Source organism: Streptomyces sp. NPDC111507, from assembly GCF_055638955.1.
In genome coordinates, this window is sequence record NZ_JBVKBU010000028.1 from 1 (window position 1) to 55,717 (window position 55,717).

Sequence of the window (55,717 nt, forward strand, 5' to 3'; positions counted from 1 at the left end):
TTCCAGATCCACCGGCACCGTGCCCACTCCGCCTCCAGCGCGGTACGGGCACTCGACGACACGCGAAGCCGGTAGGTGTACCGGGCGCGCCCGGCACCGTCGGCTTCCATCGGCGTCGTCATGATGCCACCGTAGCGTCATGATTCGCTTCTCACTCCGGATCCCGGCAGATCTGCACGAACAGGTGACCGCCCGCGCCACCGCGGACCGGCGGTCCCTCAACTCCGAGATCCTCCACCTCCTGGAGGTCGCCCTCACCGCTCCCCGGCCGGACGCCGGATCACCCAGCGGCGATCCGGCTTCCCCTGCCCCGCTCCGCGGGAAACAGGACCCCGGCCTGAAGGCCAGGGCATCCTCCGGGAATCCCTGTGACGGGCGGGGCGGGCGCCCGTCGGTCGCGGCGCGGTCAGGTACGGAGCAGCAACTGGAACTCGAAGGCGTACCGCGAGGAGCGGTAGATGTGGGTGCCGTACTCGACCGCGCGGCCGGTGTCGTCGTAGGCCGTGCGCTGCATGGTGAGCAGGGCGGCGCCCGCCGGTTCGTCCAGCCGCTCGGCCTCCTCCGGCGAGGCGGAGCGGGCGCCCACGGACTGGCGGGCGCTGTGCAGGGTGATACCGACGGCACGCATCATGCGGTACAGGCCGGTCGACTCCAGCCGGGCGGTGTCGACGTCCAGCAGCCCTTCCGGGATGTAGTTGCACAGGGCCGCCACGGGCCGGTCGTGGGTGAGGCGCAGCCGCTCCACACGGTGTACCGCGCCGCCCTCCGCGATGCCCAGGGCCGCCGCGACCTCGGCGGACGCGGGCTCGACCGCGTTGTGCAGCACCTGCGTCGTGGGACGCTGTCCGGCGTTCTCGAGGTCGTCGTAGAGGCTGCTGAGCTCCAGCGGGCGTTTGACCTGACTGTGCACCACCTGGGTGCCGACGCCCCGGCGGCGGACCAGGAACCCCTTGTCGACCAGGGTCTGGATGCCCTGGCGGACGGTGGGGCGGGACAGGCCGAGGCGGCTCGCGAGCTCGACCTCGTTGCCCAGCAGGCTGCCCGGGCTCAGCACACCGCGCTCGATCGCGGCCTCCAGCTGTCGCGCGAGCTGGTAGTAGAGCGGTACGGGGCTGTTGCGGTCCAGCGCGAAGTCCAGGCCCACGGGCATCGCGGCCGCTGCTCGTGGGGTCCGGGCGGTCCGGCGGACGGGAACCCTTGCCATCGCATCGTCCTGACGGTCGGTCCTGAGGACGGCCGGTGCGGGAGTCGAGGAGATCCGACCCCCGCACCGGCCGCCACTGCGAGTCAGGAGTGGCTGGGGAAGCCGAGGTTGATGCCCGCGTCGGCCGGGTCGGGCCACCGCGTGGTGATCACCTTGCCCTGGGTGTAGAAGGCGATGCCGTCGTTGCCGTAGATGTGCAGGTCGCCGAAGAGGGAGTCCTTCCAGCCGCCGAAGGAGTGGTAGCCGACCGGCACCGGGATCGGCACGTTGATGCCGACCATGCCCGCCTGGACCTCCAGCTGGAAGCGGCGGGCGGCGCCGCCGTCCCGGGTGAAGATCGCGGTGCCGTTGCCCCAGCGGGAGGCGTTGATGAGCTTGATGGCGTCGTCGTAGGTGTCGGCGCGCACCACGCACAGCACCGGGCCGAAGATCTCGTCCTTGTACGCGTCCGCCGTCACCGGGACCTTGTCGAGCAGCGAGACACCGAGGAAGAAGCCGTCCTCGTGGCCGTCGACGGAGTAGCCGGTGCCGTCGACGACGACCTCGGCGCCCTGGGCCGCAGCGCCGGCGACGTACGACGCCACCTTGTCGCGGTGCTCGCGTGTGATCAGCGGGCCCATCTCGGAGGCGGGGTCGTCGCCGGGGCCGATGCGCAGGTTCTTGGCCCGCTCGGCGATCTTGCCGACCAGCTCGTCACCGGTGTCGCCGACCGCGACCACGACCGAGACCGCCATGCAGCGCTCGCCGGCCGAGCCGTAGGCGGCGTTGATCGCCTGGTCGGCGGCGAAGTCCAGGTCGGCGTCGGGCAGCACGAGCATGTGGTTCTTGGCACCGCCCAGCGCCTGTACGCGCTTGTCGTGCTCGACGCCCTTGAGCTGGATGTACTTGGCGATGGGCGTGGAGCCGACGAAGGAGACCGCGACGACGTCCGGGTGCTCCAGGAGGCGGTCCACCGCGACCTTGTCGCCCTGCACGATGTTCAGCACACCGTCCGGCAGCCCGGCCTCGGAGGCCAGCTCGGCGAGCCGGAAGGAGGCCGACGGGTCCTTCTCGCTCGGCTTGAGCACGAAGGCGTTGCCGCAGGCGATGGCGAGCGGGAACATCCACATCGGCACCATGGCCGGGAAGTTGAACGGCGTGATGCCCGCGACGACACCCAGCGGCTGACGGATCGAGGCGACGTCGACCCGGGTCGAGACCTGCGTGGACAGCTCGCCCTTGAGCTTCTCGGCGATACCGCAGGCCAGCTCGACGATCTCCATACCGCGGGCGACCTCGCCGAGCGCGTCGGAGTGCACCTTGCCGTGCTCGGCGGTGATCAGCTCGGCGATCTCGTCGCGGTGCGCGTCGAGCAGTTCGCGGTACTTGAAGAGGATCGCCGTACGCTTGGCGAGCGAGGCGCTGCCCCAGCTCTCGTACGCCGACTTGGCGTCGGCGACGGCGGCGTCCACCTCGTCGACCGAGGCGAAGCCGACCTGCTTCTCCTGGACGCCGGTGGCCGGGTTGTAGACGGGGCCGAAGCGTCCGGAGGCGGACTCGACGGGCTTGCCGCCGATCCAGTGGGTGATGGTCTTCATGGTGCGGGGGCCTTTCGGTGGCGGGGCAGGCGAAGAGGTCGGGATCAGAGGTGGCGGCGGCGGTCGGCGACGTGGCCGTCGTACCGTTCACGGGCGGTCGACGCGGCGTCGCGGGAGGCGACTTCGGCGACCGGTACGTCCCACCAGGCCTCGGCGGGCGGAGCAGTGGGCGTCGGATCGGTCTCGACGTACACGCAGGTCGGCCGGTCCGAGGCGCGTGCCGCGGCCAGGGCGTCACGCAGTTCCCGTACGGTCTTGGCGCGGATGACGTCCATGCCCAGGCTGGCTGCGTTGGCGGCGAGGTCCACCGGGAGCGGGGCTCCGGAGAACGTGCCGTCGGCGGCGCGGTAGCGGTAGGCGGTGCCGAAGCGCTCGCCTCCGACCTCCTCGGAGAGGCCGCCGATGGAGGCGTAGCCGTGGTTCTGGATCAGGACCAGGTTGACGGGCAGGCCCTCCTGGACGGCGGTGACGATCTCGGTGGGCATCATCAGATAGGTGCCGTCGCCGACCAGCGACCAGACGGGCGTGCCGGGGGCGGCCTGCTGGACGCCGATGCCGGCCGGGATCTCGTAGCCCATGCAGGAGTAGCCGTACTCCAGGTGGTACTGGCGCGGGCCGCGCGCCCGCCACAGCTTGTGCAGGTCACCGGGGAGCGAGCCGGCCGCGTTGATGACCACGTCGTCGTCACCGACGACGGCGTCCAGGGCGCCGAGGACCTGCGTCTGGGTGGGCACGGCGGAGTCGTCCGCCCGGTAGGCGGCCTCGACGACCTCCTCCCAACGCGCCTTGCCCGCGCGGTACTCGGCCTCGTACGCCGCGTCGACCCGGTGGCCGGACAGCCCCTCCGTCAGCGCGTCGAGCCCCGTCCGCGCGTCCGCGACCAGCGGCCGGGCGGCGAGCTTGTGGGCGTCGAAGGCGGTGATGTTGAGGTTGACGAACCGCACGTCCGGCTGCTGGAACAGCGTGTTCGAGGCAGTGGTGAAGTCGGTGTAGCGGGTGCCGACCCCGATGATCAGGTCGGCGGTGCGGGCGATGTCGTCGCTGACCGCGGTGCCGGTGTGGCCGATGCCGCCGAGGTCGGCGGGGTGATCGTGACGCAGCGAGCCCTTGCCCGCCTGGGTAGAGGCGACCGGGATGCCGGTGGCGTCGGCCAGGGCCTTGAGCGCTGCCTCGGCCTCGCTGTGGTGCACTCCCCCACCGGCCACGATCAGGGGGCGCTCGGCGGCGCGGATCGCCCGTACGGCTTCGGCGAGTTCCGAAGGATCGGGGGCGGGCCTGCGTACGCGCCAGACGCGCTCGGCGAAGAACTCCTGCGGCCAGTCGTACGCCTCCGCCTGCACGTCCTGCGGCAGGGCGAGGGTGACGGCACCGGTGTCGGCCGGGTCGGCCAGCACCCGCATCGCGTTCAGCGCGGCCGGGATCAGCATCTCCGGGCGGGTGATGCGGTCGAAGTAACGGGAGACCGGGCGCAGTGTGTCGTTGACGGAGACATCGGCCTCGACGGGGTGTTCCAGCTGCTGGAGCAGCGGGTCGGCGGGGCGCGTCGCGAAGTAGTCGCCGGGCAGCAGCAGTACGGGCAGGCGGTTGATCGTCGCGAGGGCGGCGCCGGTGACGAGGTTGGTGGCGCCGGGACCGATGGACGTGGTCACGGCCTGCGCGGAGAGGCGGCTCCGCTGGCGGGCGTAGCCGACCGCCGCGTGCACCATGGACTGCTCGTTGCGGCCCTGGTGGAAGGGCATGGTGTCCTCGCCGGCCTCCAGGAGCGCCTGGCCGATGCCCGCCACATTGCCGTGGCCGAAGATGCCCCAGGTGCCGGCGATCAGCCGGTGGCGTACGCCGTCGCGCTCGCTGTACTGCGCGGACAGGAAGCGCACCAGCGCCTGGGCTGTCGTCAGGCGACGGGTGATGGTGCTCATCAGGACCTCTCGGGGGCGGTGTAGAGGGGCAGGCGGGGGTCGACCGGCCGCTCCGGCCAGGTGTCACGGATCCAGGCGTGGTCGGGGTGGTCGCAGATCAGCCAGGCGCGGTCGGTGCCGGGGCCCGCCATGACGTTGAGGTAGTACATGTCGTGGCCGGGCACGGCCATGGACGGCCCGTGCCAGCCGTCGGGGATGAGGACGACGTCGCCGTCGCGCACCTCGGCCAGCACATCGGTCCGGGCGCCGTGGCCCGAGGGCGAGACGCGCTGGTAGCCGAGGCCGGGTGTGCCCTCGTGGGGGGCGAACTCGAAGTAGTAGATCTCCTCGAGTGCGGACTCCTCGCCCGGCCGGTGCTCGTCGTGCTTGTGCGGCGGGAAGGAGGACCAGTTGCCACCGGGGGTGATCACCTCGACGGCGATCAGCTTGTCGCACTCGAAGACCCCTGCGGCGTCGAAGTTGTTGACCTGGCGGGAGCAGGAGCCGGTGCCGCGCAGTTCGACGGGGACGGACGAGGCGGGCCCGTAGCGGGCGGGCAGCCGACGGTCGCAGCGGGCGCCGGTGAGCGCGAACCGGCCGCCGTCACGCGAGGCGATCGACACCTGGGCGTCGCGGGGCACGTACGCGAAGTCGCTCACCCCGCTGAAGACGCTCTCGCGCCCGGCGAGCCGGAACGTGTCGCCGCCGACCGCGACGGTGCAGCCACCCGAGAGCGGGAGCACGATCCACTCGCTGTCGCCGGTGTCGAAGGCGTGCCAGCCGCCCGCGGGCAGTTCGAGCACCCGCAGGCTGGAGTGGCCCCAGCCGGCCGACTCGGGACTGACGTCCACGGCGTAGACGTCGGCGGCGGCCTTGCCCGCGGGCAGATGGTGCGTGGTGGTCATCGGGAGGGGCTCCTCTACGGGAATCAGAGCGGGCCTTCGGGAGGCGGCGACACGGCGCGGACGGGTAGGAGTCAGAGCAGGCCGACCGCGGTGTCCACCGCGGTCTCCACGCTGCCCTCGGCGGGGTAGAGCAGCGAGCGGCCCACGACCATGCCCTGGACGGTGGGCAGCCGCAGGGCCTTGCGCCATCTCTCGTACGCGCCCTCCTGGTCGCCGCCGACCTCGCCGCCGAGCAGCACGGCGGGCAGGGTGGAGGCCTCAAGGACCCCGGCCATGTCGTCGGGGTCGTCGGTGACCGGGAGCTTGAGCCAGGTGTAGGCCGAGGTGCCACCGAGGCCGGAGGCGATGGCGATGGACCGGGTGACGGCCTCGGCGCTCAGGTCGTTTCGGACCTTGCCGTCCACCCGGCGGGATATGAACGGCTCGACGAACAGCGGCAGCCGGCGGGCGGCCATGTCGTCGATGGCGCGCGCGGTCGTCTGCAGGGTCTCCAGGGAGCCCGGGTCGTCGTAGTCGATGCGCACCAGCAGCTTTCCGGCGTCGAAGCGCAGCCGCTCGATGTCCTCGGCGCGGTGGCCGGTGAAGCGGTCGTCCATCTCGAAGGACGCGCCGGACAGGCCACCGCGGTTCATGGAGCCCATCACGACCTTGTTCTCCAGAACGCCCAGGAGCAGCAGGTCCTCCAGGATGTCGGCGGTGGCGAGCACCCCGTCCACGCCGGGCCGGGACAGCGCGACGCAGAGTCGTTCGAGGAGGTCGGCGCGGTTGGCCATGGCCAGGCGGTGCCCGCCGACGCCGAGCGCGCCGCGCGCGGGGTGGTCCGCGGCCACGATCATCAGGCGGCCGCTGTCGCCGATCAGGGGGCGGCGGACCCGGCGGGCGGCCGCTTCGGCGATGGCCTCCGGATGCCGGGCGCGCACCGTGGCGAGGTCGGGGATGCTGATGCTCAAGACAGGCTCCGTTCAGGGGGTGGCGTCGGTCAGCCGCGCGCGAGGAGGTTCTCGACCTCGGACTCGGTGGGCATCGCGGAGGAGCAGGCGAGACGGGAGGCGACGAGCGCGCCGGCCGCGTTGGCGTACCTGATGGTCTTCTCCAGCTCCCAGCCGGACAGCAGACCGTGGCAGAGCGAGCCGCCGAAGGCGTCTCCGGCGCCGAGGCCGTTGACGACCTCCACCGGGACCGGCGGGACCTCGGCGACGGTGCCGTCGCGGTGGACGGCAAGGACCCCCTTGGGGCCCTGTTTGACGACGGCGAGTTCCACACCGGCCGCCAGCAGGGCTTCGGCGCAGGCACGGGGTTCGCGTACGCCGGTGGCGATCTCGCACTCGTCGAGGTTGCCGACGGCGACGGTGGAGTGCCGCAGCGCCTCGGCGTAGTACGGGCGTGCCTCGTCCGGGTCGGACCAGAACATGGGCCGCCAGTCGAGGTCGAAGACGGTGGTGCCGGACTTGGCGCGCGTCTTCAGCGCGGCGAGCGTGGCGGAGCGGCTGGGCTCCTCGCTCAGGCCGGTTCCGGTGATCCAGAAGATGCGGGCCGCGCGGATCGCGAAGAAGTCCAGCTCGTCGGTCCGGATCTCCAGATCGGGTGCCTTGGGCCGCCGGTAGAAGTAGAGCGGGAAGTCGTCGGGCGGGAAGATCTCGCAGAACGTGATCGGCGTGGGGTAGGCATCGACGGGTGTGACCCAGCGGTCGTCGACACCGAACTCCTTGAGCGCCTGGTGGAGATAGGTACCGAAGGGGTCCTGCCCGGTGCGGGTGATCACCGCGGTGGACCGGCCCAGGCGTGCGGCGGCCACCGCGACGTTGGCCGCCGAGCCGCCGAGGAACTTCCCGAAGGACTCCACCTGCGCGAGCGGCACACCCGTCTGCAGGGGATACAGATCGACGCCGATGCGTCCCATGGTGATGACGTCCAGGGACTCGCCGTCGAAGGATTCAGCGGACTCAGGCATGCGTGACGCTCCTGATGCGTGGGATGCGGGCAACGGGGCGCCCGGTGCCTCTTAGGTGTAGGACCCACGGCCCTCCCCTGTCAAGACTTTGTACTGACATTCGGACCTGCTCAGGAAATGATGTCTTAACAAAGTATTGACAGGGGGGTGCGTCAGGGACTTGTATCCCGTCCCAACGAAGCAGCCGCGTCACCCGCATCGACCCGGACGTCCTGTCCGGGCCCCGCACGGGCCCAGCGCCCCCGGCGCCGTCCCGTTCCCTTTCCCCTGTCGCACAGTGAGGTGCTGGAAAGATGGACCGCACGTTTCACCCCCGTACCCGCAGAATCGCCCCACTCGTCGCGACCGCGGCGGCATCCGTGCTGCTCATAGCCGGCTGCTCCAGCAGTTCCGGCGGAAAGAAGGCCGAGGAGAGCGGGGCGGCGGTGTCGGCCGGCAAGGCCGACACCCCCCGTATGACGGTCGCGCTGGTGACCCACCAGGCACCCGGCGACACGTTCTGGGACATCGTCCGCAAGGGCGCCGAGGCGGCGGCCGCCAAGGACAACGTGAAGCTGGTCTACTCCGCCGACCCGAACGCGGGCAACCAGGCCAACCTGGTCCAGAACGCCATCGACCAGAAGGTCGACGGCATCGCGATCACCCTGGCCAAGCCGGACGCCATGAAGGACGTCGTGAGCAAGGCGACGTCGGCCAAGATCCCCGTGGTCGGCCTCAACTCGGGTGTCAGCGACTGGCAGAAGCTGGGTCTGATGGAGTTCTTCGGCCAGGACGAGACGGTGGCGGGTGAGGCGCTGGGCAAGAGGCTGAACTCGGAAGGCGCGAAGAAGGCCGTCTGTGTGATCCAGGAGCAGGGCAACATCGGACTCACCCAGCGCTGCGACGGAGTGAAGAAGACCTTCAGCGGCAAGACGGAGACCCTGTACGTCAACGGCACCGACATGCCGTCCGTGAAGTCGACGATCACCGCCAAGCTCAAGCAGGACAGCGCCATCGACTACGTCGTCACCCTCGGCGCCCCGTACGCCCTGACCGCGGTGCAGTCGGTGGGTGACGCCGGCAGCAAGGCGAAGATCGCCACGTTCGACCTCAACAAGGACCTGACCGGCGCCATCAGCAAGGGCACGATCCAGTTCGCGGTCGACCAGCAGCCCTACCTCCAGGGCTACCTGGCCGTCGACTCGCTGTGGCTCTACAAGACGAACGGGAACTACAGCGGCGGCGGCGAGCAGCCGATCCTGACCGGCCCGGCGTTCGTCGACAAGTCCAACGTCGACGCCGTCGCCCAGTTCGCCGCGAAGGGCACCCGGTGATGAGCATGGCCCAGCAGGCTGAGCCGGCGGTGACCACACCGCCGGCCCCCGGCCCCAAGGAAACCGACGGGCGGACCGCGCAGCGCTCCCTGACGCTGCGGCTGCTCGCCCGGCCCGAGGTCGGCGTCTTCCTCGGCGCCGTGGCGGTGTTCGTCTTCTTCCTGATCGCGGCGCCGTCGGTGCGCTCCGGCAGCTCGATGGCGACCGTCCTCTACCAGTCGTCGACGATCGGGATCATGGCACTGCCCGTGGCCCTGCTGATGATCGGCGGCGAGTTCGACCTGTCGGCCGGTGTCGCCGTGATCACCTCGGCGCTCACCGCGAGCATGATCAGCTACCAACTGACCATGAACGTCTGGGTGGGCGTGATCGTCGCGCTCATCGTCTCGCTGGCGGTCGGCGCGTTCAACGGCTGGATGATGGTCCGCACCGGGCTACCGAGCTTCCTTGTCACGCTCGGCACGTTCCTGATCCTGCAAGGGGTCAACCTCGCGGTGACCAAGCTGATCACCGGGAACGTCGCGACCGACGACATCAGCACCATGGACGGCTTCGACCAGGCCAAGAAGGTCTTCGCCTCCTCCTTCGACGTCGGCGGCGTCCAGGTGAAGATCACCGTCGTGTGGTGGCTGGTCTTCGCGGCCATCGCCACCTGGGTGCTGCTGCGCACCAAGTACGGCAACTGGATCTTCGCCGTCGGCGGCAACCAGGACAGCGCCCGCGCGGTCGGCGTACCGGTCACCTTCACCAAGATCACGCTCTTCATGCTGGTCGGCTTCGGCGCCTGGTTCATCGGCATGCACCAGCTGTTCTCCTTCAACACCGTGCAGTCCGGCGAGGGCGTCGGCCAGGAGCTGATCTACATCGCCGCGGCGGTGATCGGCGGCTGTCTGCTGACCGGCGGCTACGGCTCCGCGATCGGACCGGTCTTCGGCGCCTTCATGTTCGGCATGGTCAACCAGGGCATCGTGTACGCGGGCTGGAACCCCGACTGGTTCAAGGCCTTCCTCGGCGTGATGCTGCTCGGCGCCACGCTCATCAATCTGTGGGTCCGCCGCGCGGCGACCCGGAGGTGAACCGACCCATGACAACCAACGGATCCGGACCCGCCGGCGCCATCCTCCCGGACGCTCCGCCCGAGGACGGCACCGCCCCGATCGTCGAACTGCGCAGCGCCGGGAAGGCCTACGGCAACATCCGTGCCCTGCACGGAGTCTCCCTCGCCGTCCACCCCGGCCAGGTGACCTGCGTCCTCGGCGACAACGGCGCCGGCAAGTCCACCCTCATCAAAATCATCTCCGGCCTGCACCAGCACACCGAGGGCGAATTCCTCGTCGACGGCGTCCCGGTGCGCTTCTCCACCCCGCGCGAGGCCCTCGACAAGGGCATCGCCACCGTCTACCAGGACCTCGCCACCGTCCCCCTCATGCCGGTCTGGCGCAACTTCTTCCTCGGCTCCGAGATGACCAAGGGCCCCTGGCCGATCCAGCGCCTCGACATCGACCGCATGAAGAAGACCGCGGACGAGGAACTGCGCAACATGGGCATCGTCCTCGACGACCTCGACCAGCCCATCGGCACCCTCTCCGGCGGCCAGCGCCAGTCGGTGGCCATCGCCCGCGCCGTCTACTTCGGCGCCCGCGTGCTCATCCTGGACGAGCCGACCGCCGCCCTCGGCGTCAAGCAGTCCGGCGTGGTCCTGAAGTACATCGCCGCCGCCCGCGACCGCGGCCTCGGCGTCATCTTCATCACCCACAACCCGCACCACGCCTACATGGTCGGCGACCACTTCAGCGTCCTGCGCCTGGGCACCCTCGAACTCAGCGCCGCCCGCAGCGAAGTCAGCCTCGAAGAGCTGACCAACCACATGGCAGGCGGCGCCGAACTCGCCGCACTCAAGCACGAACTGGCCCAGGTCCGCGGCGTCGACGTCGACGAACTCCCCGAAGCGGAGGACCTCAAAGCACCCGCGGCGGCCACTTCCGAAGGGACCTCCTGACATGACCGCTCCCCTGGACCGCATCCGGGTCGGCTCCGCGCCGGACTCCTGGGGCGTCTGGTTCCCCGACGACCCCCAGCAGGTGCCCTGGGAACGCTTCCTGGACGAGGTGTCCGAGGCGGGCTACTCCTGGATCGAACTCGGTCCCTACGGCTATCTGCCGAGCGACCCGGCCCGGCTCACCGCCGAGATCGACAAGCGCGACCTGAAGGTCTCGGCCGGTACGGTCTTCACCGGGCTGCACCGCGGACCGTCCGTCTGGGACGCCACCTGGGAACACGTCAGCGAGGTCGCCGCGCTCACCCAGGCCATGGGCGCGAAGCATCTGGTGGTCATCCCCTCCTTCTGGCGGGACGACAAGACCGCCGAGATCATCGAGCCGCCGGAGCTGACCGCCGAGCAGTGGGCCCATCTGACCAAGGGCATGGAACGGCTGGGCCACGAGGTCAAGGAGACCTACGGCCTCGACATCGTCGTCCATCCGCACGCGGACACGCACATCGACACCGAGGACCACGTCGAGCGCTTCCTCGACTCCACCGACTCCGACCTGGTCAACCTGTGTCTGGACACCGGGCACTACGCCTACTGCGGCGGCGACAGCGTCAAGCTCATCGAGACGTACGGCGAGCGCATCGGCTATCTGCACCTCAAGCAGGTCGACCCGGCGATCCTCGCCGACGTCGTCAAGAACGAGGTGCCGTTCGGTCCCGCCGTGCAGCGCGGCGTGATGTGCGAACCCCCGACCGGTGTACCGGAGCTGGAGCCGGTGCTGGTGGCCGCCCAGCGTCTCGGTGTGGAGCTGTTCGCCATCGTCGAGCAGGACATGTACCCCTGCGAGCCGGACAAGCCGCTCCCGATCGCCGTACGCACCCGCAAGTTCCTGCGCTCCTGCGGCGCCTGACCCGTCCGGCACCCGCGCCCGCATCCGCCGACACCCGGATGTGCGCTCCGTGAGGCGGCCTCGTCAGCCCGACGAGGCCGCCTCAGGCGCGTAGGGGGTGCCGTCCGGATCACCCCCTAGCCGAGAACGCCCTTGGTCTCCAGGTAGTCGTGGAAGCCGAACTCGCCCCACTCCCGCCCGTTGCCGCTCTTCTTGTACCCGCCGAACGGACAGCCGAAGTCGAACGCGTCGTTGATCGCGACCCATCCCGCCCGGATGCGCCGCGCCACGGCACGCGCCTTCTCCAGGTCCGTGCCCGCCACATAGCCGGCGAGGCCGTACTCCGTGTCGTTCGCGATCTCGACGGCGTGGTCGACGCTGTCGTAGCCGAGGATCGTCACCACCGGCCCGAAGATCTCCTCGCGGGCGACGGTCATGTCGTTCGTGACCCGGGCGAAGACGGTGGGTTTCACGTAGTAGCCCTTCTCCAGGCCGTCCGGGCGTCCCGTGCCGCCGGCCACCAGGGTGGCGCCCTCGTCGATGCCCTTCTGGATCAATGCCTGGATCTTCTCGAACTGCGCCCCCGAGACCACCGGCCCCATCACGAAGTCACCCCCGGGGTCGCCCACGGTGATCCCGGACGCCGCCTGCCGGGCGACGGCGATGGCCTCGTCCATCCGGGCGGCGGGGACGAGCATCCGTGAGGGCGCGCTGCATGTCTGCCCCGAGTTGCCCATCATGGTGGCCACGCCCTTGCCGACGTTCTCGGCGAAGGCCTCGTCGTCGAGAACGATGTTCGGGCTCTTGCCGCCCAGTTCCTGGGTCACCCTCTTCACCGTGGGCGCGGCGTTCCTCGCGATGTCGATGCCCGCGCGCGTCGAACCGGTGAAGGAGACCATGTCGACGTCCGCGTGACCGGCGAGCGGCACCCCCACGCCGGGTCCGTCGCCCTGAACGAGGTTGAACACACCGGCGGGAACACCCGCGGCATCCAGGATCTCGGCGAAGACCTGCCCGGTGAAGGGCGACTTCTCCGACGGCTTGAGCACCATGGTGCAGCCGGTCGCCAGCGCCGGGAACACCTTCACGGCCATCTGGTTCATGGGCCAGTTCCACGGGGTGATCAGACCGCAGACGCCGATCGGCTCCTTGACGACCAGCGTGGCGCCGCGTCGCTCCTCGAACACGAAGTCCTTCAGCACCGCGATCGCCGTGCTCAAGTGCCCGGCCCCGAGGCCCACTTGGAAGCCGCCCGCGAGCGCGGCCGGGGCGCCCATCTCCTCGGTCAGCGCCGCGGCGAGGTCACCGGCCCGCTTCTGGTACTCGTCGAGGGTGTTCTGGAGTACCTCGACCCGCTCCTCGCCCGTGGTCGTCGACCAGCCGGGGAAGGCCCGCCGGGCCGCCGCGACCGCCCGGTCGACGTCGGCCGCCGAACCTTGGGCCACCTTGCCGCAGACCTCCTCGGTCGCGGGATTCACGACCTCGAAGGTCCCTGCCCCGGCCGGATCGGTCCACTGGCCGCCGATGTAGAACGTCACATACTCGCGCATGGTCACTGCGTCCCCTCCGCGTACCAGGTCCGGAACTCGTCGTAGCTCGGCATCTCTTCCGAATTCGCCTGGGGATCGACCGCGACGTGCACGACTCCCGGCTTGCCACTGGCGTAGGCGCGCTTGATGGCGGGGGCGATGTCCTCGTCACGTTCGACGTACTCGCCGTGGCAGCCGAAGCCTTCGGCGACCTTGTCCAGGCGCGTGTTCTTGCTCCAGTGCACGCCCGTCTCCAGCGACCCCTGGCCGAAGGTGCGCTTGTAGACGCCCACTTCGAGGCCCCAGGCGTAGTCGACGCCGACGACGCACACGAGTGGCAGGTTCAGACGTGCGGCCGTTTCCAGTTCGGCGATATGGAACTGGAACGACGAGTCCCCGGTGATCAGCATCAGGGGCCGCTTGCCGCCCTCCGCCACCGAGGCGCCGATCGCGTAGGGAAGCCCCGTGCCCAGATGGCCGAAGTTCTGGTTCCACATCACGTCATGGGGCTTGGCCTGCGCGTACGTCCAGCCGAAGATGGTCGTGGCACCGCCGTCGCGGACCATGATGCCGTCCTTCGGGAAGACCTTGGTCGCCTCGACGATCAGTCGTGCGGGATGCACGGGTGACATGCCGGAAGGAGCCGTCTCCGCGAGCTCCGCCAACCGGGCCGCGTCCTGTTTGATCCAGCCCGCGAGCTCCGGGGACGCGGTGCGCGGTGTGGCCCCGAGGGCATCGACGAGCTGCGGGACGACCGCCCGCAGGTCGCCCACCAGCGGGACGTCGACCGAGCGGTTCACGCCGATGGCCTGAGGATCCTGCTCGACGAGGATCCACCTGCGGTTGGCCTCGCCCGCGACCCAGTGGCGCCCGCGTCCGTAATGGACCGGCTCACCGAGTTCGGTGCCGATGGCCAGACACAGATCGGACTTCACCACCGCGTCGATCGCCGCCGCCGAGAAGCCGTAGGGGAACGTACGGTCCTCGAGTCCCGCGATGTACGAGGTGCCGCCCGACGTCTGGATGACGGGGCAGGCCATCGCCTCGGCGAGCGCCCTGACCGATTCCCCCGCGCGGGAGGTGTGAACTCCGTGCCCCACGAGAAGTATCGGCTGTTCGGCCGCGCGGATGAACGCGACGGCCTCGGCGACCTTGTCCGGGCCGGCCGTCTGGCCCACCAGGCGATAGGCCGCGGGAGGCAACGCCGGGGGTACGTCGAGGTCCTCCTGGATCACATGGGAGGGGTACTCGATGTAGACCGGGCCCGGTGTCCCCGACAGTGCCTTGCGCAGGCCCTCACGGATCACCTCGTCGGTCTGGTCGGCGTACTCGATGCTGGCGGAGTACTTGACCGAGGGTTCGAACAGGGCGGCCTGCTTGACGAACTGGATGCGGCCGCGCCGCACCCGTTGTTCCGTGATCCGGGCGCGCTGGCCGCCCAGGAAGACGACCGGTGAGTTCTCGACCTTGGCGCACATCATGGCGCCGGCCAGGTTGGCGACCCCCGGGCCCAGCGTGCCGATGCACACCGCGGCCTTTCCGGTCATGCGCGAGACCGCCTCCGCCATGAAGCCGGCGGACTCCTCGTGGTGGGGGGCTACCACGTTCCAGCCGCGCTCCTCGGCACGGTGGAACATGTGGACGAAGTTCGGGTCGGGTATGCCGAAGAGGGTGTTGATGCCCTCGGCCTCGAAGAGCTCGAGAATGCGTGCGAAGACTTTCGTCACCGTGCTACCCCTTCACTGTGCCTGGCCATCGCGAAGCTGTTGCGGATGTGGTCGACGTGGGCCGAGGGGACGACCGGCAGGATCCAGGGCTCTTTCGTGTCGCGGATGGCGGCGAGTTCCTCGCCGACCTGCTCGATCGACCACGAGGGCCGGTACACGCCCGGGGTCTCGGCGACGAAGGCCCGCGCCACCCGGCCGGCGATCGACACCAGCATCTCCCCGGTGATCGAGCAGGACTCGTGGGCCAGCCACCCCACGACCGGAGCCGTCAGCTCCGGTCCCATCGGCGGATAGGCCGAGGTGTCGATGCCCTCGGCCATCCTCGTCACGGCGCCGGGGACGATGACGTTGCACCGCACGCCCGCGGCGGCGCCCTCCAGGGCGACCACGTTGGACAGCCCGATCATCCCCGCCTTGGCCATGCCATAGCCCGCGACGCGGTGGTTGCCGTACAGGCCGCCGATCGACGAGGTCAGCACGACGCGCCCGTAACCCGCCCCGCGCATCAGCGGGAACGCGGGCCGTACGACATGGAAGGCGCCCCGCAGATGGACGTCGAGTACGGCGTCGAAGTCCTCGTACGTCATCTCGGTCAGCGGTGCCGAACGGACGATGCCGGCGTTGTGGACGAGGACGTCGATCCGGCCGTAGTGGTCGAGCGCCGACTCGACGATCGCCCGGCCGCCCTCGGCCGTCGCCACCGACTCGGTGCACGCGACGGCCTCACCACCGGCCGCCCTGATCTCCCTGACCACCTCGTCCGCGGGACCGGTGTCGCCGCCGGCCCCGGTCAGGCTCCCACCGGGGTCGTTGACGACGACCTTCGCTCCCTTCGCGCCGAGCAGCAGGGCGTAGGCGCGCCCCAGCCCCCGGCCGGCGCCGGTGATCACGGCAACACGATCGTCGAATCTGAGTTCGGGCATGAGGTGTTCCTCTCGCGGGGCGCGCGGTGCGGGACGGGGCTCGTCAGTCGTTCAGGACGAGGCCCCGCATCCCGCCCGTGTCGCGCCATGCCTGGAGCAGGTCCTCCAGGGCGTAGAAGCCGGGCCAGTAGGGCTCGCCCAGGTGCGAGCGGATCTGCTGCTCGCCCTCGTTGTTGTAGTAGCCGGGCGTGCATTCCCGTTGGAAGTCGGTGTTGTCGACCGCGGTCTCCCTGACGGTCGCGCACCACTGGTCCTGCGCTTCCTCGGTGGGCTCCACGGTCGAGGCGCCGTGCGCCAGGGTCTCCCTGATGATGTAGGCGATGTGCTGGGCCTGCTGTTCGAACATCGCCGTCGTGCTCGCGGTCACGCCGCCCTGGAGGAAGCCGGTGAAGAACTGGTTGGGGAAGCCGTGACTCATGACGCCGTGCAGGGTGCGGTAGCCCTTGGCCCAGTGGTCGTAGAGCGACAGCCCGTCCCGCCCGGCGAACGGCCGGATGCCGAGACGGCGGTCGAGGTCGGTGGTGATCTCGAAGCCGCTGGCGAAGATGACGCAGTCCACCTCGTGCTCGACGCCGTGGGCGACGATGCCCTTCTCGGTGATGCGCTCGACGCCCTTGGTGTCCGACACGTCGACGAGGGTGACGTTCGGGCGGTTGAAGGTGGGCAGGTACTCGTCGTTGAAGCAGGGCCGCTTGCACAGGAAGCGGTAGTAGGGCTTCAGCGCCCGGGCCGTCCTCTCGTCCTCGACGACGGCGTCGACGCGCTCGCGCAGGCGCTGCATCGCCCGGTAGTCCTGGATCTCCCTGAGCTCCATGAACTTCTCCGGATCCGCCAGCGCGGCCCAGCCGTCGGTGGCGTCCAGGTGAGCGGCCAGATTGCGGCTGACCTCGGTCCAGCCGTCGCAGACCAGGTCCGGCTGGCCCGGCGCGAAGGCCTCGAACGCGGCGGTGTGGAAGTTGCGTTGCCGCTCCTTCTGCCAGCCCGGCTCCAGCGTCTTGACCCATTCCGGGTCGGTCGGTACGTTGCCGCGCTCGTCGATGTACGAGGGCGTGCGCTGGAACACGTAGAGGTGCCGGGCGGAGCGGGCGAGGTGCGGGACCACCTGGATGCCGCTGGCTCCCGTGCCGATGACGGCGACCCGCTTGTCGGAGAGTTTGTCGAGCCCGCCGCTCATGTCGCCGCCGGTGTAGGCGTAGTCCCAGCGCGCCGTGTGGAAGGTGTGCCCCCGGAAGTCCGTGATGCCGGGGATTCCGGGGAGCTTCGGCCGGTTGAACGGGCCTTGGCACATCACGACGAAACGGGCGCGGATGTCGTCGCCCCGGTTGGTGCCGATCCGCCAGCGCCGGATCGACTCGTCCCACTCCATCGAGCGGATCAGGGTGCTGAAGATCGCGTGGTCGTAGAGCCCGAAGTGCCTTCCGATGCGCTGACAGTGCTCGAAGACCTCGTCCCCGAAGGAGTACTTCTGCTTCGGGATGTAGCCGACCTCTTCGAGCATCGGCAGATAGCAGTAGCAGTCCGTGTCGCACTGGATGCCCGGGTAGCGATTCCAGTACCAGGCGCCGCCGAAGTCACCGCCGAGCTCGATGACCCGGAAGCTGGTGACGCCGGCCTGCTTGACCCGCGCCGCGGTGATCAGGCCCGAGAGGCCGCCGCCGAGGACCGCCACGTCGATGTCCTGGGAGATCGGGGGCCGGGGCACGACGGGTGTGTACGGATCGGCCTCGTAGTACTCCTCGAACTCGCCCTCGGCCTCCAGGTACTGCTTCTGCCCCCCGCCGCGCAGCCGCTTGTCGCGCTCCAGCAGGTACTTCGCCCTGAGGGCCGCGTGGTCGGTCTGAGGCGTCTGTGTCGGTGCGCATTTCGGCATGCCAAGTCCCTCGGCTCGGGCGGTCGTTCGGGGATTCACGTGAGGTCGCGCGGCTCGCCCGTACCCATGTACGTGGCCAGGTTGTGGTGCAGGTTCACGATGCTGCGCTCGCGGTACGGGTTGGGCTTCGGGCCCGAGAAGCCGCCGGCCTTCATGCCCTTCTGGACGGCGGCCATGTTGGTGAAGTCCTGCGGCAGGACCGTGCGCCAGTCCGGGTCGTCCTCCGGCGTGTACACCCACTCGGTCTCCGGCTCCTCGCCGGGCGGGTACAGCTCGTACACGGCGACCTCGAAGACACACGTGTCGGGGTCGTAGCCATGGGGCCGGGCGCTGTAGCAGAGCATGTTGTTCAGCGCGTGCCCGATCTGGAAGTTCGGGAAGATCTGCCAGGCGGTGCCGCTCTTCGCGACGTGCGCGGGTTCCACGGTCGGCCAGCTCACACCGCGCTCGGCGTCGGTGCGCCGGGCGGTGTCCAGCCAGTGCCTGAGCACGTCGGCCGCCGTAGCGTCCTGCGGCACCTCCTCGACCAGCCGGTTCGCCGCGTCGACCAGGGTCTGGGTGGTGTTGGTGTTCGCGTTCGCCCAGGTGAAGTTCTGCAGCTCGGCCGTGGACTCGCGGGGGTCGGTGCCGCCGCCGAGCCGCAGCTTCGCCTGGTTCTCGTCCAGGCCCTTGGGCGCGTCGTAGCCGATGTTGCTGTGCTTGCCCTGGGCCCTGGACCAGCCGAGGAAACTGCCGAACTTCATGAACTCCGGGTGGGTGTACGGCACATGGTAGGTCTCCATGAACGCCTCGAGGGCGGTCTTCCAGTTGCAGTCGAAGACGAGCCAGCGACGCCACCGGTAGCGCATGTTCTCCAGCTGGAAGGGGTCGAGCAGGGTGGCCGCGGGCTCCAGGTAGTCGCGCAGGGGTTCGCACTCCGGGTCCATGTTGATCCAGATCCAGCCGCCCCAGGTGTCGACCTCGACCCCGCTCAGGCCGGTGTTCCCGGCGGACAGCCCGCACGGCCAGTCCTCCCGTTCGGGCACATGGGTGCACCGGCCGTCCAGGTCGTACCGCCACCCGTGGAACCCGCAGACGAACTGCCTGCCGCGGCCGCGGGCGTCCCGCTTGCCCGGCGGGGTGTCGAGGAGGCGGCGCCCCCGGTGGGAGCAGACGTTGTGGTAGGCGCGGAGCGTGTCCGGCGCCGTGCGTACGACGATGATCGAGTCGTCGAGAATCTCATAGGTGAGGTAGTCACCGACGTCGGGGAGTTCCTCGACACGCCCGACCTGTTGCCACACCCTGGTCCACAGCCTGTCCCGCTCGGCCCGGGCGTACTCCTGCGAGATGTACGCCTCCACGCCGATCGTCAGCGGCTGCGACAGGGCTTCGTTCTCAGCGGTTTCGCTCATGACATTCTCCAGCCCGCGTCAGCGCGTTATGGCAGCTCGGAACGAATCGTCCTTGAGGAAGAGAGAGGTGTTGTCGGCGGCCAGGTGGGTCCATTTGAGGTTGAGGCCGCCGTCGACCAGCAGGGTCTGACCGGTGACGTACGTCGACAGGTCGGACAGCAGGAAGAGAATGGCCCCCGCCTGTTCCTCGGGTCGGCCGCGTCGCCCCATCGCGATGGCGCGGCGGTCCCGCTCGGCGTCCTCGTCGACGTACGTCCCCGAGGCCGGGGTCTCGGTCACACCGGGCGCGATGGCGTTCACCCGGATGCCGTCCCCGGCCAGTTCGACGGCCATCGTGCGGGTCGCCGCGACCAGCGCCGCCTTGGCCGTGCCGTAACCGATGTGCAGGGGCGCCGAGTTCATGCCGCTGATGGAGGAGACCGAGACGATCGACCCCGGTCGGCCCTGCGACGTGAGCTCGGCGGCGACCGCCTGGCTCATGAACACCATCGTCTCGAGATTCTGGGTGAACAGCGCGCGCCAGTCCGCCCGGGTCACCCGGGTCGAGGGCATCCAGGTGGCGGGTGCAGCGCCGCCGGCGACGTTCACGAGGCCGTGCAGGTCGCCGGCGGTCCGGCCGACCTCCGTCATCACGAGCGCGATGCCGTCGTCGGTGGAGGCGTCGGCCGCGACCGGCACGACCGCCAGGCCCTCCGCCGCCAGCGGCGCGACATGCTTCTCGAGGTTCTCCGGGGAGCGGCTCACCGCGATGACGGTCGCCCCTGCGCGGGCGACCATGCGCGTCACCGAGGTGCCGATGCCCCCGCCCGCAGCGCCGCTGACGATGATGACGCGTCCGTCGAGGCCCAGGAAGTCCTGCGTCATCGTGCGGTTCCTCCTGTCTCGCGCAGGGCGAGCACGCTGCCGTCGGCGTCGGCGGAGACGTAGAGCGTGCCGTCAGGTCCGGCGGCGATGCCGGCGAAGGGGCCCTGGGGCCCGGAGAACGGCGGCAGTCCCCGCAGCGGCTTGGGGGTCACGCCGGGCGGGGCGCCCACCGGCAGGTCACGGGCGAGGGTGTGCCGGGCCTTGCTCTCGAGATCGACGCCGATCACCGCCTTGGCGCCGGTGTCGACGATGTAGAGCCGTCCATCGCGCACCAGGATCCCCTGGGGTCTCTCCAGGCCGTCCACCACCGTGTCCACGCCGGCACCGGTGACCGCGACGATCCGTCCGGCGCCCGATTCGGAGACGAGGCAGCCGCCGTCGGGCCCGAACGCCACACCGAGCGGCTGGTTCAGGCCCGAGGCGAGTTCCTCGACGTGGCCGGACCGGATGGACAGCACCCGGCCGGTGCCGGACTCGGCGGTCACCACGGCCCCGCTCGGCGCGACCACCACGCCGTAGAGCTGGTCGAGGTCCTGGGCCAGTACCTCGCTCTCCCTGTTCCCGGGCGAGTAGCGTGCGACCTGGCCGCCCGAGGTGGTGACGATGAACTCGCCCCCACCGACGGCGGTCACCCCACGGACGAAGCCCGGATAGCCCGGAGTGAAGAGCATCCCGAGCGTGTGCGGCTCACCGCCCGGGCGCAGGGCGTAGAAGAAGGTCCCGTCGGCCACGTAGAGGGTGCCGTCGTCGCCCACGGTCAGGTCCAGCGGCCAGTTGAGCCCACCGGGCAGGGTGGTCCGGGTCTCGCCGCCGCCCAGGATCTCCGTGATCTCGCCGGTGAAGTTCGAGACGAACAGCCGGTCGCCCACGAAGGTGCAGTTGTCGAGACCGGGGTTCAGGGCGGCCAGCACCGTGCGCGCACCACTGCGCGGATCGATGCGCAGCACCTCGCCGGTCGCCACCTGGGTGGAGACGATGTAGCCCTCGGGGTCGAACTTCACGGAGTCGGGGACGCCGAGGTCCCCCACGACCCGTTCGGGCTCACCGCCGTCCGGATGGATCCGCCAGATGTCGTTGGTGCCCATCACCGGGTAGTAGAGGAGGCCGTCGGGGCCGACCTCCATGGCGTTGGGCATCGCCACGTTCTCGAGCATCACGCGGGGTGCGCCGCCGTTCGGATCGAGCTCCAACAGGCGCCCGCCGATGCGGCATTCGCCGATGAACAGGCGACCCTGGTGCACCGTGATGCCGTTCGCGCTGGGGAGGTCGTCGCGCAGGACGCGGGTACGGCCGTCGGCGGCGCGGACGCTGACCCGTCCGTCCATGACCTCGGTGGCGTAGAGGTCGCCCTGCGGGCCGAAGGCCACGTCGTCCGGCGCGATGATGTCGCCGCCCTTGGCGCTGATGGTCTCCAGGCGGCCCGTGCCGACGTCGATCGCGCTGATCTGACTGCCGGTCACCTGTGCCACGTAGACGCGGCCGTCCGGACCGGTGCGCAGGCCATTGGCGCCGAACAGGCGGCTGGGCGGGGTGAGTCGTTCCAGACTCCAGCCCTCGGCGAGGCTTATCGATGTGGCGCCGGTGTAGCGCGCTCCTGGCAGCAACATGGTGACGGACTCCCGGAGACCTCGTCGTTGAGGTGAATGAGATTCTCCATATGGAGAATCTCACTCTCATTTCAATCTAGCGTTTGTTAGGGACGCAGGCAATGGAAAGTCATCGGTACCGCCCGGCCAGCCGTCGGCGGTGGGCGGCCGGTGAGCCGAACAGCGACCGGTTGAGCGTGGCGCGCTTGAGGTGGACGTGGATTCCGCTCTCCCACGTGTAGCCCATGCCGCCATGCAGTTGCATCGCCTTGCCGACGACGTCGACCGCGGCGGCGCAGACGTACGACTTCGCCATCGAGGCCGCGACTCCCGCCTCGACGTGGTCCTCGGCGATCAGGCGCACGGCCTCGGACACCAGGTGCCGGGAGACCGAGAGCCGTACCAGCATGTCCGCGCAGGCGTGCTTCACGGCCTGGAAGGATCCGACCGGCCGCCCGAACTGCTCACGGCCGCGGGTGTGTACGACCGTCGCCCGCAGCATGGCCTCGGCCAGACCGAGGCTGTCGCAGGCCGTCGCGACGGCGGCCCGGTCGAGCAACCGGCCCACGGCGCGTCGCGGTTCGCCGTCGAAGCGCAGCACGCGTCCCGCGTCCGCGGCCACCGCCTCGGCACGCACCCGAGCGAACCGGCGGGTGGCGTCCAGGACCGGCTGCCCGGTCACCGTCAGCCCCTCCGCCCCCGGGGCGAGGAGCACGACGACCGGTGTGCCGGCCGGGTCGAGCGCCAGGATCAGCAGTCGGTCGGCCTCGGCGGCGTCGGGCACGAAACCCGCGTGACCGCTCAGCCGTGGTCCTGCCGGGGAGTCCTCGATCCGGAAGGGCACATCCGTGTCGTCGAAGGTGCCGGCGACCAGGCTGTCGTCGGTGGCGTCCACCAGGGCGGCGGTCAGGGCCTCCGTCCCGTTCGCCGTCCGGCGCAGCAACGCGTCCCGCTCGGCGGTGGGTTGGAGCGCGGCCAGTGTCCCGGCGGCCAGCACGGTCGTTCCGAAGTACCCGGTGCGGGCGGCCGCCCGGCCGAGTTCCTCCAGCACCACCGCCGTCTCAGCGAAGGTCACCCCCTCGCCGTCCAGCTTCTCGGGGATCTCAAGGCCGAGCCACCCGGCCTCGGCCAGCCGCCGCCGGGGCACCCCTTGCGACGCCTGCCCCTTCGCGAGCAACTCGCGGGCGACCGCGCGTAGTTCGTCGCGCACCTCGGTCTCCGGCGCGGCGGCCATCAGTTGCCCACCGGCTCTCGGGGCAGTCCGAGACCGCGCTCGCCGATGATGGTGCGCTGGATCTCGCTCGTCCCGCCCGGGATGGTCCACTCCCACGAGCCGATGAAGTCGAGCAGCCAGGCGCCGGACTCCCAGCCACCGGAGGCCGGCTTCGCCAGCACTGTGTGCCCGGCCGGTCCCGCGATCTCGACGCCGAAGTCCATGGTGCGCTGGAGCAGTTCGCTGTAGTAGAGCTTGACGATCGAGGCGTCGGCCGGGCCCACGGCGCCGACGGCATGCCGCTCCACCAGGTCCCGGCACAGCGCCCGCAGGCCGGTGATCTCGGTCTCCAGGGCCGCCAGCCGGTCGGCCACGCATGGATCGTCGAGGGGCCGCCGCCCGTGCGGACCGGTCCTTGCGCACACCTCCACCAGCCATCGGAACCCGGCGTTGCCCAAGCGCTCGGCCAGTTCCAGCATCGTCGTGCCGCGTTCGGCGCCCAGCGTCCGCTGCGCGACGCGCCACCCTTCGTTCACGCGCCCGACGACGTTGTCCGCGGGTACGACGACGTCGTCGAGGAAGATCTCGCAGAAGTGGGCGCCACCAGTGGCCTGACGGACCGGCCGAACGTCGATGCCCGGGCTGCGCATGTCCAGCAGGAAGTACGAGATGCCGTGCCGTTTCGGTGCGTGCGGGTCGGTCCGCGCGAGCAGCAGGCACCAGTCGGCGTGCAGCGCGCCGCTCGCCCACAGCTTCTGGCCGTTGACGAGGTAGCCCTCGCCCTGCCTGCGGGCCGTCGTGCGCAGGGCGGCGAGATCGGAACCGGCCTCGGGCTCGGAGAAGCCCTGGACCCAGATCTCGCCGTCCAGGATCGCCGGGAGGTGGCGTCGGCGCTGCGCGTCGGTTCCCGCGACGAGCAGCGTGGAGGCGGCGTGGTGGATCGCGACGAAGGCCAGGACCAGTCTGGGTGCGTCCCGCGCGGCCAACTCCTGGTACAGCACGATCTGGTGGGTGACCGGCATCCCGCCGCCCCACTCCCAGGGCCAGTGCGGGACGGCCAGGCCGGCCCCCCGGAGCCGCTGGAACCACTCCTTCTGGAACGCGACGAACTCCGCCTCCGGCACGCCGGTCTGGTTCCGCCGCCACTGCGCGGGCACGTGCTCCCGACACCACTCCCGCACGGCGACACGGAAGTCACCGAGGTCGTCTGGCCAGGTCGACCGCTGTGCCATGGTCACCGTCCCTTCCGGAGCACCGCGGGCGGCCGCCGGTCGTACGTCACCATGCCGGCCGTCCGTGCGGGTCATCGGCGTCGTTGAACAGCCCGGTCAGGCCCCGCCGGTCCACCAGCCCGGCCAGCCGGTCGCGGGTGGCGGACAGGCCGAACGGCAGTCGGCGTACCGGCTGGCTGTAGCGCGACAGCCAGGACAGGAACGCCTCGTCGCAGAACCCGGTGGCGCCCTGCAACTGATGGGCGACGCGGAACACGGTCTGGGCCGCCTCCAGAGCCGCCAGTCGGAGTGCGAGCGCGTCAGCGAGCGCGTCCGCGGGGCTGTCCCGCAGGCTCCACAGTGCGTACTTGGCCAGCATCTCGACGCCGGCGCGCTCGACTTCGGCGTCGGTGAGCTGGAACTGGACCGCCTGGAAGGCCGACAGCGGCCGGCCGAACTGGGTGCGGACGACCACGTGTGCGCGGGTGAGGTCGATCGCCCGGTCGAGCATCCCGAGCAGCGTCCAGCACGGCAGGACCAGTCCGAGCACGGCGTCCGCCGCCCCGTCGCTGTCGATCCGTGTCAGGTCGAGGTCGGCGACGAAGGCCGAGTGGCGGGGCGGCGGACTGTGCGGCAGGGCAAGGGCATGGCTGCGCTCGCCCTCCAGGGTCACGGCGACCCAGCGCAGGTCGAGGTCGGCCACCGCACCGGCGGGGGCGTTGCCGCCGACGACGAGCAGCGCGTCGGCGTCGAGGTCGGCGGGCCGGGAGAGGCGCTCGGCCACAGGGTAGGCCAGGGCCCGGTAGCCGGCGGCCCGGCAGACCGCGGCCGCCGCCTCCAACTCGTCGGCGCTGCCCCGTACGTTCAGCTCCCACGCACCGAGCTCGGCCAGGACGGGCGCCACGAGTTTCTCGCGACGGTCGGGTTCCTCCTCGGCCTGCTGTACGAGCCGGTCGCCACCGGCCGCCTCCAGGGCCCGCAGCACCTGACGGCCGTACTCCGTCGCCTCCCTGCTCAGGTCGATGTTCACGCGCCCGCCAGCAGGGCCCGGGCCAGCAGGATGCGCTGCATCTCGATGCTTCCCGACGCGACGGTGGACGCCTGCGCGTACCGCCAGTGGTCCTGGACCGCGCGCCGGAAGCGGTGCCCGTCCGCATCGGTGAGCCGACCGTGCCCGACGATCTCCATGAGCACCTCGGCGCTGTCCTGGTCGAGTGTGGTCACCGCGATCCGATAGGCGGCGGTGTCGGCCGGAGCGACCCTTCCTTCGCGTTGGAGCGACAGCACGCGGTACGCCAGCAGCCGCGCCCGCCGGCAGTGCACCAGCATCCCCGCCCAGCGGCCCCGCAACTCCCCCGGCAGGGTGTCCCATTGCTCTGCGAGGGCGGCCGGTGCGGACTGCAGAAGACGCTCGCAGCGCGCATACCGGGCGATGCCCACCCGCTCGAACGCGAGTACCTCCCGTACGACCTTCCAGCCGTCGTCCACCGTGCCCAGGACATCGGCCGGGCCGACCCGGACCTCGTCCAGGAAGACCTCGTTGAGGTGGTGCGGGCCGATCATGGAGCGGATGGGCCGGACCTCGATGCCCGCCCGTTCCATCGGCACGAGGAAGATGGTCAGCCCGTGCTGCTTCTTGGCCCCCCGCGAGGTGCGGGTGAGCAGGAAGCACCACTGGGCCATGGTGGCGTAGGAGGTCCAGATCTTCTGGCCGGAGACCTGCCAGCCGTCCCCGTCCGGGCGGGCCGCCGTACGCAGGGACGCCAGGTCGGATCCGGCGTCCGGCTCGCTGAAGCCCTGGCACCAGATCACCTCGCCGCGTGCGATCGGGGGCAGGTGCCGGCGCTGCTGTTCGCGGGTGCCGTGCCGCATGACCGCGGGTCCCACCCAGTTGACGCCCATGTACTGCGCTCCCCGGGGCTCGTGGTGCGCCCACATCTCCTCGCGGACGACCGTCTGCTCCCACACCGAGGCGCCCCGGCCACCGAACTCCTCGGGCCAGGCCAGGCACAGCAGCCCCCGGTCGGCCAGCAGCCGGCAGAAGCGCTGGGCGACCTCCAGATCGGCCGGGTCCTCGGTGAACGCGCCCAAGAAGTCGGCCGGGACGTGCTCGCGCACCATGCCGCGCAGCTGTGCCCGCAGCGTGGTGGCGCGCTCCCCCATCCTGAAGTCCATGGCGCCACCGTATTTCAATCCTTGTAATGATTGCTAGCCTTGCGAACGAACCGACCGAGGGCCTCCCGGCCGGTTGACGCCGACACGTCACCGTGCAAACATCGTCCACACATATGGAGAATGTCATTCTCAATCGCGAGATTGCGGTATGCGTCAGCGTCTGAGGCGGCCGAGGTGAGGACGAGTTCTGCGATGTTTTCGGCACTCCTGATCGAGAAGGGCGAGACGGGCCAGACGGTCTCGCTCACACGGCTGGACGAGGCGGATCTGCCCGACGGCGACGTCGGCATCGAGGTCGAGTATTCGACGCTGAACTACAAGGACGCTCTCGCCCTCACGGGCGCCTCACCCGTGGTGCGCAGCTTCCCGATGGTGCCCGGCATCGATCTCGCGGGCGTCGTCACCGACAGCGCGCACAGGGACTGGCACAAGGGCGACCGCGTCGTACTCAACGGCTGGGGCGTCGGCGAGAACCACTGGGGCGGCCTCGCTCAGCGCGCCCGTCTCGACGGCGACTGGCTCGTGCCCCTGCCCCCCGCCTTCACCCCCCGGCAGGCGATGGCCATCGGCACGGCGGGTTACACGGCGAGCCTGTGCGTGGGCGCCCTGCTGGAGCACGGGGTCCGCCCGGAGCAGGGCGAGATCCTGGTGACGGGGGCGACGGGCGGCGTCGGCAGCGTCGCGATCGCGCTCCTGACGAAGGCCGGCTTCAAGGTGGCCGCCGCGACCGGCAAGGCGTCGGAGGCCGAGTATCTCCAACAGCTCGGCGCTGTGACCGTGTTGGAGCGCGCGGCGTTCTCGGAGCCCGGCCGGCCGCTGCAGAAGGAGCGCTGGGCGGGTGTCATCGACTCCGTGGGCAGCCACACGCTGGCCAACGCCTGTGCCCAGACGCGCTACGGCGGCGCGGTCGCCGCCTGTGGCCTGGCCCAGGGCATGGACTTCCCCGCCTCGGTCGCCCCGTTCATTCTGCGCGGGGTGTCCCTGCTCGGGATCGACAGCGTGCGGGCACCGCGCACGGCACGGACGACCGCCTGGGACCGGCTCGCGCGCGACCTGGACGTGGACGCGCTGGAGGCGATCGCCCACGAGGTCGGCCTGAGCGACGCGATCGCCGCGGCGGGCCGGCTCATGGAGGGCGAGGTGCGCGGCCGCGTCGTCGTCGACGTCAATCGATAGACCGTTCAGTTGTTGAGCCGTTCAGCCGGAAGCATCGGGAGCAGGCGTGAGCAAGAAGTCCACCGAAGCAGAGATCACCGAACTCGACCTCTCCGACGTCGACCACCGCGTGGGCAAACCGGTCGGCGGCGGGCAGTTGTGGGACCCCTGCAGCACGTCGGACATCCGCCGCTGGGTGATGGCGATGGACTATCCCAACCCGCTGCACTGGGACGAGGAGTTCGCCCGCGACTCCAGGTTCGGCGGCCTCGTCGCACCGCAGTCCATCGCGGTCGGCCTGGACTACGGGCACGGCGCGCAGCCCGCCTGCGTGGGATACATCCCCGGCAGCCACCTGATCTTCGGCGGCGAGGAATGGTGGTTCTACGGCTGCCCCGTACGGGCCGGGGACAAGCTCTTCCAGGAACGGCGCTTCCACGACTACAAGGTGGTCGAGACGAAGTTCGCCGGACCCACGATGTTCTCGCGCGGCGACACCACCCACACCAACCAGCACGGCACGCTCGTGGCGCGCGAGCGCTCCACCGCGATCCGCTATCTCGCCCTCGAAGCGGAGAAGCGCGGCATGTACCAGGACCAGAGTCTGGTGGTGAAGCGCTGGAGCGACACCGAGCTGAACGAGATCGAGAAGCTGCGTCACGAGTGGCTCCTGTCGAACCGGCTGGGCGTGTCACCGCACTTCGAGGAGGTGCGCGTCGGCGACAGGCTGCCCCGGCGTGTGATCGGTCCGCACAGCATCGCCAGCTTCACGACCGAGTACCGCGCCTTCCTCTTCAACATCTGGGGCACGTTCCACTGGGTGGCGCCGCCCGGCGTCAAGGACCCCTGGATCAACCAGGATCCCGGCTGGGTGGACGGCTTCGGCTTCGACGAGGAAGGCGCCAAGATCGACCCGCGCAAGCGCGACGGACTCTACGTCGGGCCCTCGCGCGGCCACATCGACAGCGACAGGGCGAGCGAGATCGGCATGGGGCGCGCCTATGGCTACGGCGCCACGCTGGGCGCCTGGTGCACCGACTACCTCTCCTACTGGGCCGGCCACGACGGCATGGTGCGCCATTCCAAGGCGAACTTCCGCGGCCCCGCCTTCGAGGGGGACGTGACCTATTTCGACGCCGAGGTCGTCGGCAAGGAGACGGAATCGACGTGGGGCGTGCCGCTCGTGCGGGTGAAGCTGCGGCTCAGCGATCAGAACGGCGGCCTGCTGGTGGACTGCACGGCCGAGGTCGAGCTGCCGTACTAGCGCGACGAGGAGCCAGGGGGCGGTGAGCGATGGGCACTGAGACGAACGCCGAATCCGTACGGACCCCGTCGATCGTGTCGGGGCCGCCGTTGAGCGCCGAACCGGGGCTCGGGCAGCTCACGTTGCCCGGCTTCCTGCGCGAGGTGACGGCGCTGTACGGCGAGCGCGAGGCGCTGGTGACGCGTACGGCGGAGGGCACCACCCGCTGGACGTACACCGAACTCTGGGAGCGCGCCGTCGAGGTGGCGCGCGCCCTGCGGGCGTGCGGCGTGGGCAAGGACAGCCGCGTGGGCGTCCTGATGACGAACCGCGCCGAATGGATCGCGGCGGTGTTCGGCACCTCGCTGGCGGGCGGGGTGGCCGTCACGCTCAGCACGTTCTCGACACCGCCGGAGCTCGAGCACCTGCTCCAAGTGTCCAGCGTCTCGGTGTTGTTGTTCGAGCGACGGGTGCTGAAAAGGGATCTCGCCGCCGTTCTCACCGAGTTGGAGCCGGAGATCGGCAAGGCGTCGCCGGGCACCCTGCGGTCGGCGAGGTTCCCGTTCCTGCGGCGGCTCGCCATGGTCGGGGACGCCCTGCCGGACGAGACCATCGACACCTGGGAAGCCTTCCTGGCCCGCGGACACGAGGAGTCGCGTGAGCTGGTCGAGGCGACGGCCGCGGCGGTGCGGCCGAGCGACGCGGCCGTGCTCTTCTTCTCCTCGGGCTCGACGAGCAGGCCGAAGGGGATCCTGAGCGCACACCGCGGTGTCGCCATCCAGCTGTGGCGGTTCCGGCGCATGTACGGATTCGCCCCGCAGGACGACATCCGCTGCTGGACGGCCAACGGCTTCTTCTGGTCGGGGAACTTCGCCATGGGCCTGGGTACGACCTTCGCCAGCGGCGGGTCCCTGGTGCTGCAATCGACGTTCGCCGCCGCCGAGGCGCTCGAGCTGATGCAGGCGGAGCGGGTGAACTTCCCCCTCGCCTGGCCGCACCAGTGGGCCCAGCTCGAAAGCGCGCCCAACTGGAGCAAGGTGGATCTGAGCAGCGTACGGTTCGCGGATTTCAGGACCCCGATCGCCCAGCACCCCACGGTGTCGGGCCAGTGGCACGAACCGGGAAGCGCCTACGGCAACACGGAGACCTTCACGATCACGACGTGCTTCCCGGCCAACACCCCGCCGGAAGTGACCGCGGGCAGCAGTGGCGAGCCGCTGCCGGGCGTGGCGGTCAAGATCATCGATCCCCTCACGGGCGCCGTCGTCGAACGTGGCGAGCGAGGCGAGATATGCGTCAAGAGCCCTACCCTGATGCTGAGTTACCTCGGCACACCGCTCGACGAGACGCTCGACGCCGAAGGCTTCCTCCCCACCGGCGATGGCGGACACCTCGACGAGGCCGGCCGGCTCTTCTGGGAGGGCAGGCTCACCGACATCATCAAGACGGGCGGTGCGAACGTCTCGCCGATCGAGGTGGACGAGGCACTCCGCGCCTGTCCCGGGGTCAAGGTGGCCCGCACCGTGGGCGTCGCGCACGAGACACTCGGCGAGGTCGTCACCGCCTGCGTCGTCCCGCGCGAGGGCGCGGGCCTCGAACCCGGGGAGATCCTCGCGTTCCTGCGGGAACGCCTGGCGAGCTACAAAGTGCCGCGCCATGTGCTCTTCTTCCGCGACGAGGAGATCACCCTCACGGGCAGCGCGAAGATCAAGTCGAGCGATCTTCGTGAACTGGCCGCCGGCCGGCTGCGCGGACAGCCGCCCACGCGACGGCCCGGGTAGCCGTACGGCACGGCCCTCTCAGTCGCACGGCTCTCTCAGTCGCAGGGCCCTTTGCACTGCACAGCTCTCGCGCTCAGAAGCCTCGGCGCTGGATGGTGTGGGCCGCCCGAGCCAGCCCTTCCTGGAAATCGGGGTGGGCGACGGCGATCAGACGCCGGGTGCGCTCGGCCAGGGTCTGTCCTCTGAGCTCGGCCGCGCCGAATTCGGTGACGATCACATCCACGTCGCTACGGGCCGTGGTGACCGGTCCCGACAGGGCGGCGGTGATCCTGCTGACGGTGCCGCTCTTGGCGGTGGCGGGCAGCGCGATGATGGCGTGCCCCCCGGGTGAGCGGGCGCCGGCTCGGACGAAGTCCACCTGCCCGCCGGTGCCGCCGAGGTAGGCCGGGCCGCTCTGTTCGGCGTTCACCTGGCCGGTCAGATCGACCTCCATGGCCGAGTTGATGGTGACCAGTCGGTCCAACCGGGCGAGCACGGCGGCATCGTGGGTGTACGAGGTGGCACACATGCGGATCCGCGGATTGCGGTGGGCGAACTCGTAGAGGCGCTTCGTGCCGATCAGGGCGCCGTTGACCGAGACCCCGCGGTCGATGCGTTTGCGTGCGTTGGTGACGACGCCCGCCTCCACCAGCTCGACCAGGCCGTCGCCCAGCATGCCGGAGTGCACTCCGAGGTCCTTGCGGTCGTGCAGCAGTCGCAGGAGGGCGTCCGGGACGGCGCCGACCCCGGTCTGGATGACCGAGCCGTCCTCGACGTAGGCGGCGGCGTGTCGCGCCATGGCCTCCTCCGTCGCGCCGATTCTCCCCGGTGGCACCTCCACCGGCAGGCGGGAGACCTGTACGGCGACATCGATCTCCGCCGCGGGCAGCAGTTCTCCGTGGGTGAAGGGCACCTGCTCGTTCACTTCCGCCACGACGACGCGCGCCTTCGTGACCGCGGCCCGCACATGGTCGCTGATGAGACCGAAACTGTGGTCTCCGTTCGCGTCGGCGGGACTGACCTGCACGAACGCGACGTCGCAGCCGATGGTCCCGGCCTCGATCATCGGGGCGATCTGGCTGACATGACAGGGAATCACGCTGAGCCTGTGTTCCTTGGTCAGGGAGCGCAACGCGCCGATCGCCCCCATGCTGGCCAGGGAGAACCCGCTCAGCGCCGCCGGGGTGAAACGTCCGGAGAAGCTGGTCGCTATGAAGGCCGAGAGACCTCCGATACTGGGGCTCTGTTCGATCAACGCCTCGACCAGCGTGGTCGGTTCACCGCAGGCCTGGCCCATGACGATGCGGTCTGCGGGGCGCAGGAACTGACTCAGGTCCAGGTCACCGACGTCGGAGAGGACCTTCACGCCCGTCCCCCCGAAGCCAGCAGCGCCTGTGCGCGGGCGAGGTGGGGCCGGTCGAGCATGGCGCCCCGGTGGCCGATGACGCCGACACCGGGACGGGCGGCGAAGAGGTCGACGATCTCCTGGGCCGCGGCCAGTTCCACTTCTGTGGGCGTGAAGGCCGCGTTGATCACATCGACCTGGGCGGGGTGAATCGCCAGCATGCCTCGGTAGCCGTCGCGGCGCACCTTCTCGGCCCGCTCGCGCAGTCCCTCCGCGTCGCGGAAGTCGGCCTGGATGGTCTCGACGGGGGCCACACCGGCGGCGGCCGCTCCCAGGAGACACAGGCTTCTGGCCAACTCGTAGGTGAATCCGTAGCTTCCGTCGGGGTTGCGGTTCTCACTGGCGCCCACGGAATCGGCGAGGTCTTCCGCCCCCCAGGTCATGGCGACCATCCTCGGCGCGCCCCGGTAGGTGCCGGTGGTGAACATGCCCTCGGCCGTCTCGGTCACCAGGACGATCACCTTCGTCGAGCCCCGCTCCCTCCCGGCGGAGACCTCCAGCGCGGAGAGATAGTGGTCCACAAGCTCCACATCCGCACGGCCGCGCGCCTTGGGAAGCATGATGCCGCCGGGCCCCGCGGGGATCACCGCCGCCAGGTCCACCAACGCGTGGGCGCCGTCCAGGGGATTGATCCGCACCCACAGCCGCCCCCTCTCCTCGGGCGACCGGTCCGCCAGGAAGGAGGAGATCATCGCTCGGGACTCGGGCTTTCCCTCCTCGGCCACCGCGTCCTCCAGGTCGAGGAGCACGATGTCCGCCGGACCGGCGGCCGCCTTTTCCATCTTCCGTTCGCTGTCGCCGGGGGCGAACAGCCAGGAGCGTGCGCTGAAGGGTTCCGCGGTACTGGTCACTGCTTCTCCGACTCCCTCACTCAGATGTCTGCCCTGCCGAGGTCGGCCATGATCTCCTCGGTGTGGGCGCCGAGCCGAGGAGCGGGACCGGCGACGCGACCGGGAGTTCGTGAGAACCAGGCCGGCATGCCGGGAAAACGGACAGGGCCGTTCGGACTGTCCACCGTCTCGAAGAACCCCACGTCGTTCAGATGCGGATGGTCGAACAGTTCGTCGAGGGTGCGGACCGGCGCGGCGGGAATGTCGAGGGACTTGAGCAGGTCAAGCCAGTCCTGCGTCGTACGCTCCAGGAAGGTCTCCCCCAGCAGGGCGTAGACGGTGTCGATCTGGCGGGCGCGTTGCTCAAGGGTGGCGAAGTGCTCCCCCGCCCACGTCGGCCGCACGGCATGCACGAAGGCCGACCACTGCTTGTCGTTGTAGACCAGCGCGGAGATGTGGCCGTCCTTGGTCCGGTAGGGCCTTCGGTTGGGCGCCACCGCGCGGGGATAGGCCGCGGAGCCCAGAGGAGGGCTGAACATCGCGCCGTTGGCGTGCTCGACCAGCATGAACGCGGCCATGGTTTCGAACATGCCGACTTCCACCTCCTGGCCCTCACCGGTCCGCTCGCGGTGGAACAGCGCCATCATGGTGGCGTACAGGGCGGTCATTCCGGCCACCTTGTCCGCCATGATGGTGCCGACATAGCCGACCTGACCGGTCAACTGCTGCTGAGCGAACGGCAGACCGCACTCCGCCTGAATGGTGTCGTCATACGCCGTGAGATCCGCGTCGGGACCGCGGCGGCCGTAGCCGTAACAGTTGGTGTAGATCACCGACGGATTGACGGCGGCCACTTCCTCGTAGCCGAATCCGAGTCTGGCGATCGCCTTCGCGCGCATCGAATGGATGAACACATCGGCACTCCCGATGAGTTCGCGCAACGCGTTCTTGCCGTCGCCGGAGCGCAGATCCAGCACCACGCTGCGCTTCCCGCGATTCACATTGACGAAGACGCCCGCCATACCCGGTTCCGGCCCGACCGATATGTAGCGGGTGTTGTCGCCGTCGGGGGGCTCGACCTTGATCACGTCCGCCCCCATGTCGGCCATGATCTGGGTGCAGTAGGGGCCCATGACCATCGCCGTCAGATCGACCACACGCACTCCCGACAGCGGGCCGGTGTGTGGCGTCGGGCCGAGCCGCGGCGCGCCTGCCTTCACGTGTCGACCACTCCTCCGTCAGCGGACTCGCCCCGGCTCGAGCCTATAGGATGAATCCTTACAAGGATAGTGATAATAAGAGGGCATGAGTCGTACCGATGCCGGTGGCACACCGCAGTACACGCATGAGGGTTCCAGGGGCCTGACATCCGCTCAGGGAAGGGCCGTCCCCGCGAGCATCGCCGAGGTACTGGACGCCTCGCTCTCCGCCCGCCCGCACGCGACGGCGATCGAGGCGGCCTCCGGCGCCTGGTCGTACGCCGAACTCGACGACCGGGCCGGACGGGCGGCCGGCGCGCTGTGGTCGCTCGGCGTACGCCCCGGCGACCGCGTCGCCGCCTGTCTCCCCAACGACCTCGACATCGTCGCGGCCTTCCACGGCGCGCAACGGATCGGAGCCGTCTGGGCGGGCATCGGCGAAGCGCTCGCGGCAGGCGAGCAGCGGGAGTTGTACGAGCTCTGCGAGCCGACGGTCGTCCTGGCCGGACCGCGCTGCCGACTGAGCTCGCCCGACTGTGTCGACCCCGATCGATGGTCCGGGCTCGTGGCGAGCACCGAACCGGCTCCCCGGATCCAGCCGGCCCTCGACGCCCCGGCCGGGATCGCCTTCACCAGCGGCACGTCGGGACACCCCAAGGCGGTCGTGCACAGCCAGCGCAACCTGCTCCTGCCCGGCGCGGCCCTGGTCGCCACCCGCGACTGGGGCCCCGAACTGCGCAAGGGCGACAGCTTCCCGCTGACGATCCTCAACCTCATGGTGCTGTCGACCCTGCTCACCGCGCAGGCCGGGGGATGCTGCGTGGTCATGGACCGGCGGGACGTCGACGGGGTCGTCGACTGGATCTCCGCGCGGCGCGTCACGGTGTGGAACGGCGCCCCCGCCCAGCTCTACGACCTCGCCGCACGCCCGCACCTCGACCTCGGCCCGCTCCAGGAGGTGTGGAGCGGGGGCGGCGACACACCGGACGCGTTGCGCCGCGCGTTCACCGAGGCGCACGGGCTGGTCCCCCGGGTCACCTACGGCCTGACCGAGGCACCGACCGTCGTGTCCATCGACCCACCGGGCGACGAGTGGCGACCCGGCACGAGCGGGCGGGTACTGCCGCACTACGACGTCGCGGCGTACGACGACGAGGGGCGGCGCCTGCCGGCCGGGGAGCTCGGCGAGTTGCGGCTGAGCGGGGCCACCGTGGGGCCGTGGGCCGGCACATGGCGGCCGATGCTCGGGTTCCGGGAGCGCGACGGCGTCCGGCGCCTGGAGCCCGGCCCGGTCCCCACCGGTGACGTCGGCACCGTGGACGGCGAGGGGTGGCTGACTGTGCTGGACCGCAAGAAGCTCGTCATCATCCGGGGCGGCGCGAACGTCTACCCGTTGGAGGTGGAACGGGTCATCGCGACGCATCCGGACGTCGCCGCGGTCGCCGTGTGCGCGGTGCCGGACGACCGACTCGGACAGCGGGTGGCCGCGGTGGTCCAAAGCGCCGGTCCCCCGCTCGACATCGAGGCGCTCACGGCGCACTGCCGGCGCGAGCTCTCCCCGTACAAGGTTCCCGAGATCTGGTCCCAGGTCGACGCCCTGCCGTTGAACGCCATGGGCAAGGTGCAACGCACCCGGCTGGCCGAGCTCGTGGACCCGCGACGGCGCCTCGGAACAGCCTGAAGTCCCCCCGCGTATCACTGCTAGCCTTGCAATCATGGAACGTACAGGGTCCGAGCACACCAAGATCGGGCAGATGCGCATGGCGGAGCTGGTGGCCGCCGCGCTGCGCGACCGGATCCTCGCGGGCGGCATCGGTGACGGCTCCACGCTCCCCAAACAGGACGAGCTCGTCGCGGAGTTCGGTGTCAGCTACCCCTCGGTGCGCGAGGCGCTGCGGATCCTGGAGACCGAGGGCTTCATCACCGTGCGCCGCGGCAACCGCGGCGGTGCCACGGTGCACGCTCCCGACATCGGGACGGCCGGTTACGCCCTCGGTCTGACGCTCCAGGCGATGCAGGTCGGGGTTCCCGATCTCGGCGCCGCGCTCGCCACCCTCGAACCGCTGTGCGCGGCTCACTGCGCGCAGCGGGCGGACCGCGAGCGCGTCGTGGTGCCGCGGCTGCGGGAGTTGCTCGCCGCGAGCGAGAGCTGCATCGACGACGGTGCGGCGTTCACCCGGGCCTCGCGCGAGTTCCACGACGTCGTCGTCGGGTTCGACCCCAACGCGACCCTGCGCGTCGTCGTGAAGAGCCTCACGTCCCTCTGGTCGGTCCAGGAGGAGGCCTGGGCGGACCTCCAGGTCTCGCGGGGCGACTACCCCTCGCGGGCCGACCGCGCCCTCGCGCAGCGGGCGCACGAACGCCTCGTGACGAGCATCGAGCAGGGCGACGCCGACGAGGCGGCGCGGATCGCGGAGGAGCACCTCACGGCGACCCAGCGCTGGGTGTGCCGCACGCTCAAGAACCGGGTCATCGACGCCGCGTCCGCCCGTAGCCGTATGCGGTTCCGCCGCGGCTGATGCCGGATGACACGGGACCAGTAAGCTAGTAATCCTTGTAAGGATGGAAAGCCCGGCCTAGGATGCCAGCCGGGCCGGTCCGCGGTCGGCGCAGCAGCCGCCCTCGACACGCCCTGCCCTCGAAGGGAGACCCGCGTGGCGCCCGACCCCGATGTCGCCGCACGGATGTTCGGCCTCGATGGCCGGGTGGCGGTCGTGACCGGTGCCTCGTCGGGACTGGGAGCGGCGGTGGCGCACGCGCTCGCCTCGCTCGGTGCCCGGGTCGCCGTGGTGGCCCGCCGCCACGACCGGCTGGCCGCGCTCGCCCAGGGGATCGACGGCCTCGCCATCCCCTGCGACCTGTCCGATCTCGACCGGATCGGCTCCGTGGTGCCCGCGGTCGTCGAGAAACTGGGACCGCCGGAGATCCTCGTCAACGCCGCCGGGAACATGTTCACGACCGAGCGCGCCGAGTCCGAGCCGCTCGACGCCGTCCGCCGGACGGTGGACCTCAACCTGCTGGCCCCGTTGCTGCTCGCGCAGGCCGTCTTCCCCCACATGCGCGGCCTGGGCCGGGGCGCGATCGTCAATGTCTCGTCCATCAGCGGCCGGGTCGGCATCCCCGGCATCCCGCAGGCCTCGTACGCGGCGAGCAAGGCCGGCCTGTCCGGCCTGAGCGCCGAACTCGCGGTGCAGTGGGCGCGGCATTCGATCCGGGTGAACGCGGTCGCCCCCGGCTTCTTCCGCAGCGAGATCACCGGCCCGCTCTACGAGGGTGAGCGCGCCGCCGAGTACCTGCGCCGCAACACCCCGCTGCCCAAGGAGGGAACCGCCGACGACATCGTCGGCGCGGTCCTGTGGCTCGTCGGCGACGCCGGAAGCTATGTCACCGGGCAGACGGTCGTCGTCGACGGCGGCTGGACCGCCCGCTGACAGCACCTCCTGCCGAGTAAAGGTGAACGGTTACGCTGAGGTCATGCCGTCCACACGTCGCACAGCGCGCCAGACCGACCTGCTCGAAAGGCTGGTCGCCCTGCTGGCGGCGGAAGGTTTCGCCTCATTCACGCTCGACGAGCTGACCGAGCGGCTGCGCTGCTCGAAGACGACGTTGTACCAACTGGCGGGCAGCAAGCAGGACTTGGTCCGCGAGGCCGTGAAGCACTACTTCCGGAGCGCGGCCGAGGCCATCGAGAAGCAGGTGGCGGACACCTCCGCGCCCGCGGAGCGCGTGGTGGTCTACCTGAACGGGGTCGCCCAGCAGTTGAGGCCGCTGTCCCGGCGATTCCTCGACGACATGGCCGGATTCGAACCGGCCCGCGAGGTGTACGAGGCCAACACCCGCCTGGCCGCGGGCCGGATCAGACAGCTGATCGCCGACGGCGTCGCCGCCGGCGCGTTCCGTGACGTCCACGCGGCCTTCGTGGGCGAGGTCGTCGCCGCCACCATGCAGGAGATCCAGCGCGGCGAGGTGTCCGCGCGCACGGGGCTGACCGACGCGGAGGCGTACGCCGAGTTGGCGTCGCTCATCGTGCACGCGGTCTCACCCTGACCGCGGGGTGGCGGCCGGGGCGCCGACACCCCAGTCCCGCAGCACCGACTCGATGTCCGCCCCCGGCGCGCCCGGAGCCGAGGGCCGCCGGTTGGGCGTGCGCGAGAAGCGCGGGGCGGGGGCGGCCTGGAGGATGCCGTCGACCTCGATGAGGGTGCTGCGGGCCACCACGTGCGGATGCGCTCCGGCCTCCGCGAACGTCAGCACGGGGGTGACGCACGCGTCCGTGCCGGCGAAGTGCGCGGCCCACTCGTCGCGCGTACGGGAGGCGAACCGCCGCGCGAACCGGGCACGCAGCGCGGGCCAGCCGCCACGGTCGCCCTGGGCGGACCGATGGGCCTCGGCGATGCCCAGTCCCTCCAGCAGCGCCGCGAAGAACTGTGGTTCGAGTGCGGCGACGGCGACGTACTTGCCGTCGCCGCACTCGTAGGTGTCGTAGAAGGGGGCGGCCCCGTCGAGGAGGTTGGCGCTCCGTTCGTCCGACCACTCGCCCATGCCGCGCAGCGCGTACGTCATCTGACCGAGCAGGGCGGTCCCGTCGACCATGGCGGAGTCCACGACCTGTCCGGCTCCGGAGCGTGCGCGCTCCCAGAGCGCGGCCAGGACGCCGATGACCAGGAGCATGGACCCGCCCCCGAAATCTCCGACCAGATTGAGCGGCGGGGGCGGCGGATCACCGGCACGGCCCATCGCGTGGAGCAGTCCGGTGAGACCGATGTAGTTCAGGTCGTGCCCGGGATCCTGGGCGAGCGGGCCGTCCTGGCCCCAGCCGGTGACGCGTGCGTAGACGAGCCCCGGATTGTCCCTGCCGCAGTCCTCGGGGCCGACGCCGAGGCGCTCGGCGACGCCCGGCCGGAGTCCCTCGATCAGCACATCGGCGCGGGTGGCGAGGGCCCTTACCAGCGCACGTCCCTCGGACTCCTTGAGGTCGGCGAAGACCGACCGGCGGCCGCGCCGCACGATGTCGGTCGCGTCTTCCGGGCCGAGCCGCAGCGCTCGGCCCGAGGGCCGCTCGACACGCACCACGTCGGCGCCGAGATCGGCCAGCACCATGGCCGCGTGCGGAGCCGGCCCGAGTCCCGCGAGTTCGAGGACACGTAGGCCGACGAGGGGACCGGCGGATCCATCGCTGGACTGCATGGCATCACGGTACCAAAAACGATACTGTTGTATCGCTCGCCGTATCATTAATTTCTGAGCGACCGAGGAAATCCCATGCCAGCTACCCGCACGCTTCCCACCCCGGAAGCAGTCGACCTGATCGGCCTGACCCGTGAGCTCGCCGAGAAGGAGCTCGCGCCCCGCGTCGCCGAGGCGGAGGCCGAGGAGAAGTTCCCCCGCGAGGTCTTCCGCACGCTCGGCCGGGCGGGCCTGCTGAGCCTGCCCTACGCCGAGGAGTACGGCGGCGGGGACCAGCCCTACGAGGTCTACCTCCAGGTCCTCGAGGAGATCGCCGCCGTGTGGGCCAGCGTCGGGGTCGGCATCTCGGTGCACGCGTTGTCCTGCTTCGCCCTCGCAGCCTTCGGCACCGAGGAGCAGCGCAAGGAGTGGCTGCCCGACATGCTCAGCGGCGAGCTGCTCGGCGCCTACTGCCTGTCCGAGGCCCACGCCGGTTCCGACCCCGCCGCGATGCGTACGCGGGCCGTCAGGGACGGCGACGACTACGTCCTGAACGGCGCGAAGGCGTGGACCACGCACGGTGGGCACGCGGACTTCTACACGATCATGGCGCGTACGTCCGACGCGGGCTCGGGCGCAATCTCCTGCTTCCTCGTCCCGGCCGACACCCCCGGCCTGATAGCCGATCCGCCCGAGCACAAGATGGGTCTGACCGGGTCGGCCACCGCGACCATCCGCCTGGAGGACGTGCGCGTCCCGGCGGATCGCCGGATCGGTGAGGAGGGCCAGGGACTCAAGATCGCCTTCGCGGGGCTGGACTGCGGACGACTGGGCATCGCGGCCGTGGCCACGGGCCTGGCCCAGGGAGCGCTGGACCACGCGCTGCGCTACTCGCGCGAACGGGAGACCTTCGGCCGCCCGATCATCGAGCACCAGGGCCTGGCGTTCGTCCTCGCGGACATGGCCGCGGCGGTCCAGGCCTCCCGGGCCACCACGCTCGCCGCCGCCCGGCTCAAGGACCAGGGGCTCCCGTTCGCCTGCGAGGCGTCCATCGCCAAGCTGATCGCCACGGACAACGCCATGAAGGTCACCACGGACGCCGTCCAGGTCCTCGGCGGCGCCGGCTACACCCGCGACTTCCCGGTCGAGCGTTATATGCGGGAGGCCAAGGTCATGCAGATCTTCGAGGGCACCAACCAGATCCAGCGCCTGATCATCGGCCGCGCGCTGCGGGAGAGCGACCGGGGCACCCTCAGGGTTCAGAACTAGGGCCTGCGGACCCTAGGAGTGCGGGAGCCCGTGAAGCCGGGCTCGTAGGGCGCGGGTCATACGGTCCGCGCCTTCCGCTGTCACCCGCTCCGGCTCCGGGCGGTCCAGGAGCCCGAAGATGCCCGGCCCACGGTGCGCGGCGGGCAGATCCGCCATGCGCGGCACGATGTGGAAGTGCACGTGCGCGAAGCCCTCGGACTCGGCGAACTGGACGACGTAGGTCTTGAGGCAACCGGTCGCCCCGCGCAGCGCCCTGGAGAGCCCGACCTGCCAGACCCCCAGGGCTCCGGCCTCGGCGTCGGTGAGGTCATGGACGGCCGTGACGTGCCGTCGCGGCAGCAGCACCAGCCAGCCGGGCACCGCGGTGTTGAAGCTGTGAGCCACCCGCCAGTACGGGTCGAACGCGATGCGTTCGCGTGGCGGCAGTTCGTCGAACCGCGCTTCCTTGTCGCATGCGTAGCAGGGGGGACTCGTCATGCCCGGGATCGTAGAACGGACCTCAACCGCGGCATCAACGGCGACACTTCACGGTACAGATCACGGCACAGATCACGTACGGAGAGGAAGCCGCCATGGCTGTCATGCGCGCAGTTCGTCTGCACTTCCCGACCCACGAGCTGCGGGTCGAGGAGGTCGAACGGCCCACCCCCGGCGCGGGAGAGGTCCTGGTCAAGGTGGAAGCGGCCGGGGTGTGTCTGTCCGACGTCCACCTGATCTCCGGGGAACTCGGCGGCACACCCGCGCTGTTGCGGGGCGACACGGTGACCCTGGGCCACGAGGTGGCCGGCACCGTCGCCGAGCCGGGTCCGGACGCGGACGGCTGGGCGGTCGGCGACCGCGTCGTCCTGCAGGCCGGCGAATACCGCGACGGGCGGGGCTGGACCCGTGGTGTCGACTACGACGGAGGCTGGGCCGAGTTCGCACTCGCCCGGATGGACACCCTGGTCCCGCTCCCGGACTCGATCCCCTTCGAGCAGGGAGCGGTCATCCCCGACGCGGTCTCCACCCCGTGGGGCGCCATCACCGACACCGCCGGCATCCGCCCCGGCCAGGCGGTCGGGGTGTGGGGCATCGGCGGTCTGGGCGCGCACGGGGTGCAACTGCTGCGCATGGTGGGCGCCTGCCCCGTCATCGCCGTCGACCCCTCCCCCGCCGCCCGCGCCCGCGCCCTCGCCTTCGGAGCGGACCTCGCCCTCGATCCGGCCGACCCCGCTCTGGCGGACAAGATCGCCGCCGCCACCCGCGGGGCCGGCATCGAGGCCGCCTTCGACTTCGCCGGCGTCACCCCGGTGCGCGAACAGGCCCTGTCCGTGCTGGCCGACGGCGGCAAGCTGGTCCTCGTCGGCCTGAGCGGAAAGCCGGTCACCATCGCGGACAGCACCACCTTCAGTACCCGCGAGCTACGGCTCCTGGGCCACTACGGCTCCGGAGCGAACGCGGTGGCGCAGCTCATCCACCTCACCGAGAACGGGCGGCTGGACTTCTCCCGCTCCATCTCGGACGTACTGCCCCTGGAGCAGGCGGCCGAAGCCGTCGAACGGCTGGAGCACAAGAAGGGCGATCCGATCCGCCTGGTGCTGCGCCCCTGAGGATGCCGTTCGCGTCGCGGAGCGAGGGCGCGGGGGTGCGCAGGAGCCCGAGGACCCCCGCGGTGGAAGTCACCGCGGGGTGGGCGACCTCCTCGCGTGGCCGGTGCTCCGGCGCGTCGCACGGACTCAGAAGTTGATCATGTGTCCGGCCAGGCCGTGCACGGCTTCCTTCACCGCTTCGCCCAGGGTCGGGTGGGCGTGGACGTTGCGGGCGACCTCGTGCACGGTCAGGTCCCACTGCTGCGCCAGTGTCAGCTCCGGGAGCAGCTCCGTCACGTCCGGGCCGATCAGATGGCCACCCAGGAGCTCGCCGTACTTGGCGTCGCTGATCAGCTTCACGAAGCCGACCGTGTCACCCAGCCCGTGCGACTTGCCGTTGGCCGTGAAGGGGAACTTGGCGACCTTGACGTCGTAGCCCCGCTCCTTCGCCTGTGCCTCGGTGTAACCGAAACTGGCGATCTGCGGCTGGCAGTACGTGGCACGCGGGATCATCACATAGTCCAGCTCCATGGTCTCCGCGTCCGCGATCGTCTCGGCCGCGATGATCCCCATGGACTCGGCGTTGTGCGCGAGCATCAGCTTCGCGGTCACATCCCCGATCGCGTAGATGTGCCGTACGGACGTACGGCAGCGGCCGTCGACGTCGATCGCGCCGCGCTCGGTGACCCGTACACCCGTGGCCTCCAGGCCGTACCCGGTGACGTTCGGCGCGAAGCCGATCGCCTGGAGGACCTTGTCGGCCTCCAGCACCTTCTGCGCACCGTCCTTGCCGGTGACCGTCACCCGCACCTGCGGGCCCGACTCGTCGATCGACTCGACACGCGTCGAGGTGAGCACGTCGATGCCCAGCTTCCGGTACTGCTTGGCGAGTTCGGCGGAGACGTCCGCGTCCTCCAGCGGGGCGACCCGGTCGAGGAACTCGACGACCGTGACCTTCACGCCGTAGTTGTGCAGGACGTACGCGAACTCGATGCCGATGGCCCCGGCGCCCGCGATCACGATGGAGCGCGGCAGGTCCTCGGCGAGGATCTGCTCCTCGTAGGTGACGACACGGTCGCTGCGCCGGGTGCCGGGCAGCAACTTGGGGGTGGCGCCGGTGGCGATGATGCAGTCGTCGAAACCGACCGTCTTCGTGGTGCCGTCGGCGAGGGCGACCCGGAGCGTGTGGGCGTCGAGGAAGGTGCCGCGGCCGTCGATCTCGGTGATCGCGTTCTTCTTCATCAGGAAGTGGACGCCCTTGACACGGCCGTCCGCGACCCGGCGGCTGCGCCGGAACGCCTCGCCGTAGTCGAAGGAGACCTCGCCGTCGACCTTGATGCCGAAGGTCTTCGCCTCCCGCGTGAAGATGTGCGCCAGCTCGGCATTCCGCAGCAGCGCCTTCGTGGGGATGCAGCCGACGTTCAGACAGACACCACCCCAGTACCGCTCCTCGACGACCGCGACCCGCTTGCCGAGTTGCGCGGCACGGATGGCGGCGACATAGCCGCCCGGTCCTGCTCCGAGTACGACCACGTCGAAGCGCTCGTCCATGAGTGGATCCTTCCGGTGAAGCCCGGCTCACAGCCGGTCCAACATCCTCTGCACCATCTGACCCTGTGACCTTATGTCTTCAGTGCCGCTACGGCGCTTTTCGTGTCCGTGATGACATGCGCGTAGGTCGGACCGTTCAATTCATGGGCGGCCCTCATGAGTTCGCTCGAGAACGCCGCGGTGGCGTCGGTCACCAGCGACACATGGAATCCGAGTTCCATCGCGTACTTGGCCGTGGTCTCGATGCAGGTGTTCGCGAGCAGTCCGACGACGATCACGTGATCCACGCCACGCTGACGCAGGCGCATCTCCAGGTCGGTGTTGGCGAACCCGCTCTGGGCCCAGTGCTGTACGACCACCGTGTCCGAGGGCTCGGGCCGCAGGGGCGGGTACCAGTCCCCGCCGAACGCGTCCTGGGCGAAGAGCTGATGCTTGTCCACGGAGCGTTGTGACGGGTTCGGGTGGGACCAGGACTCGTACAACCCCGGTGTCCAGCGGTGATGCGGAACATAGAACACCGGCACGTCGACCTCACGAGCGGTGGACACCAGTTCGGACAGATGGGTCCGCAGGCCGACTTCCCGCGCGACCTCCGCGATGCGCGGCCAGAGCTTGCCCTCGTCGGCGAGGAAGTCGTTCAGCGGATCGACCAGCAGAACCCCCGTCCGGCGCCGGTCGTAGTCGTACACCGTCATGACTGCCTGCTTTCCGTACGTCGCGCTCCTGTGCGGGCGGTCGCTCAGACGGGGAACAGCAGACAGCTGCTGGTGGTGTGCGCCAGCAGCCGGTTCCCGGAATCGAAGAGCTCGGCCTGCGCGAGGGCGGTACGACGTCCGCTGTTGAGGACGGTGCCCACGGCACGGACCTTGCCGGTGTCCACGGTGACCGGGCGCAGGAACTTCACATTCAGGTCGAGTGAGGTATACCCCATCCCCTGTGGCAGGACCGACTGCACCGCGCAGCCCGCCGCCGAATCGAGCAGGGTGGCGTACACACCGCCGTGGACGCTTCCGATGGGGTTGTAGTGCTCCTCGCCCGGGACGAGGGCGAAGACGACCCGGCCGTGCTCGACCTCGTCGAACGTCATCCCGAGGGTCGCCGCGATCGGCGCGGCGGGGAGCCGTCCGGCCTGCACCTCGCGGAGGAAGTCGAGACCGCTGTACTGCCCGACGGCGGCGGCGGAGACGGCGGGGTCCTCCCAGTCGTACGTGCGTGACCTGCCCATGTCGCTCCTTCGATGATCTGGATGTGGAATTCGAAGCTAGCCAGCACGAGGTCTGGATGTCAACGTCGAAGCCAGCCTACGATGGGCCGCATGACGTGGCTGGAGACAAGCACCGAGAACTGCACGGTCCAGCGGACTCTCGACCTGGTGGGCGAGAAGTGGTCGCTGCTGGTCCTGCGGGACGCCATGAACGGCGTACGGCGCTTCGACGACTTCCGCCGGCACGTCGGACTGTCCGAGAGCGTGCTCGCGGACCGGCTGCGGAAGCTCGTCGCGGCCGGGATCCTGGACACCGTCCCCTACAACGAGCCCGGCAGCCGCACCCGCCACGAGTACCGGCTCACCCGAAAGGGCTGGGAGCTGTGGCCGGCGATGATCGCCCTCAAGCAGTGGGGAGACCGCCATGCGGCGGATCCCGAGGGCCCGCCCCTGGAGGTCACGCACGCCGGCTGCGGCGCGCCGGTCGAGACCGTGGTCGTCTGCTCCGCGGGACACGGCGCCCTCGTCCCGCCGGAGGCACGCACCCGCCCCGGCCCGTCGGCGAAGCCCTTGGACCTCACCGTTCCCTAGAGCCGGTGGGCAGCGCGCGCGTGCGGGATCGGCCCCGGCGGCCGGGTCCGCGCCGGCCACGACGGCGACCGCCACACCGAGATGGCCGAGCGATCCGGTGGTGTCCTGAGCCGGGTCTCCCAGGCCGTACGCGTCCGCCGAAGAAACCCCGGCCGACGCGGCCGCCGGTCGTCGCCGTGCGTCCGGTGGTACGGGGTGATGTCGCGCCCGAGGGGAGCGAAGCAGCCATCGCTCAGGCCGACGTCTGGGCCTTCGCGTGGCGTGCGACGGAGGTGAAGCGCAGGTTGTCGTCCTCGACGGGGCCGCCGCGCAGCAGTTTGACGTCGGAGTGGTAGTCCATCGACATGAGCCAGGGATAGGCAAGTCCTTGACGCGGCATCATGTGGAGGGACCGCTTGACGTAGCCGGCACCGAAGTCGAGCAGCGGACGGGTCGGCATGGCCGGGTCGGGGAGCTCGGGGCAGCAGATGTCCGTGCCGGTGGCGTCCATGTGTCCGAGCAGCCGGGTGAAGTGCTCGCACAGCAGGCCCACCTTGAGCGTCCACGAGGAGTTCGTGTAGCCGATCGCGAAGGCGAAGTTCGGAACGCCGCTCAGCATCATGCCCTTGAAGGCCACCGTGTCGGCGAAGTCGACGGGTGCGCCGTCCACCGAGAGCGCCATCCCGCCGAACAGCTGCACGTTCAACCCGGTGGCGGTGACGATGATGTCGGCGTCGAGCTCACGACCGGACTCGAGCCGGACGCCGGTCTCGGTGAACGTCGCGATCCGGTCGGTGACGACCGAGGCCGTGCCCTTCTTGAGCGCCTTGAACAGGTCCGCGTCGGGAACCGCGCACAGCCGCTGGTCCCAGGGGTCGTAGGACGGGTTGAAGTGCTCGTCCACGGGATAACCGGCCGGCAGTTGCCTGATGTTCACGGCGCGGATGAGACGTCGCACGACCCGTGGGTGGCGTCGCGAGGTCTGCCAGACGAAGCGCTGCACGGCGATGTTCTTGCGCCGGGTGAGCCGGTAGGCGAGGCCGGCGGGCAACACCTTGCGCAGCGTGTTCGCGATCACGTCCTCGGACGCGACCGGGAGGATGTAGGTGGGCGAACGCTGGAGCATGATGACATGGCCCGCCGTGTCCGCCAGCGCCGGGATCAGCGTGACGGCCGTCGCACCGCTGCCGATCACCACGACCTTCTTGCCCGCGCAGTCCAGGTCCTCCGGCCAGTGCTGCGGGTGCACGATCTGCCCGGCGAACCGCTCCCGGCCCTCGAACCGGGGGGTGAACCCTTCGTCGTAGCGGTAGTAACCCCCGGCACAGAACAGCCAGTTCGCGGTCATCGACACCGTCTCACCGGTGTCGGCGCGCTCGATCTCCACCGTCCAGCGGGCCTCGGCGGTGGACCAGGCCGCGCCGCGCACCCTGTGGTGGTAGCGGATGTGCTGTTCGATGCCGCTCTCCCCCGCGGTCTCCCGCAGATAGTCGAGGATCAGATCGGCGGTGGCGATCGACTTGTCGTTGCGCCACGGCTTGAAGGCGTAGCCGAAGGTGTGCAGGTCGGAGTCCGACCGGATGCCCGGATAGCGGAACAGCGCCCACGTGCCGCCGGAGACGCCACGGGCCTCCAGGATCGCGTAGCTGCTGCCCGGCCGCTCGGTCTGCAGGTAGTGGGCAGCGCCGATGCCGGAAATGCCGGCGCCGATGATCAGCACGTCGATGTGCTCGCTCTGACGGGTCATGGGCGGGAACTCCGTTGATGAGGCGTTCGCTGGGTGGTGCCTCGATGATGACCTCACATACCGGCCAGCACGGTGTGGCAGTTCGCACCTCCATCGGAAAAGACCAGTGCATTTTGCACCACTGCGGGCTACCGTGCGGACATGACCTGGCAGCGCCCTTCCGAACGTACAAGCGATTTACTTCGGCAGGGTGCGGCGATCGCACTCAACAGTCTGCAGGAGTGGCTCGACGAGATCGACGAGGCGACCTTGGCGGCGGCGACCATGCGAGCCATCGCGCAGGACCCCGCCCTGCGCGCCGCCACACGGCGCATCAACCGCGCCCACCTGGCGTTCTGGGCGTCAGAGACCGTGCGCGACCCCGGCGCGCCGGTACCCGCGTACACCGGCCCGGACAGTCTCAGCCACGCCCGCGACCTGGTACGCCGGGGGCTCGACGAATCGGCCCTCGACTCCTACCGCGTCGGACAGAACGCGGCCTGGCGGCGCTGGATGCAGACCGCCTTCACCCTGACCTCCGACCCCGACGAACTGCGCGAGCTGCTCGATGTGTCGGCGCGCTCCGTCTCGGGCTTCCTCGACGCCACGATCGTCGGCATCGCCGCACGCATGGCCGCCGAGCGCGAAGAGCTGACCCACGGCACCCATGCCGAACGTCGCGAGATCGTCACCCTGCTCGTCGAGGGGGCACCCATCAGCCGACAACGGGCGGAAGCACGCCTGGGCTACGCCCTCGACCGGACACACACCGCCGCCGTCGTGTGGAGCGAGGAACCGTCCCCCGAACCGGGCCACCTCGAGCGTGCTACCGAGGCTCTGGCGCAGACGGCCGGAGTGCAGCAACCGCTCACCGTGATCGTCGGCGCTGCCACTTCGTGGGTGTGGCTGCCCGGACCCGCCGCACCCGACACCGGCCTGCTGAGCCGGCTCCTCGACCCGCTGCCGGGCGTCCGTATCGCCGTGGGCCCGCCGGCCGGGGGCAGAGAAGGCTTCCGGCGCAGCCACCTCGCCGCGCTGACCACCCAGCGCATGCTCGCCAGGCTCCGTTCACCGCGTCGCGTCGCCGGTTTCGACGACGTCCAGCTCAGCAGCCTGATCAGCCAGGACATCGAACAGGCCGACGACTTCGTCAAGACCACCCTCGGCGACCTCGCCACGGCGAGCCCGGAACTGAGGCACGCCGTCCTCACATACATCCAGGCCCAGTGCAACACGACCCGCGCCGCCGGCCGGCTCTACACCCACCGCAACACCCTGCTCCGGCAGCTCGACCGAGCTGGCCAACTGCTCCCGAAGCCACTCGAGGACAACACCGTCAAGGTCGCCGTCGCCCTCGATCTGCTCCAGTGGCGTGGCAGCGACTGAGGACCACGGGCCGGGATCGTTCGTCTCCGATGGCGGGATGTCCTTCACCAGCAGCAGTGTTGCCGGCGTGCTGTGCCTCAAGCGGGCGACGATCGTAGGCCGACTGTCCTTAAGGAAGATCAGAGCGGGTTCCGTCAGAACGAAAGCCGACACCGACCTGAGCGGGCCTGTGGACTTGCGGCACTCACAGATCGATGTCTTCGCCGACGACCCGGCCCGCTGGCCCGACGACTTGCTGCTCGACGGGCTCACCTACCGCCATCTCGAAGCGAGCCTGCCCGTCCGGGACCGTCTCGCCTGGCTGGCGAAGGACAGCACCGGATACCTGCCACAGCCCTACGGGCAACTCGCCACCACCTACACCGCCCAGGGCCACGACGCCGCAGCGCGGCAGGTACTGCTCGCCAAGTGCCGTCGTCAGCGGGCAAGCCAACCGGCGACACTGCGCATCTGGGGCCACATCCAGGACTGGACGGTCGGATACGGCTACCGGCCCATGCGCGCGGCAGCGTGGCTCGTGCTCCTGCTGCTCACCGCGACCATTGCCTTCGCCTCACATCATCCACCCGCAGTGAAGCCGGCTGAGGCGCCCACCTTCAACGCGTTCCTCTACACCCTGGACCTGCTGGTGCCTGTCGTGAGCTTCGGCCAGGAGCAGGCCTTCAACCCGCACGGTTGGCAGCAATGGCTCGCCGCAGCGCTGATCGCGGCAGGCTGGATCCTGGCCACCACGATCGCCGCGCGCCGCCCGCATCCGCGTCCGGTCCGTGATCGCCACCGGCAAGTTCCGCCAGCTGCGGCGCGCGGTCGACCTGAGCCTGGCCGCCCTGGTCCTGCTCCTCCTCGGCGCCCTGGTCTGACGGTCCCCCGTCCGGCCCCGCACCGCGTCGTCACCAGGCGCGGGCGGGGCCGGGCAGAGGACCGGCCAGCCCAGCCCGGCACCACCCACCCTGCAGCCGCCTGCCCGGCGGCCCTGCTCATCTCTGGAGGACTCATGCACGCCTTAGGCGCCGCGGACGCACCGCTCTCGCGCCTCTTCGCTCTCGTGCCGCACGAGAGCGAAGACGAGCAGCGCGACGGCGCAGTGACAGCGGCAGCCCACCACCTGCTCACCGCATACGCAGACACCCTCTACCAGGCCGTAGAGCCGTACCTGTGGCAGGGCTACCCGGCCGTGCGTGACGCCTGGCTGGAGCCGAGTGCGGTGGCCTCGATGGGGGGCGGGCTGTGGCTGCACCACACGCTGCGCACCGACATCACCGGCGCTACCGATGTCCTCGCCCTGATCGTCCCGTGCATGTGCGGTGAGGGCTACGCCGAAATCGTCCTCGACACGGAGGACGTCCTGCTGGAGATCCTCGCCGACCTGCGCGCCACCAACGGCTGGAGCCAGCACGACAGCAGCCACCCGGACTGCCGCAGCGTCCGCTCCGTCCACGCTCTCTGACCCGCACACAGCGAGAGGCGCACCCCTCAATGCCTGGAAGCAACCGGGTGCGCCTCTCTCAATCCCGCCCCCGAGGGGGCAGAACGGAGATCCCATCATGCCCGCACCCGGCGCCTTACGGCAGCCTTCCCGCACTCTCGTCATCGCGGCGGCCCACCGTGCCGCTCGCGCTGGCCGCGCTGCTCGCCGACGACGTGCGCGTGCGCCGCCAGCTGGACGCCGCCCGCAAGGATCCGCTGACCGGACTGCCCGGCCGCGACGCCCTCACGCACCGCACCGAGCGTCTCGCCCGCACTCACCGCGAGCAGCTGCACGTCCTGGTCGCCGACGCCGACGGCCTGAAGGCCGTCAACGACAGCCTTGGGCACGCCGCCGGCGACGCCCTCATCGCCGCCATCGGACACCGCATCGGAGCATGGGCCGCCGCCCGCGGCGGACTCGCCGCACGGCTCGGGGGCGACGAATTCGGCGCCGCTCTCCTGCTGCCGCCCACCGCAACGCTCCGGGAGACAGCGGCGCTGCGCGAGCAACTGGAGCAGCCCCTCGACCACCACGGGCACACCCTGCGCCCGGCGGTGTCCATCGGCACGGCCCGCGCCGTCGACCTGCCCGACACGGCCGGAGCTTCCCGTCTTCTGCGCGGCGCGGACATGGCCATGTACCGCGTCAAGACGCGTGAGAAGCCCTGCGGTTACACGGCGACCCGTCAGGACGCCTACACGCCCACGGTCCACGGGCGCCGCCCGGGCCGTCCCGGCACCCACCTGCCCGTCGGATGAGCGCGCCCACCCGGCGCGGCGGCGGAAAGGCGCCGCTGTGGGAGCCGGGCCTCATCCCGGCTCCCGGCGGCCTCCTGGACTGGCGCGATAGCCGGCATTTCGACCGCTGGCAGGACCTGGCGTGCGTGCTGTGCGGTGCTCCCACGCCGATGCGTTCCCGCTACGGCGAGCCCGCGCACAAGGTGTGTGCGCTTCCCTGAGCGCGCGAACATCCGGCGCCTGCAGAATGTGCTCCTGCCACAGCCGCCCACAGAACAGCTCAGCCTGATCTGACCGACCGCAACCGCTCCTCGAGTCTTACCTGGAAGGCCGCCATGAGCTGGGACGTACTCCTCCTCCGCCTGCCCGACGACCTCACCTCCGTGCAGGAGATCCCCGCCAACCACACCCCGGACTCGCTCGGCCGACGACGCGACGTGCTCGCCGCTGTTACCCAGGCATGTCCCGAAGCCGATCTCTCGGACCCCACCTGGGGCGAAGTTTCCGGCCCCACTTGGTCCATCGAGCTCAACATCGGCTCAGAAGACCCCGTGGAATCGATCATGCTCCATATCCGGGGTTCCGGTGACGACGTGCTGACGCCCGTCTTCCGTCTTGCCGAGGCTCTGCGGTGCAAGGTGATGGACTGCGCGGAAGGAGACCTGATCGCTCCGGGGCAAACGTCAGGCTGGCGCACTTTCCAGCAGTTCCGCGATCGAGTGGTCGGACCCTCTCAGTGATGCCTCCTGGCCGAAGCACTAGCATCCGCCCCATGCACCCTGAAGCCCGTTTGAGCCTTGAGGGCCTCCTTCCGCCCGGTCGCATGGTCACGTCCGACGAAGGCGACGGAGACGCACAGCCTCTGTGGCTCAGTGACGGGCCGGCCACGGCCGAACTGTGGACGCGGATACACGCTGAACACACACGCTCCGGTCTGTGGCCGCTACTGCTCGACTCGCTGGATCCGAACGACGGCGAATTCCGCCCATGGGGATCCGGCGAGGTCTTCCCCGAGCAGATGTCCTCCCCGGCAAGCCACGACCCTGCCAGCCTCCTCGCACAGTGGTGGGCGACCTACACAGCCGTCGACGAAGACGACGACATGCTCGACGCCGACAGGCGCCTCGCCGTCACGGCCCCCTTCAGACAGACCTGGCCCGGCCTCGCGCCCAGCCGGAAAACGGCAACGAACCCCGATCAACTGGCTGCCGAGTTCGCGCAGGCGTTCCTCGCCGACCGCCCACAGACACGTCTGGGACTGGTCTCCGCAGCGTCCGGTGCCGAGGCGCTGACGGCCGGGGGCTGGGGCGGACCCTGCAACTACGACAACGACACCGCGAAATTCTCCGCCGTCGTCCGGGACTGGGAGCACCGGTTCGGCGCCCGTGTCATCGCGGTCGGCTTTTCCACGCTGCACCTCAGCGTCGCCGCGCCACCGGCGAATGAGCATGAGGCTCTCCTGGTCGCGGCCGAGCACTTCGCCTTCTGCCCGGACAACATCTGGCAGGGCAGCAGGCCCTACACATTGGCCGCGTATGCCGAGCGGATCACCAGTGCCCATCGCTGGGACTTCTGGTGGGACTGATCCGGTTCCCGGAAAACGCTCACCCATCCCGAGCGAAGCGACCTTCGGGCGGTCCGTGCGTCCCGACCGGCGCCTGGGAACAGCTGGGCGCCGGGGAGGTCGATAACCTGTGCAGCTTTGTAGGCGGCTGAGTGATCAAGGTGAGGCGGTGCGGAAGGTGAGTGTCTGGGCGGTTGTCGACGAGGCTGACCGAGTTCAGTGGGAGATGCATCCTGGTGAGGGCGTTGGCCCGCTGCGTTTCGGGATGTCGCATGACGAAGTGGCCGCAGCAGTCGCGGATGTATTGAGCCCTCTCTCCACTCGTGGCGGCTATGGCAGCCATGTGGCGAGTTCGGAATTCTTTTTCATCGGAGCATCAAGCGCGCCGGCGGTGACGGCCTACTACGACGCCGGCCGCCTGGGTTGCGTAGCCGTCAGCGCACTTCGCGGTCCACAGGTCACCTTGGACGGGCTGCAGCTCGTCGGCCGCGTCCCGTCCGAACTCGAAGACGCCTTCGCCGAGTACACGTCCACGAACGGCCACGATCTGCGGTACTCCCAGCATGCGGACCCAGGTTCCGAGACCCTCGGTGTCGTCCTCCGCGCCCAGCGCGCCGGAGACGTTGTCCTGAGCAGGCCGGTGTTGGTCGCCTCCACCTGGGCCGAGCGCTGCTGTGATGTCACCGAAGGCCGCATCCCCACTGAAGAGTGGCGGGACCGCGCCTGGTGATGGGGCTGCTATCGGCTTGGGGGGTAGCTCCTTTGGAGAGACGGTCCCACCCAGCATGCCGACGCGTCCGTCCCCTGGGGTAGTGCGGAACTCGGGCAGATCAGACACAGATCCAGCAGTACAGCCGTTCCCCGCGCCGCTGAGCCCCGCGGGCGAGTTCCGCCAACTCGTGCAGCAGGCCGCCGAGCACGTCGGTGTCACCAGACCCCTGCTCTTCGACCCAACGCCGCGCCGCCGCAGTCAATTCATCGGCCTCCACCCTCGCAAGGACGCCTTGCAGCTCATCGCTGATGGTGAGTACCAGACGCTCGCCTCCGTCGCGTTCGGCGACGGCGTGCGAGGTCCGAGGCCGTGCCAGGAACTCGTCGAAGTCGACCCCGGTCAAGATCCTCTCGATCGCTCCGAGATCGGTCGTCGAGTCGAACCCCCTGGTGGCCACGACGCGGAACCCCGTCTCGGCCAGCCGAAGCCGTGGCCTGAGGAACTCGCGAAGGCCGTCGCGCCCGTAACGCCGCACGATCTCCGGGACGGGCATTGGCAGCTTCGCGCCCCCGCCATCCGGCCCGCCGGGCAAGTCAATGGTCGTGGCGGCCGACTCGTCCGATGCCGCGGAGAAGTAGTCATACATCACACCCACAGGCGAGATCATGCCAGGGAGTGACGCGGCACCCCCGCCTGGTGGCCGCCAAGACTGGCTCCGATGAACAAGGTCCTTCCAAAGGGGCCGCACCCATCGGCTTGGCCGGTGCCTGATCTCCTGCGACGTACCTCTGGCCTGTCGTCTTGCGCCACAGCTGTTGCGCTCGGTACCTTGCCGCCTCATAGCCACTGAGCTGCGAGGACTCCTTGGAGAGTCCGCCTCAGGTTCGGCGACCTCCAGAGAACCTGGGGTGTGTGTGGAGCGCCAGAGCCCGAGGCCGGCCAACCGGACCGTGCCGGACGACACCGTCCTCGCGCAGCACAAGGCGATGGTCCACTCCCACCCGCAGCTGCTCTCCGAGGGCTTTAACGAGGTCGTCTTCGCCGACAGCAGCCTCTACCGGCTGCTGCCGTACCTGAAGCGTCTGAGCGAGGCGCGGGCCGCCGACCTCGGGCTGGACGACGGCGACGGCCTGGGCGGCCTGCTGCTCGTACGCAGGGTGTTCGGACCGGAGATCGTGCCGCTGTGGCGGTGGAAGCCCGGCTATCGATCTCGGCATGCCCCGCTTCAGCCAGATCGCGACACGAATCAGTACGGCAAGAGGACCTTCAAGTTAGCCGAGCCTCATCCACGCGGATGATCTACACCACCCCGACCCACGTCCTACGGGAGGGGCGGGCCAGCAAATGGGTGTCGAGGAAGCCCCGCTCGAACGCTGGGTCGTGGAGCAGCCGGGCAACCCTGATCCGGCTGCGTCCGATTGGTCGGAGCGGGCCGGATCAGGGCGAACGTACAGTCAGTCCTCCAGGCGGACCGGCATCAGGATCGAGAAGGTGCCCTCGTTGTCGGGCCGGCGGATCGCGATCGGCGCCGTGGGGGCCCCGAGCTCCAGAAACAGTCGGTCCCGGGCTCCGGCGGCCAGCGCGTTCAGCAGGAACTCACGGTTGACCGCGACGCGGTTCGGGTCGTCGTCGCTGTCCGCGCAGAGGGTCACCATGCCGCCGTCCTCCACCCTGAGCACGCTGAGGTCGGGCGCTCCCGCCTCGGCGGCACGGACAGGACCGGTCTCCAGGGCCTTCCGGAAGGCCGCCACCTCGACAAGGGCGCGGCGTCCGCCGGCCGCCGGCAGGAGACGACGGTAGTCGGGGAAGTCGTGGTCGAGGCACTGACCGGCCGCCTGCCTATCCCCGACCTCCAGAGTCACGCGGCCACCGTCGACGCAGAGCCGCACGGGTCCGTCGCCGTCCGACAGCGCCCGCATCGCGTCGACGAGCGGGGCGGGCACGATGACCTGCACTCGGCTCCCGTCGTGTCCGGCGACGCCGGCCTGCGCGACAGCCATTCGGTACCGGTCGGTGGCCACGACATGGAGGCTCTCCCCCTCGATGTCGAACAGGACCCCGCCGAGCATGGGCAGCTCCGGGTCGGTGCTCGCCGCGAAACGGACCGTGTCCAGCGCGGCTGCCAGCTCGGGCGCGGCGATGGACAGCCGGACGGTGGCGATGCGGAGCGAAGTCATGACGTTCTCCCTGTGATCGAGTAGTGCTTGGAGCGCGGAGAACTCGCTGCGGGCATCGGACAGCCCTTGTTCGATGCGGCGCAGGTGTGCCTTGAGCAGCTTCCGGACCAGGTCGGTGTCCGCGCCGGACCAGCTGGCCAGCACCAGCCGGATGTCCGCCAGCGGCATCCCGGCCCGGCGCAAGCGGGCCAGCACCCGGGCCTCTTCGAGCTGCTCGGGTTCGTACCAGCGGTATCCGCTCACCGGATCCACCCAGGCCGGGACCAGCACACCGGCACGGTCGTAGAACCGCAGGGCACTCACGCCCAGGCCGCTGTCGCGGGCCATCTCGCCAATGCTGCGCATGTCGTTCTCCACACCCGGCACTCTGGGCCCTGCACAAGGTCGAGGGTCAATCCGGCTCCGGAGCGGAATCTCGCGGCGCTCAGCAGCCGGCCCGCCACCCTGCGCGTGCCTCATACAGATGACATACCGGAGTGATCACCACCGGTCGGCCCCCACGACACCACACTTTGAAGGTCAGTAGTTCGGAGAAGAGTTCGCCGCCGTGCTGTACCTGCCCTCCGGCCGTCGCGAGGTCCGCCTCGCGCAGCTGGTGCGGATGCTGCGCGTCCCGGTGGTCCTCGAGGACGGCCAGGCCGTGGACGTCGCTGCCTCGGTCGGCGCCGCGGCCCTGGACGTGATCGGCACCCGCGACCTGTCCGTGGCGCAGCGCGCCGCCGATGCCGCCCTCTACGACGGCAAGCACTCCGGCCGCGCGCACCTCGCGACCCAGGAGCACGCGACGGTGCCGTCCATCAACGGCAGGCGC

At 70.1% G+C, this 55,717-nt stretch carries 50 protein-coding genes and 2 pseudogenes (1 of these 52 cut by a window edge); 24 read left to right on the forward strand and 28 right to left on the reverse strand.

Annotated elements, in window-relative coordinates; genetic code table 11:
* Positions 1-139: 139 nt before the first annotated feature.
* Positions 140-250: pseudogene (locus ACZ7M2_RS49395) on the forward strand (Arc family DNA-binding protein); the annotation flags it as partial.
* 156 nt (positions 251-406) lie between these two features.
* Here the strand turns inward: ACZ7M2_RS49395 and ACZ7M2_RS49400 are convergent.
* The 6 genes from ACZ7M2_RS49400 to iolC all read right to left on the reverse strand — a co-directional run bounded on the left by ACZ7M2_RS49400 (position 407) and on the right by iolC (position 7,532).
* The gene (locus ACZ7M2_RS49400) at positions 407-1,150 is read right to left on the reverse strand and encodes a GntR family transcriptional regulator (RefSeq protein ID WP_352051278.1); all 744 of its coding nucleotides are present in this window, start codon (positions 1,148-1,150) and stop codon (positions 407-409) included.
* Between the two features lie 137 nt (positions 1,151-1,287).
* Positions 1,288-2,781 carry a CoA-acylating methylmalonate-semialdehyde dehydrogenase gene (locus tag ACZ7M2_RS49405; RefSeq protein ID WP_471600877.1) on the reverse strand — a complete coding sequence of 498 codons (1,494 nt, stop codon included), beginning with the start codon at positions 2,779-2,781 and terminating at the stop codon, positions 1,288-1,290.
* Positions 2,782-2,825: 44 nt separating this feature from the next.
* Positions 2,826-4,697 carry a 3D-(3,5/4)-trihydroxycyclohexane-1,2-dione acylhydrolase (decyclizing) gene (iolD, locus tag ACZ7M2_RS49410; protein WP_471600878.1) on the reverse strand — a complete coding sequence of 624 codons (1,872 nt, stop codon included), beginning with the start codon at positions 4,695-4,697 and terminating at the stop codon, positions 2,826-2,828.
* Positions 4,697-5,581 (reverse strand): 5-deoxy-glucuronate isomerase, encoded by an 885-nt coding sequence (gene iolB, locus ACZ7M2_RS49415; RefSeq protein ID WP_471600879.1) that lies wholly within the window; start codon positions 5,579-5,581, stop codon positions 4,697-4,699. Before iolB ends, iolD begins: the two co-directional genes overlap by 1 nt.
* 71 nt (positions 5,582-5,652) lie before the next feature.
* On the reverse strand, positions 5,653-6,531 hold the full coding sequence (locus ACZ7M2_RS49420) for a Cgl0159 family (beta/alpha)8-fold protein (RefSeq protein ID WP_352051245.1): 879 nt from the start codon (positions 6,529-6,531) through the stop codon (positions 5,653-5,655).
* 29 nt (positions 6,532-6,560) lie between these two features.
* Positions 6,561-7,532, reverse strand: a complete 972-nt coding sequence (gene iolC / locus ACZ7M2_RS49425) for a 5-dehydro-2-deoxygluconokinase (protein WP_471600880.1) — start codon at positions 7,530-7,532, stop codon at positions 6,561-6,563.
* 293 nt (positions 7,533-7,825) lie between these two features.
* Between iolC and ACZ7M2_RS49430 the strand changes: the two genes are divergently transcribed.
* From ACZ7M2_RS49430 to ACZ7M2_RS49445, 4 genes are read left to right on the forward strand one after another with little or no spacing between them, the layout of a single operon-like run.
* Positions 7,826-8,845, forward strand: a complete 1,020-nt coding sequence (locus tag ACZ7M2_RS49430; protein WP_075025793.1) for a sugar ABC transporter substrate-binding protein — start codon at positions 7,826-7,828, stop codon at positions 8,843-8,845.
* Positions 8,845-9,921: an ABC transporter permease gene (locus tag ACZ7M2_RS49435; protein ID WP_075025792.1), complete on the forward strand. Its 1,077-nt coding sequence runs from the start codon at positions 8,845-8,847 to the stop codon at positions 9,919-9,921. The genes ACZ7M2_RS49430 and ACZ7M2_RS49435 overlap by 1 nt, the downstream gene beginning before the upstream one ends.
* 8 nt (positions 9,922-9,929) lie before the next feature.
* Positions 9,930-10,844, forward strand: coding sequence for an ATP-binding cassette domain-containing protein (locus ACZ7M2_RS49440; protein WP_352051243.1), 915 nt, complete (start codon positions 9,930-9,932; stop codon positions 10,842-10,844).
* A gap of 1 nt (position 10,845) precedes the next feature.
* Positions 10,846-11,748 carry a sugar phosphate isomerase/epimerase family protein gene (locus ACZ7M2_RS49445; RefSeq protein WP_471600881.1) on the forward strand — a complete coding sequence of 301 codons (903 nt, stop codon included), beginning with the start codon at positions 10,846-10,848 and terminating at the stop codon, positions 11,746-11,748.
* 116 nt (positions 11,749-11,864) lie between these two features.
* Here the strand turns inward: ACZ7M2_RS49445 and ACZ7M2_RS49450 are convergent, their stop codons facing one another.
* The 11 genes from ACZ7M2_RS49450 to ACZ7M2_RS49500 all read right to left on the reverse strand — a co-directional run bounded on the left by ACZ7M2_RS49450 (position 11,865) and on the right by ACZ7M2_RS49500 (position 26,216).
* Positions 11,865-13,277 (reverse strand): aldehyde dehydrogenase family protein, encoded by a 1,413-nt coding sequence (locus tag ACZ7M2_RS49450; RefSeq protein WP_471600940.1) that lies wholly within the window; start codon positions 13,275-13,277, stop codon positions 11,865-11,867.
* 2 nt (positions 13,278-13,279) lie between these two features.
* Positions 13,280-14,983, reverse strand: a complete 1,704-nt coding sequence (locus ACZ7M2_RS49455) for a thiamine pyrophosphate-binding protein (protein WP_471600882.1) — start codon at positions 14,981-14,983, stop codon at positions 13,280-13,282.
* Positions 14,980-15,906 carry an SDR family NAD(P)-dependent oxidoreductase gene (locus tag ACZ7M2_RS49460; RefSeq protein WP_471600883.1) on the reverse strand — a complete coding sequence of 309 codons (927 nt, stop codon included), beginning with the start codon at positions 15,904-15,906 and terminating at the stop codon, positions 14,980-14,982. Before ACZ7M2_RS49460 ends, ACZ7M2_RS49455 begins: the two co-directional genes overlap by 4 nt.
* A gap of 43 nt (positions 15,907-15,949) precedes the next feature.
* Positions 15,950-17,776 carry a flavin-containing monooxygenase gene (locus ACZ7M2_RS49465; RefSeq protein ID WP_471600884.1) on the reverse strand — a complete coding sequence of 609 codons (1,827 nt, stop codon included), beginning with the start codon at positions 17,774-17,776 and terminating at the stop codon, positions 15,950-15,952.
* Positions 17,777-17,811: 35 nt separating this feature from the next.
* Positions 17,812-19,167 (reverse strand): aromatic ring-hydroxylating oxygenase subunit alpha, encoded by a 1,356-nt coding sequence (locus ACZ7M2_RS49470; RefSeq protein ID WP_471600885.1) that lies wholly within the window; start codon positions 19,165-19,167, stop codon positions 17,812-17,814.
* An 18-nt stretch (positions 19,168-19,185) separates the two neighbouring features.
* Positions 19,186-20,031: an SDR family NAD(P)-dependent oxidoreductase gene (locus ACZ7M2_RS49475; protein ID WP_471600886.1), complete on the reverse strand. Its 846-nt coding sequence runs from the start codon at positions 20,029-20,031 to the stop codon at positions 19,186-19,188.
* Entirely contained in the window at positions 20,028-21,638 is a 1,611-nt protein-coding gene (locus tag ACZ7M2_RS49480) for an SMP-30/gluconolactonase/LRE family protein (RefSeq protein WP_471600887.1), read from the reverse strand. The genes ACZ7M2_RS49475 and ACZ7M2_RS49480 overlap by 4 nt, the downstream gene beginning before the upstream one ends.
* Before the next feature lie 109 nt (positions 21,639-21,747).
* Entirely contained in the window at positions 21,748-22,851 is a 1,104-nt protein-coding gene (locus ACZ7M2_RS49485; protein WP_471600888.1) for an acyl-CoA dehydrogenase family protein, read from the reverse strand.
* Positions 22,851-24,062 carry an acyl-CoA dehydrogenase family protein gene (locus ACZ7M2_RS49490; RefSeq protein ID WP_471600889.1) on the reverse strand — a complete coding sequence of 404 codons (1,212 nt, stop codon included), beginning with the start codon at positions 24,060-24,062 and terminating at the stop codon, positions 22,851-22,853. Before ACZ7M2_RS49490 ends, ACZ7M2_RS49485 begins: the two co-directional genes overlap by 1 nt.
* A 46-nt stretch (positions 24,063-24,108) precedes the next feature.
* On the reverse strand, positions 24,109-25,071 hold the full coding sequence (locus ACZ7M2_RS49495; RefSeq protein WP_471600890.1) for an acyl-CoA dehydrogenase family protein: 963 nt from the start codon (positions 25,069-25,071) through the stop codon (positions 24,109-24,111).
* Positions 25,068-26,216 (reverse strand): acyl-CoA dehydrogenase family protein, encoded by a 1,149-nt coding sequence (locus ACZ7M2_RS49500; RefSeq protein WP_471600891.1) that lies wholly within the window; start codon positions 26,214-26,216, stop codon positions 25,068-25,070. Before ACZ7M2_RS49500 ends, ACZ7M2_RS49495 begins: the two co-directional genes overlap by 4 nt.
* Before the next feature lie 192 nt (positions 26,217-26,408).
* Between ACZ7M2_RS49500 and acuI the strand changes: the two genes are divergently transcribed.
* The 3 genes from acuI to ACZ7M2_RS49515 are packed head-to-tail and all read left to right on the forward strand — an operon-like array spanning position 26,409 to position 30,395.
* Positions 26,409-27,392 carry an acrylyl-CoA reductase (NADPH) gene (acuI, locus tag ACZ7M2_RS49505; protein WP_471600892.1) on the forward strand — a complete coding sequence of 328 codons (984 nt, stop codon included), beginning with the start codon at positions 26,409-26,411 and terminating at the stop codon, positions 27,390-27,392.
* 46 nt (positions 27,393-27,438) lie between these two features.
* Positions 27,439-28,635: an FAS1-like dehydratase domain-containing protein gene (locus ACZ7M2_RS49510; RefSeq protein WP_471600893.1), complete on the forward strand. Its 1,197-nt coding sequence runs from the start codon at positions 27,439-27,441 to the stop codon at positions 28,633-28,635.
* 29 nt (positions 28,636-28,664) lie between these two features.
* Entirely contained in the window at positions 28,665-30,395 is a 1,731-nt protein-coding gene (locus ACZ7M2_RS49515; protein WP_471600894.1) for a class I adenylate-forming enzyme family protein, read from the forward strand.
* Between the two features lie 73 nt (positions 30,396-30,468).
* Here ACZ7M2_RS49515 and ACZ7M2_RS49520 read toward each other — a convergent pair whose 3' ends face one another.
* The 3 genes from ACZ7M2_RS49520 to ACZ7M2_RS49530 are packed head-to-tail and all read right to left on the reverse strand — an operon-like array spanning position 30,469 to position 33,829.
* Positions 30,469-31,740 (reverse strand): acetyl-CoA hydrolase/transferase family protein, encoded by a 1,272-nt coding sequence (locus tag ACZ7M2_RS49520; protein ID WP_471600895.1) that lies wholly within the window; start codon positions 31,738-31,740, stop codon positions 30,469-30,471.
* Positions 31,737-32,630 carry an HpcH/HpaI aldolase/citrate lyase family protein gene (locus tag ACZ7M2_RS49525; RefSeq protein ID WP_471600896.1) on the reverse strand — a complete coding sequence of 298 codons (894 nt, stop codon included), beginning with the start codon at positions 32,628-32,630 and terminating at the stop codon, positions 31,737-31,739. Before ACZ7M2_RS49525 ends, ACZ7M2_RS49520 begins: the two co-directional genes overlap by 4 nt.
* 20 nt (positions 32,631-32,650) lie before the next feature.
* A complete protein-coding gene (locus tag ACZ7M2_RS49530) occupies positions 32,651-33,829 on the reverse strand; it encodes a CaiB/BaiF CoA transferase family protein (protein WP_471600897.1) in 1,179 nt (392 codons plus the stop codon).
* Between the two features lie 85 nt (positions 33,830-33,914).
* Here ACZ7M2_RS49530 and ACZ7M2_RS49535 point away from each other — a divergent pair, with 85 nt between their 5' ends.
* From ACZ7M2_RS49535 to ACZ7M2_RS49550, 4 genes are all read left to right on the forward strand, one after another.
* On the forward strand, positions 33,915-35,489 hold the full coding sequence (locus ACZ7M2_RS49535) for a class I adenylate-forming enzyme family protein (protein WP_471600898.1): 1,575 nt from the start codon (positions 33,915-33,917) through the stop codon (positions 35,487-35,489).
* Positions 35,490-35,523: 34 nt separating this feature from the next.
* The gene (locus ACZ7M2_RS49540; RefSeq protein ID WP_143607302.1) at positions 35,524-36,327 is read left to right on the forward strand and encodes a FadR/GntR family transcriptional regulator; all 804 of its coding nucleotides are present in this window, start codon (positions 35,524-35,526) and stop codon (positions 36,325-36,327) included.
* Between the two features lie 135 nt (positions 36,328-36,462).
* A complete protein-coding gene (locus ACZ7M2_RS49545; protein WP_471600899.1) occupies positions 36,463-37,239 on the forward strand; it encodes an SDR family NAD(P)-dependent oxidoreductase in 777 nt (258 codons plus the stop codon).
* Between the two features lie 43 nt (positions 37,240-37,282).
* Positions 37,283-37,855 (forward strand): TetR/AcrR family transcriptional regulator, encoded by a 573-nt coding sequence (locus tag ACZ7M2_RS49550; RefSeq protein ID WP_471600900.1) that lies wholly within the window; start codon positions 37,283-37,285, stop codon positions 37,853-37,855.
* Here ACZ7M2_RS49550 and ACZ7M2_RS49555 read toward each other — a convergent pair.
* Positions 37,847-38,995, reverse strand: coding sequence for a CaiB/BaiF CoA transferase family protein (locus ACZ7M2_RS49555; RefSeq protein ID WP_471600901.1), 1,149 nt, complete (start codon positions 38,993-38,995; stop codon positions 37,847-37,849). The two genes, ACZ7M2_RS49550 and ACZ7M2_RS49555, sit on opposite strands and share 9 nt — an antisense overlap.
* Before the next feature lie 75 nt (positions 38,996-39,070).
* On the opposite strand from ACZ7M2_RS49555, the gene ACZ7M2_RS49560 reads away from it, so the two are divergent.
* The gene (locus ACZ7M2_RS49560; protein WP_471600902.1) at positions 39,071-40,243 is read left to right on the forward strand and encodes an acyl-CoA dehydrogenase family protein; all 1,173 of its coding nucleotides are present in this window, start codon (positions 39,071-39,073) and stop codon (positions 40,241-40,243) included.
* A gap of 12 nt (positions 40,244-40,255) precedes the next feature.
* Here ACZ7M2_RS49560 and ACZ7M2_RS49565 read toward each other — a convergent pair whose 3' ends face one another.
* Complete coding sequence (locus tag ACZ7M2_RS49565; protein ID WP_471600903.1) at positions 40,256-40,720, reverse strand: HIT family protein; 465 nt, start codon at positions 40,718-40,720, stop codon at positions 40,256-40,258.
* A gap of 95 nt (positions 40,721-40,815) precedes the next feature.
* Between ACZ7M2_RS49565 and ACZ7M2_RS49570 the strand changes: the two genes are divergently transcribed.
* The gene (locus ACZ7M2_RS49570) at positions 40,816-41,832 is read left to right on the forward strand and encodes a zinc-binding dehydrogenase (RefSeq protein WP_471600904.1); all 1,017 of its coding nucleotides are present in this window, start codon (positions 40,816-40,818) and stop codon (positions 41,830-41,832) included.
* Positions 41,833-41,958: 126 nt separating this feature from the next.
* Here the strand turns inward: ACZ7M2_RS49570 and lpdA are convergent, their stop codons facing one another.
* From lpdA to ACZ7M2_RS49585, 3 genes are all read right to left on the reverse strand, one after another.
* On the reverse strand, positions 41,959-43,362 hold the full coding sequence (gene lpdA, locus ACZ7M2_RS49575) for a dihydrolipoyl dehydrogenase (RefSeq protein ID WP_471600905.1): 1,404 nt from the start codon (positions 43,360-43,362) through the stop codon (positions 41,959-41,961).
* 71 nt (positions 43,363-43,433) lie between these two features.
* Entirely contained in the window at positions 43,434-44,057 is a 624-nt protein-coding gene (locus tag ACZ7M2_RS49580; protein WP_471600906.1) for a cysteine hydrolase family protein, read from the reverse strand.
* 44 nt (positions 44,058-44,101) lie between these two features.
* Positions 44,102-44,587: a PaaI family thioesterase gene (locus ACZ7M2_RS49585; RefSeq protein ID WP_471600907.1), complete on the reverse strand. Its 486-nt coding sequence runs from the start codon at positions 44,585-44,587 to the stop codon at positions 44,102-44,104.
* Between the two features lie 90 nt (positions 44,588-44,677).
* On the opposite strand from ACZ7M2_RS49585, the gene ACZ7M2_RS49590 reads away from it, so the two are divergent.
* Positions 44,678-45,157, forward strand: coding sequence for a winged helix-turn-helix transcriptional regulator (locus ACZ7M2_RS49590; RefSeq protein ID WP_471600908.1), 480 nt, complete (start codon positions 44,678-44,680; stop codon positions 45,155-45,157).
* 232 nt (positions 45,158-45,389) lie between these two features.
* Here the strand turns inward: ACZ7M2_RS49590 and ACZ7M2_RS49595 are convergent, their stop codons facing one another.
* Entirely contained in the window at positions 45,390-46,883 is a 1,494-nt protein-coding gene (locus ACZ7M2_RS49595; protein WP_471600909.1) for a flavin-containing monooxygenase, read from the reverse strand.
* A 141-nt stretch (positions 46,884-47,024) separates the two neighbouring features.
* Between ACZ7M2_RS49595 and ACZ7M2_RS49600 the strand changes: the two genes are divergently transcribed.
* From ACZ7M2_RS49600 to ACZ7M2_RS49630, 7 genes are all read left to right on the forward strand, one after another.
* The gene (locus ACZ7M2_RS49600; RefSeq protein ID WP_471600910.1) at positions 47,025-48,248 is read left to right on the forward strand and encodes a PucR family transcriptional regulator; all 1,224 of its coding nucleotides are present in this window, start codon (positions 47,025-47,027) and stop codon (positions 48,246-48,248) included.
* A 175-nt stretch (positions 48,249-48,423) separates the two neighbouring features.
* Positions 48,424-49,695 (forward strand): hypothetical protein, encoded by a 1,272-nt coding sequence (locus ACZ7M2_RS49605; protein ID WP_471600911.1) that lies wholly within the window; start codon positions 48,424-48,426, stop codon positions 49,693-49,695.
* Between the two features lie 158 nt (positions 49,696-49,853).
* Positions 49,854-50,474 (forward strand): GGDEF domain-containing protein, encoded by a 621-nt coding sequence (locus tag ACZ7M2_RS49610; RefSeq protein WP_471600912.1) that lies wholly within the window; start codon positions 49,854-49,856, stop codon positions 50,472-50,474.
* Complete coding sequence (locus ACZ7M2_RS49615) at positions 50,471-50,674, forward strand: hypothetical protein (protein WP_471600913.1); 204 nt, start codon at positions 50,471-50,473, stop codon at positions 50,672-50,674. Before ACZ7M2_RS49610 ends, ACZ7M2_RS49615 begins: the two co-directional genes overlap by 4 nt.
* A 162-nt stretch (positions 50,675-50,836) precedes the next feature.
* The gene (locus tag ACZ7M2_RS49620) at positions 50,837-51,193 is read left to right on the forward strand and encodes a hypothetical protein (RefSeq protein WP_471600914.1); all 357 of its coding nucleotides are present in this window, start codon (positions 50,837-50,839) and stop codon (positions 51,191-51,193) included.
* Positions 51,194-51,225: 32 nt separating this feature from the next.
* Positions 51,226-52,038 carry a DUF4253 domain-containing protein gene (locus ACZ7M2_RS49625; RefSeq protein WP_471600915.1) on the forward strand — a complete coding sequence of 271 codons (813 nt, stop codon included), beginning with the start codon at positions 51,226-51,228 and terminating at the stop codon, positions 52,036-52,038.
* A gap of 148 nt (positions 52,039-52,186) precedes the next feature.
* Positions 52,187-52,747: a hypothetical protein gene (locus ACZ7M2_RS49630; protein WP_471600916.1), complete on the forward strand. Its 561-nt coding sequence runs from the start codon at positions 52,187-52,189 to the stop codon at positions 52,745-52,747.
* 100 nt (positions 52,748-52,847) lie between these two features.
* On the opposite strand, the gene ACZ7M2_RS49635 is transcribed toward ACZ7M2_RS49630, so the two are convergent.
* Positions 52,848-53,396, reverse strand: a complete 549-nt coding sequence (locus ACZ7M2_RS49635) for a hypothetical protein (protein WP_471600917.1) — start codon at positions 53,394-53,396, stop codon at positions 52,848-52,850.
* A gap of 283 nt (positions 53,397-53,679) precedes the next feature.
* On the opposite strand from ACZ7M2_RS49635, the gene ACZ7M2_RS49640 reads away from it, so the two are divergent.
* Complete coding sequence (locus ACZ7M2_RS49640; RefSeq protein WP_471600918.1) at positions 53,680-54,027, forward strand: hypothetical protein; 348 nt, start codon at positions 53,680-53,682, stop codon at positions 54,025-54,027.
* A gap of 156 nt (positions 54,028-54,183) precedes the next feature.
* Here the strand turns inward: ACZ7M2_RS49640 and ACZ7M2_RS49645 are convergent, their stop codons facing one another.
* Positions 54,184-55,251 carry a DNA polymerase III subunit beta family protein gene (locus ACZ7M2_RS49645; protein WP_471600919.1) on the reverse strand — a complete coding sequence of 356 codons (1,068 nt, stop codon included), beginning with the start codon at positions 55,249-55,251 and terminating at the stop codon, positions 54,184-54,186.
* Between the two features lie 196 nt (positions 55,252-55,447).
* Between ACZ7M2_RS49645 and ACZ7M2_RS49650 the strand changes: the two are divergent.
* A pseudogene (locus ACZ7M2_RS49650) lies at positions 55,448-55,717 on the forward strand (nucleotidyl cyclase domain-containing protein) (its annotated part continues 42 nt past the right edge of the window); the annotation flags it as partial.

Coding starts and splice junctions, on each gene's coding strand:
- ACZ7M2_RS49400 (WP_352051278.1), bottom strand. CDS start 1,150: ATGCCCGTGGGCCTGGACTTCGCGCTGGACCGCAACAGCCCCGTACCG.
- ACZ7M2_RS49405 (WP_471600877.1), bottom strand. CDS start 2,781: ATGAAGACCATCACCCACTGGATCGGCGGCAAGCCCGTCGAGTCCGCC.
- iolD (WP_471600878.1), bottom strand. CDS start 4,697: ATGAGCACCATCACCCGTCGCCTGACGACAGCCCAGGCGCTGGTGCGC.
- iolB (WP_471600879.1), bottom strand. CDS start 5,581: ATGACCACCACGCACCATCTGCCCGCGGGCAAGGCCGCCGCCGACGTC.
- iolC (WP_471600880.1), bottom strand. CDS start 7,532: ATGCCTGAGTCCGCTGAATCCTTCGACGGCGAGTCCCTGGACGTCATC.
- ACZ7M2_RS49430 (WP_075025793.1), top strand. CDS start 7,826: ATGGACCGCACGTTTCACCCCCGTACCCGCAGAATCGCCCCACTCGTC.
- ACZ7M2_RS49435 (WP_075025792.1), top strand. CDS start 8,845: ATGAGCATGGCCCAGCAGGCTGAGCCGGCGGTGACCACACCGCCGGCC.
- ACZ7M2_RS49440 (WP_352051243.1), top strand. CDS start 9,930: ATGACAACCAACGGATCCGGACCCGCCGGCGCCATCCTCCCGGACGCT.
- ACZ7M2_RS49445 (WP_471600881.1), top strand. CDS start 10,846: ATGACCGCTCCCCTGGACCGCATCCGGGTCGGCTCCGCGCCGGACTCC.
- ACZ7M2_RS49450 (WP_471600940.1), bottom strand. CDS start 13,277: ATGCGCGAGTATGTGACGTTCTACATCGGCGGCCAGTGGACCGATCCG.
- ACZ7M2_RS49460 (WP_471600883.1), bottom strand. CDS start 15,906: ATGCCCGAACTCAGATTCGACGATCGTGTTGCCGTGATCACCGGCGCC.
- ACZ7M2_RS49465 (WP_471600884.1), bottom strand. CDS start 17,776: ATGCCGAAATGCGCACCGACACAGACGCCTCAGACCGACCACGCGGCC.
- ACZ7M2_RS49470 (WP_471600885.1), bottom strand. CDS start 19,167: ATGAGCGAAACCGCTGAGAACGAAGCCCTGTCGCAGCCGCTGACGATC.
- ACZ7M2_RS49475 (WP_471600886.1), bottom strand. CDS start 20,031: ATGACGCAGGACTTCCTGGGCCTCGACGGACGCGTCATCATCGTCAGC.
- ACZ7M2_RS49480 (WP_471600887.1), bottom strand. CDS start 21,638: ATGTTGCTGCCAGGAGCGCGCTACACCGGCGCCACATCGATAAGCCTC.
- ACZ7M2_RS49485 (WP_471600888.1), bottom strand. CDS start 22,851: ATGGCCGCCGCGCCGGAGACCGAGGTGCGCGACGAACTACGCGCGGTC.
- ACZ7M2_RS49490 (WP_471600889.1), bottom strand. CDS start 24,062: ATGGCACAGCGGTCGACCTGGCCAGACGACCTCGGTGACTTCCGTGTC.
- ACZ7M2_RS49500 (WP_471600891.1), bottom strand. CDS start 26,216: ATGGACTTCAGGATGGGGGAGCGCGCCACCACGCTGCGGGCACAGCTG.
- acuI (WP_471600892.1), top strand. CDS start 26,409: ATGTTTTCGGCACTCCTGATCGAGAAGGGCGAGACGGGCCAGACGGTC.
- ACZ7M2_RS49515 (WP_471600894.1), top strand. CDS start 28,665: ATGGGCACTGAGACGAACGCCGAATCCGTACGGACCCCGTCGATCGTG.
- ACZ7M2_RS49535 (WP_471600898.1), top strand. CDS start 33,915: ATGAGTCGTACCGATGCCGGTGGCACACCGCAGTACACGCATGAGGGT.
- ACZ7M2_RS49540 (WP_143607302.1), top strand. CDS start 35,524: ATGGAACGTACAGGGTCCGAGCACACCAAGATCGGGCAGATGCGCATG.
- ACZ7M2_RS49550 (WP_471600900.1), top strand. CDS start 37,283: ATGCCGTCCACACGTCGCACAGCGCGCCAGACCGACCTGCTCGAAAGG.
- ACZ7M2_RS49555 (WP_471600901.1), bottom strand. CDS start 38,995: ATGCAGTCCAGCGATGGATCCGCCGGTCCCCTCGTCGGCCTACGTGTC.
- ACZ7M2_RS49560 (WP_471600902.1), top strand. CDS start 39,071: ATGCCAGCTACCCGCACGCTTCCCACCCCGGAAGCAGTCGACCTGATC.
- ACZ7M2_RS49565 (WP_471600903.1), bottom strand. CDS start 40,720: ATGACGAGTCCCCCCTGCTACGCATGCGACAAGGAAGCGCGGTTCGAC.
- ACZ7M2_RS49570 (WP_471600904.1), top strand. CDS start 40,816: ATGGCTGTCATGCGCGCAGTTCGTCTGCACTTCCCGACCCACGAGCTG.
- lpdA (WP_471600905.1), bottom strand. CDS start 43,362: ATGGACGAGCGCTTCGACGTGGTCGTACTCGGAGCAGGACCGGGCGGC.
- ACZ7M2_RS49580 (WP_471600906.1), bottom strand. CDS start 44,057: ATGACGGTGTACGACTACGACCGGCGCCGGACGGGGGTTCTGCTGGTC.
- ACZ7M2_RS49585 (WP_471600907.1), bottom strand. CDS start 44,587: ATGGGCAGGTCACGCACGTACGACTGGGAGGACCCCGCCGTCTCCGCC.
- ACZ7M2_RS49590 (WP_471600908.1), top strand. CDS start 44,678: ATGACGTGGCTGGAGACAAGCACCGAGAACTGCACGGTCCAGCGGACT.
- ACZ7M2_RS49595 (WP_471600909.1), bottom strand. CDS start 46,883: ATGACCCGTCAGAGCGAGCACATCGACGTGCTGATCATCGGCGCCGGC.
- ACZ7M2_RS49600 (WP_471600910.1), top strand. CDS start 47,025: ATGACCTGGCAGCGCCCTTCCGAACGTACAAGCGATTTACTTCGGCAG.
- ACZ7M2_RS49615 (WP_471600913.1), top strand. CDS start 50,471: ATGAGCGCGCCCACCCGGCGCGGCGGCGGAAAGGCGCCGCTGTGGGAG.
- ACZ7M2_RS49625 (WP_471600915.1), top strand. CDS start 51,226: ATGCACCCTGAAGCCCGTTTGAGCCTTGAGGGCCTCCTTCCGCCCGGT.
- ACZ7M2_RS49635 (WP_471600917.1), bottom strand. CDS start 53,396: ATGATCTCGCCTGTGGGTGTGATGTATGACTACTTCTCCGCGGCATCG.
- ACZ7M2_RS49645 (WP_471600919.1), bottom strand. CDS start 55,251: ATGCGCAGCATTGGCGAGATGGCCCGCGACAGCGGCCTGGGCGTGAGT.